Raw genomic sequence first — 57,671 nt, 5'->3', positions numbered from 1 at the left:
CATGGGGACCGTGAACATCAGCGGGGCGATCCAGATACCGACGATGGCGCGCAGTTCGTTGAGCCGTACTTCGCCGGTGTGGCCGCCGAATCCGAGGGTTATCCGGCCCAGCCGCACCCAGGCGGCCACCATCATCAGCACCCCGGCCCAGACGCAGATCATCGACAACGCGTAGCCGTGCCCGAACCGCAGCCAGGACAGGTGCACCGTCTCGAGCAGCGGATCGCGTTTGCGTACGCCGCCGGCGCCGAAGCCGCCGAAGGTGATCATCACGGCGCCGGCGAATCCGAGCAGTGCCGCGTGACCTTCCGGGCTGCGCAGGAAGTCGGCGCAGAAACGCAGCCAACCCCGGAAACCGGGCGCGAATCCGGCACGTCCTGCCGTCCGCGCGGTCTGCGGATCCGAGATGCCCGCGCCGGTATCGGCGACGGGAACAGTAGTGGTCGTGGTGTGCATATAGGGGGCTGGCATCCGGTGTCGGTCCCCCCTGGATGGTCGGCGGTCGCAACCGCGGGCGAATAGGTCGGCGCTCAGTTTACGGCTTCCGTCACGGACGGCGGCCGGACGGTCGCGGGGGCGCGCGTCCGGGCACCGCGATTCTCGCCCACAACGCGCTGTGCCGCGAGTTTTCCCGACAGCAGCGCGGTCGGCACACCGACCCCCGGCGTCGTACCGCATCCGGCCAGGACCACGTTCTCCCTGCCGCGCGCGAGATTACGGGTGCGGAAGGGGCCGGTCTGACGGAACAGATGCGCGGCCGAGAACGGAGTTCCGGCGATCATGCCCTGATCCAGCCAGGTCGCGGGCGTGTCGAGCCGGTCCACGCTGAACTGCGCCGAGATCTCGTGATACCCACGCGACTCCAGGACTGCGAGCAGTTCCCGCAGGTATGAGGGGCCGAGCCGATTCCAATCCAGCGGTGCCGAATCCAGGTTGGGGCAGGGAGCGAGCAGCGAGAACGGTTCGTACCGGGTCTCGCCGCGGGTGAGGTAGAGACCGGGGTCGCTGAGCGCGGGGCGGGTCAGCAGTAGCGAGGGATCGCTCATGAGACGGCCGCCGCGTCGCGGTGTGATCTCGGCGAAGGTCCGCGACCAGGCGGCGCCGAAGTCGATGGTGTGATGTGCCTGTACCGGCCAGCTCTCGGCGATCCCGGCCGGTACGGTGCCGTGCGCGACGACCGCCGACGGGGAGGCGCGCAGCCGCCGCGGCGGGCGCGCGCCGAAGCGATCCAGGGATCCCAGATCCGCGGTGAGGATCACCGCATCGCAGGGCAGGTCCCGGCCGTCGGCCAGTAGTACCCGCCGGGCCCGGTTCCGGTCATAGTCGATTCCGGTGACCTCGGTGCCGAGTTCGAGGCGGCCACCGGCCGCGGTGAAGGCGCCCGCCAGGGTTTCGGCGACAGATCGCATTCCGCCGTCGGGGAAGTAGACGCCCAGGCCGGTATCCATATAGGGGATCGCACCGTACACGCCGAGCGCCTGCTCGGGTGCCATCCCCGCGTACAGCGCCTGGAAGGTGAACAGGCGGGTCAGCCGGGGGTCCCGCAGCGTCCGGTCGACCCGGTTGCCCAGCCGGCCGAAGGCACCGAGCCGGACCAGTTCGAGCAGGGCCGCCCGTTTGCCCGGGAAACGCACCATGTCCAGCGGTGAATCGAAGTTCGTCGCCAGGAACTCGTCGTATTCGGCCCGGAACACGCGACCCAGCCAGTCCCGCAGCCGCCGGTACCGGACGGCTTCGTCCGGTCCGCAGGTCTGAGCCACCTCCGCACTCATCCGGTCGGGGTCGGAGAAGACCCGCAGCTCGGATCCGTCCGCGAAGCGAGCATGGTAGGCCGGGTCCAACTGCCGGATCCGCAGCGGCGGCACCGTCTTCGAGGTGTCGGTCCCCACCGCGGCCAGCGCGTCGTCGATGAGTGCGGGCAATGTGAGCACGGTCGCCCCGGAGTCGATCTCGTAGTCGGCGAACCGGTACCGCCCGACCCGGCCGCCGACATGATCGGCGCGCTCCACCAGGGTGACCGCGCAGCCGGCGCCGGTCAGGTACAGCGCGGACGCGAGACCGGACAGCCCGGCGCCGACCACGACCACCTGCTCCGTGGGTCCGGTCACCGCCTTCACGGGCGGCCCGCTCGTAGGTACGGGCCCGCCGCCGCGGCCGGCCGCCGCCCCGTCGGCGTGGTTACCGCCGGTCATGCCGCGCGCCGGGTGGCCGCCAGCGCCATCTCACGCAGCCGTGCTCTGGCCTCGGGTGTGGCGGAACTGGCGTCGATCGCGGTCAGGCCCTGGTCGGTCAGCGCGGCGATCCTGGCCTCCACCGCGTCGACGGCGCCGAGCTCGGTGAGCAACGCGCGCAATTCGCCCACTTGTTCTTCGGAGAGATCGGTGCCGATCTCGCCGCGCAGTTTCCGGGCCGCCGCCGGGTCCGTTTCCGTGGCGCGTTGCAGCGCCTCGGCGACCAGAACGGTGCGCTTACCTTCGCGCAGATCGTCACCGGAAGGTTTACCGGTCACCGCGGGATCGCCGAACACCCCCAGCAGATCGTCGCGGAGCTGGAAGGCGATCCCGATATCGGTCCCATAGGTGCGGTAGGCGGCGATCAGCCCGGGGTCGGCGTCGGCGAGCGCCCCGCCGAGATGCAGCGGGCGTTCCACGGTGTAGGCGGCGGTCTTGTACCGGTTGATCCGCAGCGCCGCGGCCACCGATTCATCGCCACTGGCCTCCCCGTGCACATCGAGCAGCTGGCCACCCAGCACCTCGGTGCGCATCCGGGCCCATACCGGCGCGAACCGGGCCAATGCCGCCGGATCGAGTCCGGCGTCGTGCACCATATCGTCGGCCCACGCCAGCGCCAGATCGCCGAGCAGGATCGCCACCGACTCGCCGTAGTGCGCGGAGTCCCCGGACCATGCCGCGCGGTGATGCCGCTGCTCGAAGTCCACGTGCACGGTCGGGAACCGGCGCCGGGTGCGGGAGCAGTCGATGATGTCGTCGTGGATCAGCGCGCAGGCCTGTACGAGTTCCAGGGCCGCGCAGGCCCGCAGGACCGCCGCCGCGCCGGTGCTCGCCGGATCACCACCGGCGCCCAGCCAGCCCATCCACGCGAAACCCGGCCTGGTGCGTTTGCCGCCGCGCAGCGTGAACGATTCGAGAGCCTCGACGCTCTCGGCGAACACTGGGCCCAATTCGGCGACCGGATCGCGGCGGGTGGTGAAGAAATCGGTCAGGGCCTGTTCCACGGCCGTCGCGAAGGCCGCTGTCCCGGGGACGACCGAGGTGGGACCCGACCGGGTCGGGGTACCGGTTCCGGTGGACAGGGTGACCTCCCAGCTCGTTTCGATTCGCGTGGGAACGGCCGCCGGAGCCGATGGCGCCCGGTGCGGCGGGAGCGACCCACGTTCGCCCGCCGCGGCGGCGGGACCTGATCGCAGAATACGCGCGCGCGAGCCCGGACCGGGAGTGGGTAGCGGCCTGTGCGGGAGAGAGTCGGGGCTGGTGCGGGGCCGCCTCTAGACTGAGCCGGTGACTTTCGACAACGCGCGGGGACTCCCGACCCCTGGCCGGCCGTCTCCCACGTCACCGGACGTCTCCGCGACGCCTTCGGTCGTGCAGAGCCTGGGGCGGCACGCCGACGGCGCTGTGCCCTTCTCCGTGGAGTTCTCCCCGCCCCGCGACGAGGCGGGCGAGCAGCGGCTGTGGCGTGCGGTGCGCGCCTTCGAGCGGATGCACCCGGCGTTCGTCTCGATGACCTACGGCGCCGGTGGGAGCACCCGCGACCGCACGGTGCGCGTCACCGGCGAACTCGCGTTGCAGACCACCCTGCTGCCGGTCGGCCATCTCACGGCGGTCGGGCACAGCGTCGCCGAGCTGCGGTCGATCGTCGGGGCCTACGCCGATTCCGGGATCAGCAATATCCTCGTGCTGCGCGGCGATCCGGCGGGCGATCCGCTGGGCGAATGGCACAAACACCCCGGCGGGGTGGAGTACGCCGAGGAACTGGTGCGGATCGTGCGTGACCTCGGCGATTTCCACGTCGGGGTGGCGTCGTTCCCGCAGGGCCACCACCGCTCGATCGACCTCGACCACGATACGAGGTATCTGGCGGCGAAACTGCGTGCGGGCGCGGAGTATTCGATCACCCAGATGTTCTTCGACGTCGACGACTACCTGCGACTGCGTGATCGGATCGCGGCCCTGGACCCGGTGGAGGGCGCCAAGCCGATCATTCCGGAGCTGATGCCGATCACTTCGCTGCGCACGGTGGAGCGGGCCGAGCAGTTGTGTGGCCGACCGCTACCGGACCGCGTGATCGAGCGGCTGCGCGTGGCCGCCGGATCGGGGCCGGAGGAGGATCGCGCCGCGGTCCGGGCCGCCGGGATCGAGATCGCCACCGGGATGGGTGAGCGGTTGATCGCCGAAGGTGCTCCCTGCCTGCACTTCATCACCCTGAACTTCGCCAAGGCGACCAGCGAGGTGTTGACCAACCTGGGTTACGGCGTCACCGCGTCACCGCTGCGCGCCGGAACGGTGACGGCGGGTTCTCAGTCGGCGGGGGCGTAGACCCGGACCCCGATCCGATCGTCCTGGCGGACCACTTCGAGCGCCCGGTCGTCGTGGCGCAGGATGAGTCCCGGTGCGCCGTCGACCGGATCCAGGATCTCGATACCGGCGATCCGTTCGCCGGCGTGGTCCAGCCGGTCGCCGGGTTTGGCGGCGATGAACACCCGGCCGTCGATGACCCACCAGGTACCGGGCAGGCCCGGCAGTTGCTCCGGCGCTTCGCCGAGCCGGTGCCGGGCGACCGGGTCGCTGGTGCCGTGCGGGCTGCGCAGCCGGACCGAGCACCGCTCATACCATTGCGTCCAGGTGGTATCGACGCTGGTGTGGCCGACAATGGTCATGGTGCAGCCTCCTCGGAACCCGGGCCGTGGCGGCCCTGCCCGCCGGTCGTGCCGGGCGGGTTCATCATCCGGCCGGGTCCCGCGCGGGCACAAGACCAAGAATCAGCGAGAATCCAGCTCTTGGCGGGGTGTCAGAGTGCGTCCCCGCCAGGTCAGAGCGTTGCGGCGGCGGGCGCGATGTGAGTGTTGCCACAGTAGTAGGTAGGTGGCGACCGAGGCCGGGTGGGCGAGCGCGGCGACGAGGTCGTGCCGGTCCGGCCGTCGCCCCGTTTCCAGATCGCGCGCCAGCAGCCGGCTCGCGACCGCGGCCGTATAACCCAGCAGGCCTGTTCGTCGCAGGTGCCCGCGGCCCAGTACGGCGGCCAGCGGAGGCAGCCAATACGCCCAAGCGGCGACAACGCCCACCGCGATACCACCGGCGACCGAACCGCCGTAGGCCGACCAGAGCCAGCGGCGATAACCCGCCACCAGTTCGTCCGCGCTCCGGTACATCCGGGTCCGCGCGAGTTCGCCCGCCGCCGCCATCGCGGTCCGGTGGCCGGCCCGCCGCAGCACCCGGGCGATATCGAGGTCCTCGGCGACACTGCCGGCGACCGGCTCATGACCGCCGATCGCGCGGTAACTCGCCGCGTCGAACACCAGGAACTGGCCACAGGCCACCACGGTCGAGGTGCGGGTACCACGATCGGCCCAGGTCACCGGCAGCGTGCACGCCCAGGACCAGCACAGCAGCGGTTGTACCGAACGCTCGGCCACGGTTTCGGCGCGCTGTTGCGGCCACGGCGCCAGCAACGCGAGATCGTGGCGCCGCAGGCGCGTCACCGCCGCGGCCAGCGCGGTCGGCGCGAGCCGGATATCGGCGTCGAGGAAGACCAATACTCCGGGCCCGGTCTCGCCGCCGGTGCCTTCTGCGTGTTCTGCCAGCGCGGCGCAGGCCGCTGCCTTGCCGGTCCAGCCCGGTGGTGGGCCGGCGGTACCGCGTAGCAGTTCGCACCGTGGGTCGCGGTCCATCGCCCGCAACGCGCGCGCGGCCGTGTCGTCAGTGGAGGCGTCGTCCAGGACGAGGATGCGCAATCGCTCGATACCGACCTGGGCGCGCAGATCACCGATCAGATCGGGCAGCAGCGCGGCCTCGTCGCGCGCGGGCACACAGACCGTGACGGCTTCGGTGACCGGAGCGGGGGCGCGGGACAGACGGGGGACGGTGACCCGGTTCCAGGCGGCGAGCGCGGCGCCGCCCACGGCGATACCGGTGCCCACGGTCACCAGCCGCCGGCTCCATGCCCGCGCGGCCCGCTCGACCGACCTCACGCGTCGGATTTGACCTGGTCCCACCAGCGCCGCAGCGAGAACCCGGCCGGCCCGCCCGGCGCGGGAGGATTACGGTCCACATAGGCGAGTGCGATGACCACGGCCGCGACCGCGAGCGTGATCCCGCCGACGATCCCGGCCCAACCCGCGAAGGAGCGGGTGTTCGGATCGGCGTAGCCCACCTCGGCGCGAACGGTGCTGACCTCGCCGGCGGGAAGCTTCCAGGACACCACGGAATCGCCCTCACGGTTGCCGTTGGTCTTCGCGACCCGGGCCGGGAACGCCACACTCAACTGCACATCGGACCCGTGCGGGGCCAGCGTTTCCAGATCCACCCGGCCGTTGAGGCTGACGAGATCGCCGTTGCGCTGGAATTTCAGGTCGAACAGGCCCTGCGCCTGCTCCGACAGCTGCGCCAGCTGTTCCACCTCGCCGAAGTTCAGATCGTCGAAGTACACCTCGCTGCCGATATATCCGTCCTGGTTGTACGGCTCGATGCGCACTTTGGTGGCAAGGGTTTCCGGGGCGGTGAGCTGGGGGCCCTTGTCCTCACTGTTCTCCGGTACGACCGCGGCGACGATCCGGCCCGAGACCCGGTCATTGGATGACAGGCCCATCGATGCCTGGACTCGGAGGCATCCGGCCAGCGCGGGCGTGAGCAGAGCGGCCAGGACCAGGGCCGCGGCTATCCGCGACCGCAGGCGGCGGCGCGAGCGCGGAGCGGGGACCGGGGAGCCGGGTTTCGCGGTAACGGGACTCGGAGGCACGGATGACATGGTGCCAGGCCCGAACTCACCCACGCCATGCGACGGGCCCGACGGTTCGCCGATCTTGCCCGGACGCTCGGCCGGTGGCGTCGCGCACCAGCCGGACCAGCAGGGGAACGCCGAGAATCCCGAGCGCGACACCCCCGTAGGCCGCCGAGTACGGCAACCCGAGGAACACCGCGTGCGCCAGCGCCGATCCGAGCCAGGTCCACAGGAACATCAGCACCGGCACCCCGGTCCGTTCGGATCGGGTGGCGGATCGTTCCCATACGGTGAGCGCCCCGGCCATCACCGCCGCCACGCCCAGCCAGCCGAGGTAGTTGGTGCCCGGGATCTCGGCCAGGCCCGGCAGTCCGGAATCGGTGACCGCCCACCGCCACTGCCCGTCGGCCACCAGCTGCGGATCGAGGAACAGGTCCCAGCCCACCGCGCCCACGGCGGTGGCGGCTATCCGCGCCGCGGCGACCGGGCACAGCATGCCCGCGACCACCCATATCGGATACAGCCCGCCGGTCCAGGCGAGGGGGACCACCAGCGGTACGTCGAACAGCTCCGGTCCGATCCGGCCGTCCGCGTACTCGTAGGCCCCGAACGGTATCCCGGTCGCCGTGCCCACGGCCTCGGCCGCCAGCCCGATCCCGGACACGATCACCACGAACCCGGCGGCATAGCGGACACCGCGGGTCATCGCCGCGTGCAGCAGCGCGGTACCGGCGGACAGCAGGACCACGGCCACCGTAACCGCGTCGCGGGCGGTGCCACTGGTCAGCGGGTAGGCGATCTGAGTCCCGACCAGCACTACCAGCAGACCTGCCGGTAGTAGGTCGCGCCGCCGCGGGTCCCGCCCCGCTAGCGGCGTATCCACTTGCGGACCCCGCGACTGTCCCGCAGCACCAGATGCGCGGCGGTGCGGCCGCTCGCCCCGGACACGCCGCCGCCGGGGTGCGTCGACGCGCCGGTCAGGTAGAGGCCCGGCGCGCCGGGCACCCGCTGCCCGGACAGCTCCGGTAGCGGCCGCCACAGCATCATCTGATCCAGGCTCATCTCCACATGCATGACATTGCCGCCGCGCAGTCCCATCTCGCGCTCCAGATCGACCGGGGTCTGGATATGGCGGTCCAGTACCGACTCGGCGAAACCCGGTGCGTGGTGATCCAGTTCGGCGATGATCCGGTCCGCTTCGGATTCGCGGTGCCGGGGCCAGCCGCCGTCGTCGGTGAGGCGGTAGGGATGCCATTGCGACCACAGCGAGAGCTGATGCTGCCCGGCGGGCGCGATACTCGGGTCCAGCGCGCTGAAACTCATGGCGAGCACGACCGGTCGCGGCGGCAGCCGGCCGCCCGCGGCGCTGCCGTGCGCCAGCGCCAGCGCGCGCCGATCCGTCACCAGCAGTTGTAGCCCCGTCGCCGATTCGGCGGTCGTCGCGCCCGGGTAGTGCGGAAGCGCGCTGGTCGCGACCCGCACCACCATGCCGATTCCGGGGCCCACCCGGATCCGCCGCCGCCAGCGGTGGAGCGGTTGCGGATCGAATCCGCCCGCCTCCAGCAGGTCGAGCGTGGTGAGGATATGGGTTCCCGCGATCACGGTCTCGGCGTCGTATTCGCGTCCCGACCAGGTGCGAACCCGCCAGCCGTCCAGGCGGCGGGTCAGCGTGGTGACCGCGTCGCCGGCGACGATCTCGCCGCCATCGCTGCGCAGCCGCGCCACCAGGGCCTCGGTGAGAGCGCCGCTACCGCCCACCGCCCGGCCGGGCGGCAAGGTGTGCATGAGCGCCGCGAAGGCCACCATGGGCGCGGTTCCGGGCTCCGACATCGGTGGCCCCGACTGGGCGCCGAACCAGGCCAGTGCCGCTTTCAAGCGCTCGTCGTCGAACCAGGTGTCCAGGAGTGCGTCACCGGACTGCAGGAACTCCCGCGACAGCGCGCTCCCGCCGTCGCGGGCGTCCAGCCCCCAGAACGAGCGCAGCAGCCGGCCCGGTGTCGGTGCGCCGCCGAACGAGCGCATCACCCGCCGCGCCCGTGGCTCCCATACGCTCACGAAGCGCCGGTACGCCGCGGCGTCGTGCTCACCGCAGGCGGCGGCCACCGACGCGCAGGTCCGGTCGAGGTCGCGGTGGAACACGATCGGCGGCGCCCCGGTCTCCCGACAGGCCGGGGCGAAGGCCCAGGGGTCGCAGTCGAGATAGTGGAGCCCGAAACGGTCCAGTTCGAGGTCCTCGACGATCCCGGTGTGCCGGACCATCAGATGCGCCGAAGAACCCCGGTCGACCCGGTGACCCGGGAAACGCTCCACGGTCGAGACCGCCCCGCCCAGTACGGTATCGCTCTCCAGTACGCGGACCCGGCGGCCTTCCCGCGCCAGATAGCAGGCCGCCACCAGTGCGTTGTGACCGGAGCCGATGATCACCACACTCATGACGGCAGCGGCAGGGACCGGCCGAGGATCCCGAAGCGGCGGTTGTCGCCGGCGAATACGAAATCACGCAGGACATCGCGGAAACCCATCCGCCGGTACAGGCGCCAGGCCCGATTGTCCTCCTCGCCCACCTCGGGGGTGGACAGCAGAACGGCTTGCTCGGGGCGGTCCCGGAGCAGGCGCTGTAGCAGGGTCGCTCCGATACCGCGGCCCTGCGCGCTCGGATGCACATGGAGTTCGGTGAGTTCGAAATAATCGCCCAGCAGCTGCTGGGCGGCCGGTTCCGGCCAGCCGGACCGGCGCATACCCGCATGTACCTGCTGCTGCCACCACTGATGCGGTCCGCCGCGATATCCGTAGGCGATGGCCACGATGGGGGAGCGGCGCAGGTCGAACTCGCCGTTGTCCTCGGGTACCACCGCGGCCACCGCATGCCAGCCCACGCGGTGGGTGTGCTCGGTCCACATCGGCGCGCGATGGTGCTCGGTACCGCGCGGATAGTCCATGGCTGCGACGTATACGGCCAGCACATCGTGCAACCGGGCGTTCAGCGCGGCTACCGACAGGTCGACGACGACCGGGGCGGGGAGATGGTTCGACTTGACGGCGGTCATTGCGGTTTCGATGGGCTCTTTCGCGGTCGGCGGGGGCGGAGCTGCGGTTTCGGGCACACGAACATGTCGGTGGTCGTCTCTATATTCAAGCTCGAGCCAAACGTTCGAATGCCTGTTCGGGCCCCCACGGTGCACGCTCAGCCTGCCATACCGGTGGACCGCCGCGGGGAGCGACGGGCGAGATACGGAGGGACGGCCATGTCGGAACGAAGCGTGCATCCGGTGCAACCGGGCCGGGCGGGGATGCTGTTGCGGCGCGCCGACGGGCTGCTCATGGAGGCGGCGGGGGAGCGGGATCCACGGGAGCGTTTCCGCGTCGCCTATCTGGCGGCCCTGCGCGGCGCGGGGGCGGTGCTGGCGCTCACCGGTGCCGATACCGCGCCCCGGGCACGATCGCGTAACGCGTGGGTGATGTTGCAGCGCGCGGCACCCGAATTCGTGATGTGGGCGGACTATTTCAGCGGCCATTCCGCGACCAGGGCGGCGCTCGAGGCCGGTCTGCCCCGGGATATCGACGCGGAGTGGGCCGACGAGTTCTCCTCGCGGGTAGGGGCCTTCCTGCACGACGTCGAGGATCTCATCGCACCGGCCGCGCGGCTGCGCGCCGCCGGTGACGGCGACGACACACCCCGCTGAGGGCTCGCCGCCGGCCGCGGGACCTCTGCATTCGGCTCCGATCGGATGCGATCCGGCGACGAACTTCGTTCGGCTGCACCCATATGGTGGTACCGCTCTTGGTGAACTCGTATCATTGATGACAGATAGCCGCCAAGGGGTTATCTGTCGCCTACCCGGAGGCGACAGCCACGACCTAGTGCCGGGGGAGGTACCGTGCCACTCTCCGAGCACGAGCAGCGCATGCTCGAACAGATCGAGAGCGCTCTCTATGCTGAGGATCCGAAGTTCGCCTCGTCCGTCCGCGGTGGACGTCTTCGTACAACCTCGAGTCGTCGTCGACTCCAGGCCGCGGCCCTGTTCGTATTGGGCCTTGTCCTACTCGTCGCGGGTATCGCCCTTCCGGTGCGGCCCGGCGGCTTCCCGATCATCAGTCTGATCGGGTTCATTGTCATGTTCGCGGCGGGAGTACTGCTCCTGCTCGGCGGCGCCAAGGGCGCCTCGCCGGGCCGTGGCGGCGCTTCGCCGGGCGAACCGCCGGGGACGGGGTCGTCGGAGCGAGCCGGTGGGCGTGGGCGCCCGCGGCGCTCCGGTGGGTTCACCGAGCGGATGGAAGACCGTTTCCGCCGAAGGTTCGAGGAGTAACCGCCCCGCCGATCGAACGAGCCGACAGCGGTGCCGTACCGGATTACCGGTACGGCACCGCTGTTCGTTCGTGCGCCGGGCCGGTTCGCCGGCCGGACAGGTGAGCGGACCCGGCCTTCCGGACGTGCGCCGGACCACCTTTTCCCACACCGCCCCACCGGGATCCTCCACCGCCCCCACTCACTCTTCCTGCGTGGCGTGAACAGGGGGTTTGCTGGAAGTTGACGGAGGCCGCCGGAGTCGACGGTCGCGGACGCGCGCGAGGAGGCAGGGCCCGCGAAAAGTTCACCCATCCGGTGATAGCTGGGGTGACCTGCGAAATCGGCCGACCGGGGAGGCACATCACCCCGTGTTTCGATTGAAAGTGGGGGAAAGTGGGGTAATGTGGAGCGCGCACTACAGGAGAGGCCGCAAGGCACTCGACCGGCATAGTCGGTCAACACCATTCGAGGTGGTCCGGTAGGAGGTATCGGGTTGTTTCTCGGTACTCACACACCTCGTCTGGACGACAAAGGGCGACTCACATTGCCCGCAAAGTTTCGAGACGATCTGGCGGGAGGGTTGATGGTCACCAAGGGTCAAGACCACAGCCTTGCCGTCTATCCGAAGGACGAGTTCAGTGCGCTCGCCCGGCGCGCGGCGTCGGCATCCCGGAGCAACCCGCAGGCGCGGGCCTTCATCCGGGCGCTGGCAGCGGGTACGGACGAACAGCGCCTGGATTCGCAGGGCCGGATCGTGTTGTCGGCCGAACATCGCCGGTACGCGAATCTCACCCGCGACTGTACGGTCATCGGTTCGGTCGACTTCCTGGAGATATGGGACAAGCAGGCGTGGGAGACCTACCTCGCCGAGCACGAGGAGGACTACGCGCAAGCGAGAGACGAGGCGCTGGGCGGAATCTTCTAGCCCGCGCGAGTGCCACGCGGCCTCTGCCCGGATGCGGACCCTGACGTACTTCCCCGACGCCAGGTGCCGCTTCGGTCAGAGACCCCGCGGCATTCGTAACGTCGCCGATTTCCTTCTACCGCACACACTGTGAGCGCCCCGGAGGGAGTATCGGCGCAGCCGCATTTCGCGCAATCAATTGTTCGCCCGCTTCGGCGCCGATGATCCGTACCCGCAGCAGGTGCGGCGCGACCCGAATCGGGTCGTCACGGAGCGAGGCAAGGATCCCGGAGGTCGATTTGAACCGTGAGCAGCACGGCACACGACACGTCCCTGTTCTGCTCACCCGCGCCGGTGAATTGCTCGATCCGGTGCTCGACGCTCCGGCGGCCGTCTACCTCGATGCGACACTCGGGCTCGGCGGCCACGCCGAATACTTCCTGCGCACCCACCCCGAGCTGCGGCTCGTAGGCCTCGATCGCGATACCCGCGCGCTCGCGCTCGCCACCGAACGTCTCCGGCCCTACGCTGACCGGATCACCCTGGTGCACACGCGATACGACGGGATCGCCGACGCGCTCGCGCAGGCCGGTCTGCCCGCCACCGAGTCGGTGAGCGGCATCCTGATGGATCTCGGTGTCTCATCCATGCAATTGGACGAGGCCGAACGGGGTTTCGCCTACTCCGTGGACGCCCCGCTGGATATGCGGATGGACGCGACCACCGGCCCGACCGCCGCCGATGTACTCAACACCTACAGTAAGGGCGAGATAGCCCGGGTCCTGAGGGTCTACGGCGAGGAACGTTTCGCGAACCGGATCGCCGCCGAGGTCGTACGCCGGCGCGCTCGGCAACCGTTGCGTACCAGTGCCGAATTGGTGAGCCTGCTCTACGACACCATCCCCGCGCCCGCGCGCCGAACCGGTGGACATCCGGCCAAACGGACCTTCCAGGCGCTGCGGGTGGAGGTCAACGGCGAACTCGATTCGCTGCGCGCGGCGCTGCCGGCCGCGCTGGCCGCACTGCGGCCGGGCGGGCGCATCGTGGTCATGTCCTATCAATCGCTCGAGGACCGGGTCGTCAAGCACGAGCTGGCCGACCGAGCGAAATCTCGTACCCCGGTCGGACTTCCGGTGGAGCTCCCGGGGATGGGCCCGGAGTTCCGCATCCTGACCCGGGGCGCCGAACAAGCGGGTCCGGCCGAGATCGAGCAGAACCCGCGCGCCGCGCCGGTCCGGATGCGCGCGGCCGAGAAGATCGTGCAGGACGCGGAATGACTCCGGACACCGGCACCGGCCGTACCGCAGGGGCCCACGGAACAGCGAATTCGCTTGTCCGCGGGCGGCGACTGCGGTACGACGGTGCGGATGCGATTTCCGTCTGTCGCATCGGTGTCCGCACATTCGTGGTGTCAGGGGAGCACCGGCTGGGCATTACGGACCACAGCACAGGAGCGCGCGGGTCGATACCGCGGGCCATCACACCGATACGGGGGTGTCAGGTATGAGCGTGAGCACACGTACCGAGACCGGGCGGCCGGCTCGGCGGGTACACGACGCGGAGCGGGTGAAATCGGGTGCGGCGCAGCGCGCGTACGCCCGGCGTCGGCAGCGCGCCGGTGGCCCCGGTGCGGCGCCGGCGGTCGCGCCGCGGACGGAGCTGGCAGGGCGGGGGCCGTTCGTCGCCGCGATCCTGGCCATGTTCGGCTGCGGGCTCGCCCTCACCCTGGTGCTGACCACCCGCGCCGCCGAGGACAGCTATCAGCTCAGTGACGCCCGCGAAACCAACCGGGTGCTCTCCGACGAACGTGCTGCCCTGCAGCGCGAGGTGGCCGCCGCCGATTCCGCGCCCGAACTCGCCACTCGTGCCCGGGAACTCGGCATGATCCCGGCGCAGGACCCGGCCCGGCTGCTGGTCGCCCCGGACGGGACGGTCACCGTGGTCGGTGAACCGAAGCCCGCGCAGGGACCACCCGCCCCGCCGCTGAACGCACCGCCTCGCGGCGCGCCCCGCTCCGGGGCGGATCAGGGGGAGCGGATCGTGCCGGTTCCGGCCGTGCCCCGATCGGACTCCGCCGCGCCGGGCTCGGGCGATGTACTCGCCGCACCGGGTTCCGAACCCACCTCGACGGCACCGCCGGTCGAGGGCGTTCCGGTTCCGGACCCGGCGGCGGTCCCGGAGGGGGCCGCACCGGCCGGCGGCGACGTGCCGCCGCCGGCTCCGGTCGAGGGCGCTGCTCCGGCTGGGGCTTCCGCTCCGGTCGAGGGCGCTGCCATAGCACCCGCCCCCGTCGGCGAGCCCGCCCCGGCCGACGCGTCGGCACCGGTGGAAGCGCCGGGCTCCGTCGAACCCACGTCGGTCGCGCCGCTACCGCCTGTTACGGCGGGTGAGGAGATGCGATGAACCCGCGCGGGTCGGGACGCGGGCGCGATTCCGCGCCGAGATCCCGGGCCGCGAGCGACCGTGGAAAGGCGAAGAAGAAATCCGCCGAGGTCGCCCGGTCCGCGCCCGGCAGGCCCCGTCCGCCCGGACGGCCGCGCTCGGGCCCTCGATCCGCACCGGGCGGTCCGGTGCGGATCCGGCTCGGCGTCGGCCGGTTGATCATGCTGGTGGCCCTCGCCGTGGTAGCTCTGCAATTGTTGTGGTTGCAGACGGTTGCCGCCCCGACGCTGTCGGCGCAGGCGGCGGGGCAGCGCACCGCGTATCAGGATCTTCCCGCCACCCGCGGCACCATCACCGACCGCAACGGGAAGGCGCTGGCGTTCACCATCACCGCCCAATCGCTGAACTTCCAGCCGGTCCGGGTGCGCAAAGATCTCGCCGACGCCAGGGCGAAAGACGATACGGCGCCCGATCCCGATCGACGGCTCGAGGATATCGCCCGCACTGTCCATCAGGTGCTCGGCGACGAGGGCCCCGGAGAATCCGAGCTGCTGGAGAAGCTGCGCAGCGACCAGACCTTCGTGTACCTGGCGCGCAATGTCGACCCGCGAAAAGCCGACGAGATCACGGCGAAATTCCCCGAGATCGGTACGGAACGGCAAGACCCGCGCGAATACCCGGGGGGGTCGCTGGCGGCCAGTATCGTCGGTGCCACCGGCTGGGACGGCCACGGCCGGGTCGGGCTGGAGGCCTCACTGGATTCGGCGCTGGCCGGGACCGACGGTTCCTATACCTATGACCGCGGCTCCGACGGTGCGGTGATACCCGGCAGTATCCGGGACCGGCAGCCCGCGGTGGACGGTAACAATGTCGAGCTCACCCTCGACTCGTACCTGCAGAACCATGTGCAGCAGCAGGTACAGCAGGCCAAGGATCGCTCAGGTGCGAAATCCGCCTCCGCGGTGGTGCTGGACGCCAAGACCGGCCAGGTACTGGCGATGGCCAACGACAACACCTTCAATCCGGCGCTCGGCCCACAGCACTGGGACCCCGCCGGGCTGGACAATCCGTCGGTGACCCAGCCGTTCGAACCCGGTTCGGTGAACAAGGTGGTCACCGCGGCTGCGGCCGTCGAGTACGGCCTCACCACGCCCGACGAGGTGCACCAGGTGCCGGGCCGTATCGATATGTCCGGGGTGACCGTCGGCGATGCCTGGGAACACGGGGTCGTCCCCTACACCACCACCGGCATCTTCGGTAAATCATCCAACGTGGGCACCCTCATGCTGGCGCAGCGGGTCGGGGAGGACCGGTTCGCCGATATGCTCGAACGCTTCGGCCTGGGCCGGCGTACCGAGGTGGGACTTCCCGGCGAGAGCTCCGGGCTGCTGCCCGCCCGGGACCAGTGGTCCGGCGGTACCTTCGCCAACCTGCCCATCGGACAGGGTCTTTCGATGACCACCCTGCAGATGACCGGGATGTACCAGGCCATCGCCAACGACGGGGTCCGGATGCCACCGCGTATCCTGCGCGCCACCGTGGCACCCGATGGGACCCGCGCCGAGGAACCGGCGCCCGACGGGGTGCGGGTGGTGAGCCCGGAAACCTCGCGCACGCTGCGCACCATGTTCCAGTCCGTAGTACAGAACGACCCGACCGGCGTGCAGATGGGAACCGGATCCCCCGCCGCCGTCGACGGGTACCGGATCGCTGGGAAGACAGGCACGGCGCAGCAGGTCGACCCGAACTGCGGCTGCTATTCGAGCTCCTCGTACTGGATCACTTTCGCGGGTATCGCACCCGCGGACAATCCGCGCTACGTCATCGGAATGATGCTCGACGCGCCGGTACGCAGTTCCGACGGCAGCGGTGGACAGTCGGCGGCACCACTGTTCCACGACATCGCCTCCTGGGCCCTGCAGCGGGACCGGATACCTCCGTCGAGTGAACCGGAACGGCAGTTCGTCCTGCAGGCGTCGTGATTCGGCGAACCGGCTTACCCGACCGTGACGTGGCGTCGGTAACCTGACTCGTCGTCGTATCCGCGCTTCATCATGCAGAGAGGAATCCTGTGCCCGCGCAGTCCAGCCAGCACGCGCTGCGGCCGGCCCGGCCGCTGTCGACACCGCTGCCCGACCTGCTGGATCTGATCGACGCCGAACTTCGGCCACCGGTCGCCACCGACCTGCTCGTCACCGGGATAGAACAGCGCTCCGACGCGGTCCTACCCGGTGATCTGTTCACGGCGTTACCCGGCTCCCGGGCGCACGGCGCCCGGTTCGCCGCGGACGCTGTGACCCGCGGCGCGGTCGCCGTACTCACCGATGGCGCCGGTGCCGAACTGGCGGGTGAGCTACCGGTCCCGGTCCTGGTGCGGGAGAACCCGCGCGCGATCCTGGGTGAACTGTCGGCCGCGATCTACGGACATCCGTCGCAGCGGTTGCGGATCATCGGTATCACCGGCACCTCCGGCAAGACGACCACGTCGTACCTGGTGGAGGCCGGGCTGGCTGCCGGTGGGCTGTCCACCGCCCTGATCGGCACCATCGAGACCAGGATCGGGGGCCGCCGGGTCCCCAGTGCGCTCACCACGCCCGAGGCACCGCAGCTGCACGCCATGTTCGCCCTGATGGTGGAACAGGGCGTGGACGCGGTGGTGATGGAGGTGTCCAGCCACGCCCTGACGCTGGGCCGGGTGGACGGCGTGCGGTTCGCTGTGGGCGCGTTCACCAACCTGTCGCAGGACCATCTGGATTTCCACGCCGACTTCGAGGACTATTTCGCCGCCAAACGCCGGCTGTTCGAAGCCGGTTCTCCGGTCGCCGCCGGCACCGCTGTGGTGTGTGTGGACGATGCGTGGGGCCGGCGTCTCGCCGACGGGCTGGACGCGCCGATCCGGGTGGCGACCACCGAACCGGCGGATTGGTCGCTGGCCGGCCCGGCCCGCGCCCACGGCGGTGAACAGGAGTTCACCGCGATCGGGCCCGAGGGCGAGACCCCGGTGCGGTTGCGGTTGCCCGGTGACTACAACATCGCCAACGGACTGCTGGCGGTCGCGGTATGCGCTGCGGCGGGGGTCGCTCCGGCGACGGCCGCGCCCGCGCTGGCCACCGTGGATGTGCCCGGCCGGATGCAGCGGGTGGAGCGCGGGCAGGAGTTCCTCGCTCTGGTGGACTACGCCCATAAACCCGCCGCCGTGGAATCGGTGATCGCGACTCTGCGCACCCATCTGGCCACGGCGGGGAGCCGGGGCCGTTTGGCGGTGGTGGTCGGCGCCGGCGGCGACCGGGACACCGGTAAACGCGGGCCGATGGGCGCGGCCGCGGCCCGGGGTGCCGATCTGCTGATCGTCACCGATGACAACCCGCGCACCGAGGACCCGTCCGCGATCCGGGCATCGCTGGTGGCGGGCGCGCAGAGCGTCTCCGACGACCAGCGCGGCGAGGTCCGCGATATCGGTGACCGGACCGCGGCCATCGAGGCCGCTGTCGGCTGGGCGCACGCCGGTGACGTGGTGCTGGTGGCGGGGAAAGGCCACGAAGTAGGGCAGGAGATCAACGGGGTGAAATATCCGTTCGACGACCGCGAGGTGCTCGCGGCGGCGATCGATTCGATATTGCGGCACAGTTCCGGGAGCGCGGACAACGGTTCGTGGTCGACGGGCGCGGAGGACTTGACAGTTTCATGATCGAAATGACACTGCGGGATATCGCCGAGGTCGTGGGCGCAACGCTGCACGACATCGATGACCCGGAAGCCAGGGTGACCGGTTCGGTCGAATTCGATTCGCGCCGAGTCGGTCCCGGCGATATCTTTCTCGCCCTGCCGGGCGAGCGCGCCGACGGTCACGACTACGCCGCCGCCGCGATCGAGGCGGGCGCCATCGCCGTGCTCGCGGCCCGGCCGGTCGGAGTCCCCGCCATCGTCGTACCACCGGCGCCCGGATCGGTGCCGTCGAGTGCGCTCGCGCTGAGCCATGATTCGACCGGCACGGGCGCCGCGGTGCTCACCGCGCTGGCCGCGCTGGCCCGGGAGAGCGTTTCGCGGCTGGTCGCGGCCGGCGGGTTGACGGTCGTCGGCGTCACCGGGTCCTCGGGTAAGACCTCCACCAAGGATCTGCTGGCGGCGGTACTCGCACCACTGGGGCCGGTGGTGGCCCCGCCCGGTTCTTTCAACAACGAACTCGGACATCCGTGGACCGCCCTGCGCGCCGGCCCCGAGACCCGGTTCCTGGTGCTGGAGATGTCGGCGCGCGGACCCGGTCATATCGCCGCGCTGGCGCGGGTGGCGCCGCCGAGTATCGGGGTGGTGCTGAATGTGGGCACCGCACATCTCGGCGAATTCGGCAGTCGCGAGGCCATCGCGCGGACCAAGGGCGAACTCGTCGAGGCCCTGCCCGAAACCGGTCTGGCCGTACTCAACGCCGATGATCCGAATGTCGCCGCCATGGCCTCGCGTACCGTGGCCCGGGTGGTGACGGTCGGGCATTCCGCGAGTGCGCGGATCCGTGCCACCGCAACAACTCTCGACGATCAGGCCCGCGCTTCGTTCACCCTGCACACACCGCTCGGCGATCGTCCGGTGACGCTGGCCGTGCACGGGGAACACCAGGTCGGCAACGCGCTGTCGGCGGCCGCGGTGGCTCTGGAATGCGGCGCCGACCTCGACACCCTGGTCACCGCGCTCTCCGGCGCCCGGGCCGCATCGGCGCGGCGGATGGACGTGCGCACCAGTGTCGCCGGGGTCACGGTGATCAACGATTCCTACAACGCCAACCCGGATTCCATGCGGGCCGCGCTCAAAGCGCTGGTCACCATGGCCCGGACGGGTGACACCCCGCGGCGCAGCTGGGCGGTGCTCGGTGAAATGGCCGAACTCGGCCCGGAATCGGTGGTCGAACACGACGGGATCGGCCGCCTCGCCGTCCGCCTGGATGTGGACCGGCTCATCGTCGTCGGGACCGGACGACCCTCCCGGGGCATGCACCAGGGAGCGGTCATGGAAGGCTCATGGGGTGAGGAATCGGTGCTCGTCCCGGATATCGAAGCGGCCGTGGAGTTGCTCGCCGCCGAAGTCGGCGCGGGTGATGTGGTGCTGGTGAAGGCATCGCAATCGGTCGGCCTGTGGGCAGTGGCCGAACAGCTGCTGGCCGAGGGTGAGAAGAACACAGGTGCCGGCACACCGGCACCTGGCGGCGCCGCCGCCGACGGGGTGAGCACGGAGGCAGTGCGATGAGACAGATCTTGTTCGCGGCGGCGATCGCGCTGACGGTGTCGATCCTGTTGACTCCGCTACTGATCCGAATATTCGCCCGGCAGGGCTTCGGTCAGGAGATCCGGGTAGACGGCCCGGCCAGCCACCAGTCCAAACGCGGTACGCCCACCATGGGCGGCGTGGCGATCATTATCGGTATGTGGGCCGGATATCTCGGTTCCCATCTGATCGGGATCGGTTATGAAGCAGAGGGCCCGACCGCCTCGGCGCTCCTGGTACTGGGCCTGGCCACCGCACTGGGCGTCGTCGGATTCATCGACGATTTCATCAAGATCCGCAAGGGCCGCAACCTGGGGCTCACGGCCGCGGGTAAATATCTGGGCCAGATCACCGCGGCGGTCGTGTTCGGTGTGCTGGCGTTGCAGTTCCCCGGCGGCAGCGGGCTTTCCCCGGCCAGCCGGCAGCTGTCCTATGTGCGCGATATCAACACCGTCTCGATGAGTGTGGTGGTGTTCCTGGCCTTCGTCTGCCTCATCGTGGTGGCATGGTCGAACGCGGTGAACCTCACCGACGGCCTGGACGGTCTGGCCGCGGGATCGATGAGCCTGGTGCTCGGCGGCTACGTGGTCATCACGTTCTGGCAGTACTACCACTCGTGCGAGACCAAACCCGAAACCGGCTGTTACAACGTGCGCGACCCGCTGGATCTGGCGCTGGTCTGCGCGGCCGGTACGGCGGCGTGTATCGGGTTCCTGTGGTGGAACGCCGCGCCCGCCAAGATCTTCATGGGTGATACCGGGTCGCTGGCCCTCGGTGGACTGCTCGCCGGGCTGTCCATCACCACCCGGACCGAACTGCTGATGGTGGTCATCGGCGCGCTGTTCGTCGCCGAGGCGGCGTCGGTGGTGCTGCAGGTGGCGGTCTTCCGGACCACCCGGAACCGGTTGTTCAAGATGGCGCCGTTCCACCATCATTTCGAACTGAGCAAATGGGCGGAGACCACGGTGATCATCAGATTCTGGTTGCTGGCCGCGATGGCCTCGGCAGCCGGACTCTCTCTGTTCTACAGCGAATATCTCTCCGCGGTCGGGTGAGCTGACGATGGAGGAACATACGCCGCGGGCCCTGCGTTCGCCGGGCCCGATGCTGGAATTTCTGCGTGGCCGCGAGGTGCTGGTCGCGGGATGGGGTATCTCGGGTCGTTCGCTGATCACACCGCTGCGCGATATCGGGGCCCGGCCGGTCGTCACCGACAGCGGGGCCGCGGCGCTGACCGAAGCCGCCGAACTGGGCCTGGAAATCGCGCCCACACCCGAACTGGAACGGACCGACTGGTCGCGGTTCGCGCTGGTGATCACCAGCCCCGGCTGGCGACCGGACTCCCCGGTCCTGGCGTCGGCGGTATCCGAGGGGATCCCGGTCTGGGGGGATGTCGAGTTCGCCTGGTGGGTGGATCAGGCCCGGATCTACGGTCCGGTCCGCAAATGGCTGGTGGTGACCGGAACCAACGGTAAGACCACGACGACGCAGATGACCCATTCCATCCTGCGCGCCGCCGGTATCCCCAGCGTCGCCTGCGGGAATATCGGCCTGCCGATCCTGGACGCCCTGCGCCGTAATCCGGGACCGCAGGTGCTGGCCGTGGAACTCTCGTCGTTCCAGTTGCACTGGGCGCCGTCGGTGCGGCCGGAAGCCGGGGTCGTCCTGAACGTGGCCGAGGACCATCTGGATTGGCACGGCGGGCTCGACGCGTACGCGGCGGCGAAATCGCGGGCGCTCCTCGGCCGGATCGGGGTGGTCGGTCTCGACGATCCGGTGGCCGCCCGGCTGGCCCGCCGCTCGAAGGCCCGTCGCACCATCGGCTTCCGGATCGGGGTACCCGCCGACGGCGAACTCGGTGTGGTCGACGGCAAACTGCTGGACCGCGCCTTCACCAAGGCGGCCATCCTGGCCGAGGCCAAGGAGATCAGCCCGCCCGGACCGGCCGGTATCGCCGATGCCCTCGCCGCCGCCGCGCTGACCAGGGCCATCGATGTCGCCCCGCAGTTCGTCCGTGAGGGCCTGATCGAGCACAAGGTCGGCCCGCACCGGTCGGCGCTGGTCCGGGAATTGGGCGGAGTCGAGTTCGTCGACGACTCCAAGGCCACCAACCCGCATGCCGCGCGCTCGTCGATCCTGGGCCATCAGCACGTCGTCTGGCTCGCCGGTGGCCAGCTCAAGGGCGCCGGGGTCGAGGATCTGGTGGAGGAGGTCGCCGAACGGCTGGTCGCGGTCGTGCTGTTCGGCGCGGACGCCCCGGTGATCGCGGCCGCGCTGGCGCGACACGCGCCGGAAGTCCCCGTGGTCGAGTTGGGTACGCGGGATCATGCCGGTATGGGGCAGGCAATCATGGACGAGGCGATCACCGGGACCCGCAACACCGCGATCGCCGACGCGATCATGGAACGTGCGGTGCGGGAGGCGGCGGCGTTCGCCGGACCCGGCGATACCGTGCTGCTGGCACCGGCGGCGGCATCGCTGGACATGTTCACCGACTACACCCATCGCGGCCGCAGCTTCGCCGGTGCGGTCGGGGACCTGAAGGACGAGGACCTCGGGCGGCGGTTATGAGACCGCGCGGCACGCGTCAGGTGCAGGTGGGCCGGTTCGGCGCCTGGCTGGCGCGGCCGCTGGCCTCGTTCCATCTGGTCGTCACCATCGCCACCCTGCTCACCCTGCTGGGGCTGGTGATGGTGTTGTCGGCCTCCAGTGTGGAGTCCTACGCCGACGGTGGATCGGCCTATTCGCTGTTCGTGCAGCAGATGATGTACGCGCTGGTCGGCGCGGTGCTGTTCTACCTCGCACTGCGGATACCGCTGCGTCGGCTGCGCCAGCTGTCCTTCCCGGTGTTCGCGGTCTCGGTACTGCTGCTGGTACTCGTGCTGATCCCGGGGGTCGGTAGTACGGTCAACGGCGCCCGCCGCTGGATCGACCTCGGAGTCTTCTCGGTCCAGCCCTCGGAGCTGGTGAAGGTGACGTTCGTGGTGTGGGGGGCGCACCTGCTCATCTCGCGGCGGGCAGCGGGCCGGGCGGCCAACGATCCGGGAGGTCTGAAGAATCTGCTGGTACCGCTGGTTCCGGCGGGTTTGCTGGTGTGTCTGCTGATCGTGCTGCAGCCGAATCTGTCGACCACCATCGCACTCGGTATCGTGCTGCTGGCGCTGCTGTGGTTCGGCGGCCTGCCGGTGCGGTTGTTCGTCGCCATCCTCGCCTCGGGCGCCATCGCCGCCCTTGCTCTCGCGCTCTCCGCCGGTTATCGCTCCGACCGGATGCGCGCCTTCTTCAACCCCGCCGACGACCCACAGGGCATCAACTATCAGGCCCGGCAGGCGATGTACTCGCTGGCAGACGGCGGGCTGTGGGGGCGCGGACTCGGACAGAGCCGGGCCAAATGGAGCTATCTGCCCAACTCGCACAACGATTTCATCTTCGCCATCATCGGCGAGGAACTCGGCTTCCTGGGCTGCGCCCTCGTCCTGGGCCTGTTCGCCCTCTTCGTCTATACGGGCCTGCGGATCGCCGCCCGCTCGGTGGACCCGTTCCTGCGCCTGCTCACGGCGACCGCCACCACCTGGATCACCGGGCAGGCATTGATCAACATCGGTTATGTGGTGGGCCTGCTGCCGGTGACCGGGTTGCAGTTGCCGCTGGTGTCGGCGGGTGGTTCGTCACTGGCACTGACGCTGCTCATGTTCGGCATCATCGCCAACGCGGCCCGGCACGAACCCGAAGCGGTGGCGGCCCTGCACGCCGGACAGGACGGGCGGGTGAGCCGCCTGCTGCGGCTACCGAAACCGGAGGTCTACCATCCGGTCCGGGCCCGTGCCGCCGCACCGGAGCGCGAGCCGGGCCCGGCTCGCCGCCCGGCCCGCAACGAGCCCCGGGACGAGCCGCGTGCCCGCCCGCGGGCCAACAGCCGCGGTACCGACACCCTCCGGGCGACCCGGGCCTGGGAACCCAGCTATTCGGTGACACACGCACGAGAACGGGGAAGAAACAGGTGAGCGCACCTCAGTCCGCCCACGAGCACACGGCACCGCGCGCGGACGGGATATCGGTGATCGTCGCGGGCGGCGGGACGGCCGGGCATATCGAACCGGCCCTGGCCGTCGCCGATGCGCTGCGGCGGCTCGATCCCGGGATCCGGGTGACCGCGCTCGGCACCCAGCGCGGCCTGGAAACCACCCTGGTGCCCGAACGGGGTTACCCCCTCGAACTGATCCCCCCGGTGCCGTTGCCGCGTAAACCCAGTGCGGATCTGCTGCGGTTGCCGGGCCGGGTGCGGGCGTCGGTATCGCGGACTCGGGAGATCATCGATGCCGTCGAGGCCGATGTGATCGTCGGATTCGGCGGCTACGTCGCGCTGCCCGCCTATCTCGCCGCGGGCCGGGGGTTGCTGGGGCGCCGTCGCGCGGTACCGGTGGTGGTGCACGAGGCGAACGCGAAGGCCGGTATCGCGAACAAGGTGGGCGCACGGCGCGCGGCCCGAGTGCTGGCCGCGGTACTCGGGTCCGGGCTCGACGCCGAGGTCGTGGGCATACCGGTGCGCTCGGCGATCACCTCGCTCGACCGGGCCGGGCTGCGCGCGCAGGCGCGGGAGCATTTCGGCCTGCCGGCCGAGGGACCGGTCCTGCTGGTGTTCGGCGGCTCCCAGGGTGCGCGCTCGCTCAACGAGGCGATTTCCGGTGCGGCGCCGCAACTCGCCGCAGCCGGGATCTCGGTGTTGCACGCACACGGTCCGAAGAACTCGCTCGATATCGAGGCAGCCGACCCCGCCGCGCCCTATGTGGCGGTGCCCTACCTTTCGCGGATGGACCTGGCCTACGCCGCTGCCGACGCGGTGGTCTGCCGGTCCGGGGCGATGACGGTCGCCGAGGTGTCGGCGGTCGGGCTGCCCGCGGTGTACGTACCGTTGCCGCACGGAAACGGTGAACAGGAACTCAATGCCCGGCCCGTCGTCGCGGCCGGTGGTGGCAGAATCGTTGCCGACCCCGAACTTTCTCCCAAATATGTGATCGATGAGGTGATACCGCTGCTCACGGATCCAGCACGCATCGCCGAGATGGGCCGTGCCGCCGCCGGCGCCGGCCATCGCGATGCCGCCGACGAGGTCGCCCGGATCGTGCTGCGGGTGGTGGGCCGGTGAGCGGGGAACAGACAACCGCTCCCGAAACCGGTCCCGGCGCACTGCCGCCGGAACTGGCCCGGGTCCACATGGTCGGGATCGGCGGCGCCGGGATGTCGGGTATCGCCCGGATCCTGCTGTCGCGCGGTGGCGAGGTGTCCGGGTCCGACGCCAAGGAAAGCCGCGGTGTGCTCGCGCTGCGGGCGCGCGGCGCCCAGGTGCGGATCGGGCACGACGCCGGTGCGCTGGATCTGCTGCCCGGCGGCCCGACAGTGGTGGTGACCACCTACGCCGCCATTCCCAAGACCAATCCGGAACTGGTGGAAGCGCATCGCCGCGATATCCCGGTCCTGCTGCGGCCGACCGTCCTGGCGGCCCTCATGAGCGGTCACCGCACGCTGCTGGTGTCGGGGACGCACGGCAAGACCTCCACCACCTCGATGCTCATCGTCTCGCTGCAGCATTGCGGGCTGGACCCGTCGTTCGCGGTGGGTGGTGAACTCAACGAGGCGGGTACCAACGCCCACCACGGCAGCGGCGATATCTTCGTCGCCGAGGCCGACGAGAGCGACGGCTCACTGTTGCAGTACGACCCGGACGTCGCGGTGGTCACCAATATCGAATCCGACCATCTGGACTTCTTCGGCTCCGATGCCGCCTATGTCCAGGTGTTCGACGATTTCACCGACCGCCTGGCCGACGGCGGCCTGCTGGTGGTGTGTCTGGACGATCCCGGTGCGCGCGCACTCGCCGAGCGCACCGGGCAGCGGCTGGCCGCGCGCGGTGTGCGGGTACTCGGGTACGGCTCCGGGGAACTGCCCGACGCCCCCGTCCCGGTCGGGGTTCGCCTGCACAGCTGGGAGCCGCGCGATGTCGGTGGTATCGCCCAGTTCCAGCTCGCCGACGAACCCGCGCCGCGGACGCTGCGCCTGTCGGTGCCCGGGCGTCATATGGCACTCAACGCACTGGCCGCGCTGCTGACCGCGCGGGCCGCGGGCGCGGATGTGGACGAGATCATCCAGGGGCTGGAGGGTTTCGGTGGGGTGCACCGCCGCTTCCAGTTCGTGGGCCGGGAGAACCGGGTCCGCGTCTTCGACGACTATGCGCACCATCCCACCGAGGTCCGAGCGGTGCTCGGGGCCGCGGCCGAACTGGTCGAACAGGAGGCTCGCGACGGTGCTCTCTCGCGGCGGGGCCGGGTGATCGTGGTCTTCCAACCGCATCTCTACAGCCGCACCGCGACTTTCGCGGCCGAATTCGGCGCCGCCCTCGATCTGGCCGACGAAGTGGTGGTGCTCGACGTCTACGGCGCGCGCGAGGAGCCGTTGCCGGGGGTCAACGGAGCGTTGGTCGCCCAGTCGGTGCACAAACCCGTGCACTACCAACCCGATATGTCACGGGTGGGCCGTCATGTCGCCGGTCTCGCCCAGCCCGGTGATGTCGTGATCACCATGGGCGCCGGCGATGTCACCATGCTCGGCAGCCAGATCCTGGACGGACTACGCGCGCGTCCGCAGTACGGGCGGTGAGGCGGGGTGCGGGCCGGGACGCGACGATTCGGGATGGGCGGATCGCGGCGGTTCCGGCTGTGGGCGCTGCCCGCGATCGCCCTGGTGATCACGCTGGCCGCGCTCGCCTGGTTCTCCCCGCTGCTCTCGGTGCGCGAGGTGCGTATCGAAGGGGCGGGCGAGATTCCGGACGAACAGATCCGGGAACTGCTGCAGGTACCGGAGACGGGCTCGATCCTGCGGATCGATACCGCGGCGATGGCCGCGCGGGTGGCGACGATTCCGAAGGTCCGCAGCGCCCGGGTCCAGCGGGTACTGCCGTCGACGGTGCGGGTGCGGATCGAGGCGCGAACCCCGGTGCTGTACTACGACTCTCCCGAGGGCGCGCATCTGCTGGACGCCGACGGCATCGAGTACGCCATCGAATCCGCGCCGATCGGGGTGCCGCAGTTGGTCACCGACCGGCCGGGCGGCGCGGACGCGTCGACCCGCGCCGCGGTCACCGTGGCCCGGGTGCTGCCGCCGGCGCTGAAGGTTCAGGTGGAAACCGTGCGTGCCCAGGGCGCGTCGCAGATTTCCCTGACACTGCGCGACGGTCGCACTGTACTCTGGGGCAGCAGCGAGGACGGCGAACGCAAATCGGCGGTAATACTGCCGCTGCTCACCCAGCCGGGGACCGTGTTCGACGTCTCGAGTCCCAGTCTGGTCACGGTAAAATGATTCCCAGCAATCTTGTTCGGTTCGACCCTGTTCGGTTCGAAGCTCCACTTCGGTCCCGGGCGTTCACCCGGAGACCGTATGTAGCGGGAGCCGGGGGCGTTCCACGATGTGGGCGCGGGCAGCTGGGCAACCGTTCACGATACGTCGCGTACCGTCCGGGTAGAAGCAAGTTCGCCGAAGAAACTGGTTATCGTCTCGGCGCGCCTGCGAGCGGATCGCGACGGCGGCGAATAGCGTTCCGCACCAGTCGGATACTTGACATAACTCCAACCCTATGGTTGAGGTTCAGGGTTTGCCCGGATCGTGGTCCGCGGACCGTGGTCGCGCGGATCGGTACCGGGCATCCGCAAACGACAGACTTTGGATCTAAGGAAGGCGAGAGCTCATGACGCCCCCGCACAACTACCTTGCCGTGATCAAGGTCGTCGGTATCGGCGGCGGCGGCGTGAACGCCGTCAACCGAATGATCGAGCAGGGCCTGAAGGGTGTCGAGTTCATCGCGGTGAACACCGACGCCCAGGCACTGCTGATGAGCGATGCCGACGTAAAGCTCGATGTCGGGCGGGAGCTCACCCGGGGCCTCGGCGCCGGCGCCGACCCCGAGGTGGGTCGTAAGGCCGCCGAGGATCACAAGGACGAGATCGAAGAGGTGCTCAAGGGCGCCGATATGGTCTTCGTGACCGCGGGCGAAGGCGGTGGTACCGGTACCGGTGGCGCACCCGTGGTGGCGAGTATCGCGCGCAAACTGGGTGCGCTGACCATAGGAGTCGTGACCCGGCCCTTCTCCTTCGAGGGGAAGCGGCGCGGCAACCAGGCCGAAGTCGGTATCAACCTGCTCCGCGAATCCTGCGACACGCTGATCGTCATACCCAATGATCGCCTGCTACAGCTCGGTGATGCCGCGGTGAGTCTGATGGACGCTTTCCGCTCCGCCGACGAGGTGCTCCTCAACGGTGTCCAGGGCATCACCGACCTGATCACCACCCCGGGTCTGATCAACGTCGACTTCGCCGACGTCAAGAGTGTGATGTCCGGTGCCGGTAGCGCACTCATGGGTATCGGTTCGTCCAGAGGGGAGGGCAGGTCGGTCAAAGCGGCCGAGGCGGCGATCAACTCACCGCTGCTGGAAGCCTCCATGGACGGGGCGCACGGGGTACTGCTCTCGATCGCCGGTGGTTCGGATCTGGGGTTGTTCGAGATCAACGAGGCCGCCTCGCTGGTGCAGGAGGCCGCGCATATCGAGGCCAACATCATCTTCGGAACGGTTATCGACGATTCGCTCGGCGACGAGGTACGCGTCACCGTGATCGCGGCCGGATTCGACGGTGGCGGCCCGGCGCGGCGTACCTTCGATCCCGCGACCACCCGGGGATCGCTGGGATCCGGGCGTACCGCGGAGATATCCGCGCAATCGCGTACCGCCGAACTCGGTCAGTCCCGGACCGCCGAACTCGGCTCGGCCCGCGGCCATTCCGAGGAGTCTGCCCCGAGCCGGGCGTCGGATTCCGCCTCGTCCATCGCCCGCGGCCCCGCCCCGAGCTACCGCGACACCGAACGCAACCGGCCACCGGTGGATCCGACCCTCAGCCACAACAGCCGGTCCCATATCCAGCCGCCGCCGGATCTGCCCGACGATGACGACGACGATGTGGACGTCCCGGATTTCATGCGGCGTTGAATCGCCGATCGCCGCGGTGAACCGGGCCGAGGTCGCTGTGCCTCCGTACCCACGCAGGTAGGTTCGCCACCCGTGCCACCGTGACGCTGCGCCCGCGCTGATCCGTGGGCGCAGCCGCCGGGGCGGGCCTGCCCGGCGGCCGGACCACAGGCCCCGCCCGGGAGTGCCACTAGGCTCGGTGTCATGACAGCGGCACCGGTACTCACCGTTCGACGGGTCGTCACCACGCGCGCGGGGGGTTTCTCCGCGCCGCCCTACGATTCGTTCAATCTCGGCGATCATGTCGGCGACGATCCGGAGGCGGTGCGACGCAACCGTGCCCGGCTCGCCGAGACCCTCGGGCTGGCCGCCGATCACGTGATCTGGATGGAACAGATCCACGGCCGTACCGTGGCGACGGTGGACGGGCCCCGCACCGAACCGTTTCCCGGGACCGACGCCCTGGTCACCACGCGGCCGGGTCTGGCGCTGGTGGTGTTGTCCGCCGATTGCGTACCGATACTGCTGTCCGACGACGAGGCGGGGGTCGTGGCGGCCGTGCACGCCGGCCGGGTGGGCGCCCGGATCGGTATCGTGCCGCGGGTTCTGGACGCGATGGTCGCCGCCGGGGCCCGGCTCGACCGGATCGGGGCGCTGCTGGGCCCGGCCGCCAGTGGCCGGCAGTACGAGGTGCCCGCCGCGATGCGGGCCGATGTGGAAGCGCGCCTTCCCGGTAGTGCCACCACCACCGTCCGTGGCACCCCCGGTCTGGACCTGCGCGCGGGGATTCGGCGCCAGCTCACCGCCGCCGGGGTCTCGGCGATTGTCGAGGATCCGCGCTGCACCATCGAGGACAAGGCGCTGTTCAGTCATCGCCGTGGCGCCCCGACCGGACGATTGGGCAGTGTTATCTGGATGGATTCGGGTACAGCGTGACAGGCCGGGTGGTCCGCGGCGCCGCGTGCGGCCGTCGCGGCGGCATGGCCGGTGCGAGTCGCGAACTCGCGCAAGGTGTTCGACGCGCGGCCGGTGATCGGCTCGGGAAGAGGAGAGACCGATGACGGACCGGAGACTACGGCTGATCGGCGGGCTGCGGTGAGCGGCCCGCGTTCGGGGGACCGGATCGGTGCCGAATCCGTACCCGGATCGGCGGATTTCGGTGCGAACGGGGCGTCGGCTGTCCCGGACACCGGTGACGCCGAGGCCGGGAACGACTCTCGCGCGGTGGAGCTGGCCGCGGGCCTCGACCGGGTGCTCGCGCGTATCGACGCAGCGTGTGCGGCCGCCGGTCGTGATCCGGGGGATGTCCGGCTGCTGCCGGTGACGAAATATTTCCCGGCATCCGATATCGCCGCACTGTATCGTCTGGGCCGCAGGGACTTCGGCGAGAACCGTCCGCAGGAGGCGGGTGCCAAAGCCGCGGAACTGAGCGATCTGGGTGTGCGCTGGCATCTGGTCGGGCAGTTGCAGCGGAACAAGGCGCGTCAGGTGGCGCGGTGGGCGTACGCGGTGCATTCGGTGGACAGCGAACGTCTGGCGACCGCGCTCGCCACGGCCACTGCGGCGGCGCTGGATTCCGGTGAGCGGGACACTCCGCTGGAGGTGCTCATCCAGGTGAGCCTGGATGCCGATCCCACGCGCGGCGGGGTGGAGCCGGGGGCCGTGCCGGCGCTGGCCGATCACATCGCCGAATCCACCGAACTGCGTTTAGCAGGGATTATGGCGATTCCCCCGCGTACCGCCGATCCGGATGCGGAATTCGCCCGCCTGGCCGAAGTCTGTACCCGCCTGCGCACCGGACACCCCGGTGCGACGGAACTGTCCGCCGGAATGTCCAACGATCTTGAAAGAGCTATTGCCCATGGATCCACCTGTGTGCGTGTCGGTACCGCTCTCCTGGGCGCCCGGCCGATAACCTCGGCGTAGCAAACAAACCTCATCAGTCACATTCGACACATATGCTGGGACACGACGAGGGCTGAGCAAGACTTCAACACCCGGCCGCCACCGGGGCCGAAGGAAGGTCGACCAGAATGAGCGAGCGCAGCGAGCGAGTACTCGACGCAGCCACTATCGTGGTCATGACGGAGCCGAGCGACAGCGAGGCCCGGTCATTGAGTGAGCGCAGCGAGCGAATTATGGGCGCAGCCACGAGCGTGCTCGTGACGGAGCCGAGCGCTAGCGAGGCGCGGTCATTGAGTGAGCGCAGCGAGCGAATTATGGGCGCAGCCACGAGCGTGCTCGTGACCGAGCCGAGCGCTAGCGAGGCGCGGTCATGAGCACGCTGCACAAGTTCAAGGCGTACTTCGGCATGGTTCCGCTCGAGGATTACGAAGACGACTACGTCGACGATCGGACCCCCCGCGGGGTCGAGGATCGCGGCGCGCGCAGGCCGCGTGACTACTCCGACCGTGCTCCCCGCGACTACGACGATCGCCCGGACTACGACCGGTACCCCGAGGACCGCTACGACGGTCCCGACTACCGCGAGTCGCCGTACAAGTCGTCCTACCAGCCCAGCTATCCCGCGCCGCGCCGTGACGACTACCCGGGCGACGCCTACGACGACGATTACGAGGGCCCGCGCCGTCCCACCCGGATCGACGCTGCCGCTTCCGGCCGGTATCGTCCGGGCGGCGGTGCCTCCCTGCGCGGCGCGACCAGGGGAGCGCTGGCAGTCGATCCCGATGCCGAGGAGCGGCGGCTGGCCGAGCGGGTCCGTCCCGAACCGGTCGCCGCCCGCCGTCCCGCGATCTTCGAGGACGGAGGTCCCTTGTCCAAGATCACCACGCTGCGTCCGCGTGATTACAGCGAAGCCGCGATCATCGGGGAGCGGTTCCGCGAGGGCAACCCGGTGATCATGGATCTGGTCGACCTGAGCAATGCCGACGCCAAACGCCTGGTCGACTTCGCCGCCGGGCTGGCCTTCGCCCTGCGTGGCTCCTTCGACAAGGTCGCGACCAAGGTGTTCCTGCTCTCCCCGGCCGATGTGGACGTATCGGCGGAGGAGCGCCGCCGGATCGCGGAAACCGGGTTCTACAACCAGAAATAGCGAGCGGCCTGCCCGGCCGGGCGCCGTGTGGTACGAACAAGATCGGCGCGGGCATTTTGCACCGCGCCGATTTTGCGGCAGAGTGAGGTCGTGGCCTTGTTCGCGGTGCTGTACTTCGTACTGTTCATCTTCTGGCTGTTGCTCATCAGCCGGGTGATCGTCGAGTTCATCCGGAGCTTCGCCCGCGACTGGCGTCCCACCGGGGTGGTCGTCGTGATCCTCGAGGTGATCTTCACCATCACCGATCCCCCCGTAAAGCTGCTGCGGCGGCTGATACCGCCGGTCTCGCTGGGCGGAATTCGGCTCGATTTGTCGATTATGGTTCTGCTGTTCCTGGTCTTCATCCTGATGTCGGTCGTGAGCCGGCTCGGGCAGCCGGTAGCTCCGGTGTGACAGAATGGGCCGTGAAGACTTGCCAGAGCCGCTAGATCTGCCAACGCGCGAAGGGATCCTTCCATGCCGCTGACCCCAGCCGATGTGCACAACGTCGCGTTCAGCAAACCGCCTATCGGCAAACGCGGCTACAACGAGGACGAAGTCGATGCCTTCCTGGATCTGGTGGAGCAGGAACTTTCCCGGCTGATCGAGGAGAACGCCGACCTTCGCCAGCGGGTTGCCGAGCTCGATGCGGAACTGGCCGATGCCAAGAGCAGCCGTGGTCCGGGCGGGCCCGGCCTCGGTAAACCGGTGCAGCAGGCTCCGCCGCCGGAACCGATCAAACCGCCGGTTCAGGCGCCCCCCTCGGCACCGATCCCGGTGGTGCCCCCCGCGCCGGTGGCCGCCGATGTCGCCGCTGACGCGAATATGCAGGCCGCCAAGGTGCTGAGCCTGGCACAGGAGATGGCGGATCGGCTCACCAGCGATGCCAAGTCCGAAGCCGAGAATTTGCTGGCGAACGCGCGGGCCAATTCGGAACGTCTGGTCAACGACGCGCGGGTCCGCTCGGAGGATATGATCGCCGACGCGCGGCACAAGTCCGACAGCATGCTCTCCGACGCCCAGACCCGGTCGGACAGCCAGTTGCGCCAGGCCAAGGAAAAAGCCGACGCACTGCAGGCCGACGCCGAGCGCAAACATACCGAGATCATGGGGACCATCACCCAGCAGCGCAATGTGCTGGAGAGCCGGATCCAGACCCTCAAGACCTTCGAACGCGAGTATCGGGTACGGCTGAAGTCGTATCTGGAATCGCAGCTCGAAGAGTTGGAGAACCGTGGTTCGGCAGTACCGGTCGACGAGGGTGACTCCTTCGATACCGGGGCCAACCAGCTCGCCCCCGCGTCGTTCGGCAAAGGCGACTGAACGCCCGATACCGCTGGGAGCGAACGGGCACCCGGCCTGCTGTTCTGGGGGTCATCATGCTTGTCTTGACACTGGCGCTGGCCGCGATCGGCCTGGCGCTGCTGATCCTTTCCCTGGCCACCGGATCGGTGATGTGGGCCTGGGGCTGCATCCTGGTCTGTGTGATCGGTGCTGTGGTGTTGCTGGTGAGCGCGCTGTCGATGCGCGCACCCGATGAGGAACTGCCACCGCGGGACCAGCACGCGAAGCGCTGACGAGAAAATCGGGCGAGAACCAAAACGTCCTTCCGGGTTGCGGGTTACTGCGGCTCCGCGGGCGGTTGTATAAGTGGTTGACCGTCCTGGTTAGAATCAAACCTGTAAGTCGGCGACGATCCGGCCATCACCGGGGAGCTTTCGGAAGAACGGCGCCGCGCGGCACGCTGTATGTCGCGCACGCTCATTAGACCCGAACGGGTGAGCCCGTCACAGCTCGCAACGAGAGGTTCGCCCGGTCCGCCGGGCCGGACAAGCGGGGTGGTACCGCGGTTCCGGCGCACCCGTTGCGCCGCGATCGTCCCCGTGCCGAGATACCGCGCCCCAGGGCGCGCCGGGCACGAGGAGACGTGAATCCGCGATGGCGGACGAGAATTCCAGTAGCAGCGCATACCCCCGCGTCGATCTCGGCGGCGGAGCCGGTGTGTCCTTCCCCGATATGGAGCGGGCCGTACTGGACGCCTGGGCCGCCGACGGAACCTTCCGCGCCAGCATCGCGAACCGCGCCGACGCCGCGGAGTTCGTCTTCTACGACGGACCACCGTTTGCCAACGGGCTGCCACATTACGGTCATTTGCTCACCGGCTACGTCAAAGACGTCATCCCACGTTTTCAGACCATGCGCGGTAAGCGGGTCGAGCGACGTTTCGGATGGGACACACACGGGCTGCCGGCAGAAATCGAAGCGGAAAAGCAGCTCGGTATCACGGACAAATCACAGATCGACTCGATGGGGCTCGCGGAATTCAATGCCGCGTGCAAGGCATCGGTGCTCCGCTATACCGGGGAATGGCGCGATTATGTGACCCGTCAGGCGCGCTGGGTCGACTTCGACAACGATTACAAGACCCTCGATCTCGACTTCATGGAGTCGGTGATGTGGGCGTTCAAGTCGTTGTACGACAAAGGCTTGATCTACCAGGGTTTCCGGGTGCTCCCCTACAGCTGGTACGAGCAGACGCCGCTGTCGAACCAGGAGGCCCGGCTCGACGACGCCTACCGGATGCGCCAGGACCCGGCGGTCACCGTGGATATGGTGCTGTCGGTTCCGCGGGATCATCCGCTGCGCGAACTGAACGGTGCCAATGCGCTGATCTGGACCACCACGCCGTGGACGTTACCGTCCAACCTCGCCGTCGCGGTCCACCCGGACATCCGCTACGTGCAGGTGCGCGGCACGGACGGTAAACGCTATGTGCTCGCGGCCGAACGGATCGCGCACTACGGGCGGGAACTCGGCGATCAGCCCGAGGTGCTCGGGGAATACGACGGAGCCGCGCTGGTCGATCTGCGCTACGCGCCGCCGTTCGACTTCTTCGTCGGGCATCCGAACGCGCACCGGGTGCTCTCGGCCGACTACGTCACCACCGATTCCGGTACCGGCATCGTGCATATGGCGCCCGCCTTCGGTGAGGAGGATATGGACGTCTGTAGCGCGAACGGCATCGAACTGGTGCAGCCGCTCGATCCGGGCGGCAGGTTCACCTCCATGGTGCCGCCGTACGAGGGCCTGATGGTGTTCGACGCCAATCCCGTGATCATCAAAGACCTCAAGGCCGCCGGAAAACTGCTGCGGCAGGAGACCATCGACCACTCGTATCCGCACAGCTGGCGTTCCGGGCAGCCACTCATCTATATGGCCGTGCCGTCGTGGTTCGTCGCGGTGACGCAGTTCCGCGAACGGATGGTGGAGCTGAACAAGCAGATCAGCTGGGTGCCCGAGCACATCCGGGACGGCCAGTTCGGCAAATGGCTCGAGAACGCGCGGGACTGGAACATCAGCCGGAACCGATACTGGGGCAGCCCGATCCCGGTGTGGATATCCGACGATCCGGCGTATCCGCGGATCGATGTCTACGGTTCGCTCGACGAGCTCGAACGCGACTTCGGGGTACGGCCCACGGATCTGCACCGCCCCGCGATCGACGAACTGACCCGGCCCAACCCGGACGACCCGACCGGGCAGTCCACCATGCGCCGGGTGCCGGAGGTACTGGACTGCTGGTTCGAGTCGGGGTCCATGCCCTACGCGCAGGTCCACTTCCCGTTCGAGAACGAGGAATGGTTCGAATCGCACTTCCCCGGCGATTTCATCGTCGAGTACAACGGGCAGACCCGCGGGTGGTTCTACAACCTGCACGTGCTGTCCACGGCGCTGTTCGACAGCCCGGCGTTCAAGAACGTGGTCGCGCACGGGATCGTGCTCGGTGACGACGGACTGAAGATGAGCAAGTCCAAGCGCAATTACCCCGATGTGAACGAGGTGTTCGACCGGGACGGCTCCGATGCCATGCGCTGGTTCCTGATGAGCTCGCCGATCCTGCGCGGTGGCAACCTCATCGTCACCGAACGCGGTATCCGTGAAGGCGTGAGCCATGCGCTGCGGCCGCTGTGGAACGCCTGGACGTTCCTGCAGCTCTACGCCGCCGAACCCGGTGTGTGGCGCACCGATTCGCCCAATGTGCTGGATCGCTACATCTTGGCGAAATTGGCACAGAGTCGCGAGGTCATGACCGCCGCGCTGGAGGAGTTCGATATCGCGGGTGCCTGTGAGGAGCTGCGCACCTTCGCCGACGCGCTCACCAACTGGTATGTGCGCCGGTCGCGTTCGCGGTTCTGGGCCGAGGATCGCGATGCTGTCGACACCCTGCACACGGTGCTGGAGGTCGTCACCCGGTTGGCGGCTCCACTGCTGCCTCTGGTCACCGAGGTGATCTGGCGGGGGCTCACCGGCGAGCGCTCGGTGCATCTGGCCGACTGGCCGGCCGCCGATACGCTGCCGCATGACCCGGAACTGGTCGCCGCGATGGACGAGGCGCGTACCGTGTGCTCGACGGTGCTGAGCTTGCGCAAGGCACAGAAGCTGCGGGTCCGGCTGCCGTTGGCGGAGGTGACGATCGCCGCGGCCGACGCGGACAGGTTGGCGCCCTACGCCGATATCATCGCCGACGAGGTGAATGTCAAGAAGGTCGACCTGACCACCGATGTCGCCGCGCACGGCAGGTTCGAACTGGCGGTCAACGCGCGCGCCGCCGGGCCCCGGCTGGGCAAAGAGGTGCAGCGGGTGATCAAGGCGGTCAAGGCGGGTGACTGGTCGGAGAACGCCGACGGTGTGGTCAGCGCGGCCGGGATCGAACTGCTGCCCGAGGAGTACACGCAGCGACTGGTGGCGGCGGAACCGGAATCCACCGCCGCGCTGCCCGGTAACGCGGGTCTGGTGGTGCTGGACTCGGTGGTGACCGAGGAACTGGAGGCCGAGGGCTGGGCTCGTGATGTGATCCGGGATCTGCAGGAAACCCGGAAATCGCTCGGCCTCGACGTCTCCGACCGCATCACGGTAACGCTCGAGGTGCCGGCCGACCGGCAGGAGTGGGCGAGTACCCATCGCGAGTTGATCGCGGGGGAGATCCTGGCGGTCGAGCTGGAATTCGGGTCGGCCGGCCCGGATGCCGCGGAGCTCACCGGCGGGGCACGGGCCCGGGTCGTCAAAGCGGGCTGAGCCGGCGCCGACCGGACCACAGGTCCGGTCGGCGGGCGCCCGATCTCCTGAGGAATTCGCCGGGGCCGAGCCGCGATCGCGCCGGGAATCCACCGGGGTCGAGCCCGGGCCGAGCGTGGTATCGGCCGGGCCCCAGTGGTATCCGCAGTTCGCGGCCGGAGCTGCCGAGTCCGGGACTTTTGGCAATGACCGGGTCGGAACCGCGCACTAGGGTGAGACCTTATGGCTTCGGACAATCCCGACGAGTGGTGGCAGCATTCCCCTGAGGGGCAACAGAAGAATTCCCCGTCGGGGCAGTGGCAACAGGGCTACCGGTCTCAGGGCGGGCAGCCGGATCCGGGCGTGCAGTGGGGCCGGACCGCGGGCCAGGGCCCGCAACCCACTCCGCCGCAGGGCGCCTGGGAAGTGCCGCCGCTGGGCGGCGCCGGTGGGTACGGAGGCCCGCCGGCGAAGAACAACGGTCCGTTGATCGCGGTGCTGGTCACCGTGGTGGTGCTGGTTCTGGTCGGGGTGATCGGACTGGTGGTACTGCAGTCGCGGGGGTCCGAGGAGAACACCGCGGCCGGAACCTCCTCGGAGGTCACCGATTCCGCACGGCCTTCCGCGTCCACCACCGCGACCTCTACTACCGCGACCACCAGTGCCCTACCTTCCTCCGGTGAACCCGTCCTGCGGGAGGGCGTGGCCCCGGTCGCGGTGCTCGGTCCCACGTGGCAGGCCGGTGAGAGCACCTACACGATGGCGTTCCAGGGCTGGCCCTTCGCTTTTCGGGCCCCGGGCTCCTGGGGATGTATGAAGGGATCGATCGAGAAGATTCCGGACGCCCAGGCCTGGGGTTGTGTGGACGAGAGCAATTCCGCTGCGGGACAGCGGGTCAACCTGATCCTCCGCAAATGTCCAGCGACCTGTGATGCGGCCACGCGGACCCAGTTCAACGCGGACTGGTTCGACCAGCCGGACCAGGCCCGCGCCTTCGACGACCGGACCTCCTACGTGGAGGCCGCGGTCAACGACGAGGGTAGGTATTCGGTGGATTTCAGCCGCTTTTTCGCAGCTGAACCGGGTGGTGAGCCGGTCTGGCAGGTGGGGGTCTTCGTGGAGTCCCCGGCGGCCGGCAAGGATGTGGTTCTCAAGACGCTGAACGACGTGGCGACCCAAACGCAATAAACATTTTTGTGATGTTCATCACATGCTGGATATTTGCCAGAAGCTTGTCGGCCCTCTGTGAGCCGGGCAAAATCATCCCCGATACCGCTGAGTCCGGTCCTCCGGACTACCGGGAACGGTGATCATTTCGTTCGGTTCTACCTGAGTGAAGTTGCGCCGGAGCCGATTCACCCCGGCACAACCCCTGTGGTTGCGGTATCCCCACCCCCGTGGCGGGTGCCGCGAGAAAACCGGGGCGTCACACGGCGTCCCGGGTACCGACGGGCAGAAGGGTGGGCAAGTGATCGGAACAGCACTGCGCCGGGGTATCGCCGGTGTGCTCTTCGCGACGGCCGTCAGCGCCGTCGCCGCCGCCCCCGGGTGGGCGCAGACCGGAAGCGGGGGCACTGGATCGTCCTCCGGTTCCGGATCGCTCAGCGCCAGCGGCTCGGCCGCGCTACCGGTCTCCAGCAGCAACGGGCTCGGCGCACTCGCCGCCGCGACCTCCCAGACCGGGAAAATGTACGAATGGGGAGCGACCGGCCCCGATACCTGGGACTGCTCCGGGCTGGTGCAGTGGGCATTCCGTCAGGTGGGTGTCATGCTCCCGCGAACCACCTGGGAACAGGCGGAGGTCGGCGCCTCGGTACCGCGATACGCGCTCTCACCCGGTGACGTCATCATCATCAACCAGGACGCCTCCCATGTGGGGATCTACGCCGGGTTCGGTCAGGTGCTCAACGCCTACGCCGCCGGGTTCCCGGTGGGGCTCACCCCGCTCGACCAGTTCTACATCTACAGCATCCGTCGTTTCTGACGCCGCGGCGGCAACGACGCCGCCGAGCCGTGATCAGTCGACCTGACGGCGCAGCAGCGGCCCATAGTCGGGGTGGGCGAGCGCCGAGGCGAACTGCGCGATGAGATAGTCGCCGGGGTTACCTGTGTCGTACCAGCGGCCCTGGATGACCTGCCCGTATACCGCATGGTTCGCGGCATAGGCGTTGATGGAATCGGTCAGGTAGACCTCGCCGGTGCGGTGGGTGTACCAGTCCTCCGTCTGCGCACGCAGTTCGTCGATGATCCCCGGCGTCACCACGTAGCCGCCGATCGCGGCGAAGGCCGAGGGCGCGTCCTCGGGTTTGGGTTTCTCCACCAGTCCCGATATGCGCAGCAGGCCGTCGTCCAGGTCCTCCCGGACCACTGGGACACCGTAGCGCTGCGATTCGTTCGGGTTCATCGGCATCAGCGCGAGTACTGGGCAGCCGGTCGATTCGTAGGCGCGGATCAGCTGCTGGGCCCGTGGTTCCTCCGCGACGAAGACGTCGTCGGGCCACAGCACCAGCATCGGTTCGTCGACGGCGGTACGGGCCGCGTTGAGGACCGGGGTGCCGTTTCCGTACGGGCCGTGCTGGTCCAGATAGGTGATATGGCCCAGCCGGGACAGTTCACCGACCTCCTCCACCGCGTCCGCATAGGCGGTCTTACCGTCGGCGCGCAATTGAGCCACCAGCGCGGGGTTGGGCCGGAAATGGTCCTGGATCAGCGATTTACCGCCGCTGACCACGATGGTGATATCGGTGATCCCGGAGGCCACCAGCTCACGTACCGTGTGCTCGATCACCGGCTTGTCGCCGACCGGCAGCATCTCCTTGGGGATCGCCTTGGTCAGCGGTAGCAGTCGGGAACCGATACCGGCAGCGGGAATCACGGCCTTGCGGATCTTCATCGTCCGATCATCACATATCCGCCACCCGGGGCGCGGTATCCCGGCCGGGTCCAGTGATCCCGGAAACGCCCTATGGCCGGGTCGATCGCCCATGAACGGCGGTGGCCGGACAAGGCCCGGTGACAGGTTGCCGGCGCGAGGGAATTCCCGGCAACCCGGCAGTGACCGATCCGCGTACCCTCTCCTGTCGGTGCCGCCGCGTAGATTCTGCGCTCATGGACTCCACGTTCAGGGATACCGGCGGCGGTAGGCGTGGCCGCCGCCCGGTGCCGCGGTGGCGTCCGTCCGGTGAACCGCGAGCCGCCCCGTGGTGAGCGGCGGGCATCCGGAGTCCGGTGCCGGACCGCCCGCTCACCCGGCCGCCGGGACTTCCCGGCGCTGGGTGCTGCACATCGATATGGACGCGTTCTTCGCTTCCTGTGAACAACTCACCCGTCCCACCCTGAATGGCCGCCCGGTACTCGTCGGCGGAACCGGCGCCCGCGGGGTGGTCGCCGGGGCGAGCTACGAAGCGCGGGTGTTCGGTGCCCGCTCGGCGATGCCGATGCATCAGGCGCGGCGGCTGGTCGGGGTGTCCGCGGTGGTGGTGCCGCCGCGGGGTGCGCTGTACAGCGTGTTGAGCGGTCGGGTTTTCGATACTCTGCGCGCCCGGGTCCCGGTACTGGAGACCCTGTCCTTCGACGAGGCGTTCGCCGAACCCACCGAATTGGCCGGAGCGAGCGCGGCCGAGGTGGTCGCGTTCTGTGCCGGGTTGCGGGCGGCGGTCCGGGAGCGCACCGGACTCGTGGCCTCGGTCGGCGCCGGTAGCGGAAAACAGCTGGCCAAGATCGCTTCCGGGATGGCCAAACCCGATGGGATCCGGGTGATCGCACCCGATGAGCAGCAGGCACTGCTGGCCGCACTCCCGGTACGCAGGCTGTGGGGTATCGGACCGGTGGCGGAGAGCCGGTTGCGTTCCCTCGGAATCGAAACCGTCGGAGCCTTCGCGGCACTGCCCGAGGTCGAGGCGGTATCGATCCTGGGCGGCAGTATCGGGGCGGCGCTGCACCGCCTCGCGCGCGGTATCGACGACCGTCCGGTCACCGAACGTGCCGAGGCCAAACAGATCAGCGCCGAAACCACCTACGAACACGATATCGTCACGCTGGACCGGTTGCGTCCGGCGATCAGCGAGATGGCCGCCGCCGCGCACCGCCGGCTCACCCGCGACGGGCGCGCCGCACGTACGGTGGTGCTGAAACTGCGGCGCGCCGATATGAGCATCACCACTCGCTCCACCACCCTGGCCTATGCGACGGAGGATCTGCCCACCCTCGCCGCCGCCGCACAGCGCGCCGCCGTGGACCCGCAGGAACTGGGCCCGATCCGGTTGGTCGGTGTCGGCTACGCCGGGCTGTCCACGATCCGGCAGGAATCCCTGTTCCCGGAACTGGACCGCCTGGGCGCCGAGCCGACCGGATTCCCGAGCGGTGCCGGAACGGCGTCGACCGGGGTTGCCGCCCCGGATTCTCTGGCGGCGCCCGAAGAGTCCTCTGTGGATTCGGTAAGAGCTCGGACGGTTCCGGCGAGTTCGGTGGACACGGCACCGGGTCGGCGTTCGGTGGGCGACGATACCGGTGAAAACCGCGCCGAGCCGCCGGATTCCGGAATCTCCGCTGGTGGCAGCGCCCTGTGGCGGCCGGGTTCGGATGTGCGGCATCCCGAATTCGGATTCGGCTGGGTGCAGGGCGCGGGCCACGGACGAGTGACCGTCCGGTTCGAGACCCGCTCGACAGGACCGGGGATCGCGCGTACTTTCGCTGCCGACAATACGGAGTTGTGCGCAGCGGACCCGCTCGGCAGCTTGTCGTGAGGACCGCCGGGTAGTTTGGTCCCGGGCAGCGTCGCCGGTTCAGGTGGCTCTGTCGTAGCGCACGACACCGAACCCTCGAACGCAAAGGACGAGCAGTTGAAGCTTCGCAAGACCGGACGTATCGCGATCGCCGGCCTGGCCGCCGTGGCCGCGCTGACCCTGACGGCGTGTGGTAGCGATGATTCGGACTCGGACAGCAAAGCCGCGAGCACCACGTCGGCGTCGGTGGCCGCTTCGGAAGAGGCCTCCGCCGATCTGCCGCCGGTGCCCTCCGCCGCCGACCTGAACACTCAACTCCAGCGCGCCCTCGACCCGAGTGTGCCCAACGAGGAGAAGCTGCAGATGGTGCAGGGCGCCGAGGCGGATCCGGAGCTGCCGGCGAAACTGGCCCAGTTCTACACGGATTCGGGCGCCACCATCGAGGTCACCGAGGTGAGCGATTTCGCCGACACCCTCAACGCCAAGGCCAACTTCAAACTGGGCGACACCCAGAACGTGGTCGATGTCCCGTTCGTCGCCGAGGACGGTGTCTGGAAGGTGGAGAAGACCTGGACCTGCAATATGCTCGCCCAGGCTCAGGTGCAGTCCCCGGCCTGCGTGGCCTGATTCCACACGGTTCGAACCGGCCGGTCCGCTCATAGCGGACCGGCCGGTTTCGTTCGGCGGTGTCCGGGTGCTCGGTGAACTCAGCCGCAGGGGTGCGCGCGGCCCCCGCTAGGATTGCGCCCCGTGGCTGACACGATGGTGGTGGCGGCGCCCGAGCCGGCAGAGATCTCCGAACGTCCCCGATCCCGATCGGGCGGTGGCTGGGCCCGGCCGGTCGCGCTGGTGTCGGCGCTCATCGGAGCCCTGCTCGCGCTGGCGGTGCCGCTACTGCCCGTCCGGGTGGACACTGCGGCACTGAGCTGGCCGCAGGACGATTCCGCTGCCTCGATCGAGGCACCGCTGGTCGCGTACGCGCCGTTGAACTTCGCGGCCACTGTGCCGTGCGCGGCGATCCAGCAGCTCGGCCCCGGTGGCGGGGTGCTGACCTCGACCGCGCCCTACGGCGCGCCCGACCTGGAACGCTACGGTTTCCTCGCCCGAATCGGGCCCGCGACGCCGGAGGCCGGCCCGCAGCTCGACGTGGTTCTGCGCAACCAATCGCTGTTCAGCGTCCCTGTCGCGGAGTTGCCCCCGGACTGCGTACTCGACGTCCGTGCCGGTATGACCGAAGCCGTGGCCTCGCTCACCGGATCGGAGCAGGTGGTGCTGGGCGGTGATCTCCGGCCCCAGCTGGTCGGTGTGTTCAGCGATCTCGCGGATCCGGCGGGCACCGAGGTCACCGCGGATATCGACAGCCGGTTCTCCTCCAGCCCGACGCCGCTCAAACAGATCGCGATCTGGTCGGCGGTGGTCGCGACGCTGATCTCGCTGTTCGCGCTGTACCGGCTCGACACGCTCGACGGACGCCGTGCCCGCCGATTCCTGCCGGCCCGCTGGTGGACCTTCCGCCCCGTCGACGTCGTGGTGCTGGGCACCCTGGTGCTCTGGCATTTCATCGGCGCCACCACCTCTGATGACGGCTACCAGTTCGGGATGGGCCGGACCTCGCAGGCCGCGGGCTATATGGCGAACTACTTCCGGTATTTCGGGGTCCCGGAGAACCCGGTCGGCACCCCGTACTACGACCTCATCGGCCGGCTGGCCGATCTCAGCACCGCCAGCCCCTGGGTACGGTTGCCGAGCCTGCTGGCCGGAATGCTGGCCTGGCTGGTGATCAGCCGTGAGGTGGTACCCCGGTTCGGGGCCGCGCTGCATCGCAACCGGTTCGTCCCGTGGACCGGTGCGCTGGTGTTCCTCGCCGTCTGGCTGCCCTACAACAACGGGCTACGACCCGAGCCCCTCGTCGCGCTCGGGGTGCTGCTCACCTGGTGCTCGGTCGAGCGCGGTATCGCCACCCGGCGGCTGTTACCGTTCGCCGTCGCCCTCTTGATCGCCGCCTTCAGCTGTACCGCCGGCCCGCACGGCATCATCTGTGTGGCCGCGCTGCTGGCCGGGCTCCGGCCGCTGATCAAGATCCTCGCGGCCCGGGCCCCGCGGGCCGGCTGGCTGCCGCAGGTGCTGCCGCTGGTCGCCGCGGGAGTGCTGGTGCTGGTGGTGGCCTTCGCCGACCAGCCTTTCAGCGCCATGCTGGAGATGCAGCGCGTCCACGAACTGGCCGGCCCGAATGTCCTCTGGTTCGACGAATACCTGCGCTACCAATACCTGTTCATGGGCACGGTGGACGGTTCGGTCGCTCGCCGGTTCGGGATCTTCGTGATGATCGCCGGTCTGGCGGTCTGCCTGCTGACGCTGCTGCGCAAGGGCGGCCGGATCCCCACCGCCGCCGTGGGCCCGTCGCAGCGCATCCTGGGCGTCACCGTCGGTGCGATGGCGCTGATGATGACCACCCCCACGAAATGGACTCATCACCTCGGTGTCTTCGCCGGACTGGCCGGGGCCGTGGCGGTCCTGACCGCGGTCGCGATCGGGCCGCGGGTGATGCGCGCTCCGCGCAACCGGGCGCTGTTCGGCGCGGCGGTGGCCTTCCTGCTGGCTCTCGTGTTCGCCGGTCCCAACGGGTGGTGGTACGTCTCCTCCTACAGCGTCCCGTGGTGGGACAAACAACCGTCGGTGGCCGGGATCGCCTTCAACAAGGTCTTCCTGCTGGGCGCGGTGGCCCTGCTGGCGCTGGCGGCGTGGTGGCATGTCCGGGCGCCCGACGACGGGCACCACCGGATCTCGCGCTGGGGCTGGCGGGTCGCGAAGGTGCCGACCCTGACGGTGGCGGCCGCCTTCATGGTGCTGTTCGAAGTCGGATCGTTCGCGAAAGGCGCTGTCGCCCAATATCCGGCGTTCTCATTGGCCGGTTCCAATCTGAGCGTTCTCGCCGGCGACACCTGCGGTCTGGCTCCGCACATCCTGGTGGAGACCGATCCCAACCGCGGTCTGCTCACCCCGCTCTCCGGTGATCCCGCGTCCACCTTGGCCGGCACCGGAACCGGATTCACCCCGGGCGGGGTCGCCGCGGACCTCAGTGCCGACGCCGAGGAAGGTGCCGACGCCGCCATCGCCGATTCGGTGGGCCAGGCGACCGCCGGGACCGGGGTGGCCACCGAAACCGACAGTCCCGCACTGCCGTTCGGTCTGGACCCGAAGACGCCGGTCCTGGGCAGCGACCACGCCGACGGTCCGGCCGAACTGATCTCCGGCTGGTATTCACTGCCGCCGGTCGCCGACCGCGCGGATATCCTGGCACTCAGCGCCGCCGGCCGGATCTGGTCGCGGGACGCCGACGGTGTGGTCACCCACGGACAGTCCCTGGAACTCGAATTCGGTTCCACCACCGCGCCGGGCGGTTCGGCCGGCAACCCGGTACCGCTGCGCCGGGTCGATCCGATCGATATCGGCCCGGCTCCGTCGTGGCGCAACCTGCGGGTCCCGCTGGCGCCCTACGCCGACGCCGATACCGTGCGTATCGTCGCCGCCGACCGGGACCGTGATCCGCGTCAGTGGCTGGCCTTCACCCCGCCCCGGATTCCGCGGACCCAGGACCTGAACACGGTCGTCGGCTCCGCCGATCCGGTGCTGCTGGACTGGGCGGTGGGTCTGCAGTTCCCCTGCCAGCGACCCTTCGATCACCGCATCGGGATCGCCGAGACGCCGAAGTACCGGATCCTGCCGGACCGGGTCGGCGCGCACGACACCAACCTGTGGCAGAACCACGACGGTGGCGGCCCGCTGGGCTGGACCGGTCTGCTGCTCCACGCCCGCACCCTGCCGACCTACCTCGACCAGGACTGGGACCGTGATTGGGGACAGCTCCAGCAGTACCTCCCCATCGATCCCGACGCGGTCCCGGCCCGCCCGCGCACGACCCAGGAGGACCGTTCCGGGACATGGTCACCCGGCCCGATCAACGTCGCCTGGTGAGCCGGGCGCCGCGGCGCTGGCTACGCTGACACCCATGTCGACAACTGTGCAGTCCGTCGGGATGCCGGGTCTCACTTCCGCGGAGGTGGCGCAGCGCCGGCGCGACGGGCTCACCAACGATGTACCGGACCGTGCCAGCCGCTCGGTACGCGATATCGTCCGGGCGAATGTGTTCACCCGGATCAACGCCATTCTGGGGGTGCTGTTCGTCCTGGTGATGGCGACCGGGTCGGTGATCGACGGGATGTTCGGGCTGCTGATCGTGGCCAACAGCGCGGTCGGCATCATTCAGGAGATCCGGGCCAAACGCACCCTGGACCGGTTGGCGATCGTCGGCCAGGCCAAACCCACGGTGCGCCGGGACGGCCGGGCCGAACAGATCGCGCCCAGTGATGTGGTACTCGACGATCTCATCGAACTCGGGCCGGGTGACCAGATCGTGGTCGACGGCGAAGTGGTGGAAGCCGAACTGCTCGAGATCGACGAATCGCTGCTCACCGGCGAATCCGACGATGTCGCCAAAGAATCCGGCGCGCAGGTGCTCTCGGGTAGTTATGTGGTATCCGGTTCGGGCGCGTATCGCGCGACCAAAGTCGGCAAGGATGCCTACGCCGCGAAACTGGCCGACGAGGCCAGCAAATTCACCCTGGTGAACTCCGAACTGCGCAACGGTATCGACACCATTCTCAAGGTGATCACTTATCTGCTGATCCCGGCGGGTGCGCTGAGCATCTACAACCAGCTGGTGTCCAGTGGAGAATCCTGGCGGCCCGCCGTCACCGGTATGGTGGCCGCGCTGGTGCCGATGGTGCCGGAGGGGCTGGTCCTGATGACCTCGATCGCGTTCGCGGTCGGTGTGGTGCGGCTGGGGCAGCGCAAATGCCTGGTTCAGGAACTGCCCGCCATCGAGGGTCTGGCCCGGGTGGATGTGGTGTGCGCGGACAAGACCGGCACGCTCACCGAGAACGGTATGCGCCTGGCCGAACTGCGGATGATCGAAACCGCTTCCGGCGCCGAGGAACACGCGCGGCAGGCGCTTTCCGCCATGGCCGCCGACGACCCCCGGCCCAATGCCAGCGTCCAGGCCGTCGCCGAAGCTCTTCCCGAGACGCCCGGTTGGAAGTACACGGCGGTGGCACCGTTCTCGTCGGCCAAGAAATGGAGCGGCTTCTCCTACGGACCGCACGGCGACTGGCTGCTGGGCGCACCCGATGTCCTGCTCGATAGCGGGTCGGCCGATGCCCGCGCCGCCGAAGAACTCGGCGCGACCGGCCTGCGGGTGCTGCTGCTCGCCCGCGGCGACCGCGCGGTGGACGCCGACGGCGCGCCGGGCACGATCACTCCGGTCGCACTCGTGGTGCTCGAGCAGAAGGTGCGACCGGACGCCCGCGACACCCTGGACTACTTCGCGAGCCAGGACGTATCGATCAAGGTGATCTCCGGGGACAACGCGGTCTCGGTGGGTGCGGTGGCCTCCTCGCTGGATCTGCCCGGCGGCGACCACGCCGTCGACGCGCGCACGCTGCCCGAGGATCGCGCCGAACTCGCCAAAGTGCTGGAGGAGCAGACCACTTTCGGCCGGGTCCGCCCGGATCAGAAACGGGCCATGGTCGGCGCCCTGCAGTCCCGCGGCCACACCGTGGCCATGACCGGCGACGGGGTCAACGACGTCCTCGCGCTCAAGGACGCCGATATCGGTGTGGCCATGGGCGCGGGCAGCCCCGCCACCCGCGCGGTCGCGCAGATCGTGCTGCTGGACAACAAATTCGCGACCCTGCCGTATGTGGTGGGTGAGGGCCGGCGGGTGATCGGCAATATCGAGCGGGTCTCCAACCTGTTCCTCACCAAAACCGTCTACTCGGTGCTGCTGGCCTTCCTGGTCGGCGCCGCAGGCGTCGGTTCGCAGATCTTCGGCTACGAACCCATCGGCTACCCGTTCCTGCCGCGGCATGTGACCATCGCGGCCTGGTTCACCATCGGTATCCCCGCGTTCGTCCTGTCGCTGGCGCCGAACAATGAACGGGCCCGCACCGGATTCGTCGGCCGGGTGATGCGGCTGGCCATTCCCTCCGGCGTGGTCATCGGCACCGCGACCTTCGTCGCCTACCTCATCGCCTACGCGGGCCCCGAGGCCAGCGAACAACAGAAGGTGCAGGCCGGGACCACCGCGCTCATCACCCTCATCATGATCGCGGTATGGGTCCTGGCGATCGTCGCCCGGCCCTATACCTGGTGGAAGGTCGTGCTGATCGCGGTCTCCGTGGCGGCGTATCTGGTGCTGTTCACGGTGCCGTTCACCCGGGAATTCTTCGCGCTGGACCCGTCGAACATCCGGCTCACCACCGCCGCGTTCCTCTGCGGCGCGGTGGGCATCGTCCTGGTCGAGGTCGCCTGGTGGGCGAACGCGACCCTGCGCGGGGAGTCGCACAAACTGATCCCCGCTGCCCCCGGGGAGTCCTGAGCGCGCGCGGTCGGCCGTCCAGAGTCCGGCGACCATTGAGCGCTGTCAGTGCCGTGAACCTACCCAGGCGATCAGGGCGCACTTCCGCTCACCACCTTCCATCTACTCCGGATGGTCCACCTCAGTAGGCGGGGCCCGCCCCGGTTCTGGAGCGACGTAGCGAAGGAGCGCAGCGACTGAGCGAAGGAGTGAAGAACCGGGGTTAATAGGGCCCCGCCCAGCGGCGCCGAAGGCGCCGCCAAAAGACACAACCTCAGTTACGTTGGGAGACGGTTTTATTCGGGTCTGGAGTACCTTCGTGGCATGGAGGTTCTGCTGCACCAGATCGACGCGTTCGCCGACGCACCGTTCTCCGGGAACCCGGCGGCGGTGATGCCGCTGCCCGACTGGTTGCCCGATACCGTGCTGCAACAATTGGCCGAGGAGAACAACCTCGCCGAGACGGCCTTCTACACATCCCGGTTACCTCCGGAGGCCGGTTCGCCTCCGGGTAGTCGGCCCTCCTATCACCTGCGCTGGTTCACGCCGACGACCGAGGTGGTGATGTGCGGGCACGCCACATTGGCGGCGGCGGCGCATATTCTCTGCGATATCCAGCCGGGGGAGGATCGCGTGAGTTTCTTCACCCACAGTGGCTGGTTGCGGGTGGATCGTACCGATGACGACGAGTACGTGCTGGATCTGCCTGTGGTCGAATCCGTCCCGGTGGAACCTGATGCCGCGTTGGTCGCGGCGTTGGGGGTGGAACCGGTGCGGGTGTATTCCGGCGCGGACGTGGTCGTGGTGGTGGACAGTGAACGGCAGGTCCGGGAGCTGGCACCGGCGTTGAGTGCTTTTCCGAAGGTGCAGCGGGGTGTAGTGGTCACCGCCCGGGGTGACGAGGTGGATTTCGTATCGCGGTTCTTCGCGCCCGGGGTGGGGGTGCCGGAGGATCCGGTGACCGGTTCGGCGCATGCCCAGCTGGCACCGCTGTGGTCTGCCGAGCTGGGCCGGACCCGGCTGACCGCACGTCAGCTGTCCCGCCGAGGTGGGTCGCTGGGGGTCGAGCTGGCCGGGGACCGGGTATTGCTGACCGGTCGCTGCCATCGGTATCTGGACGGTGTGGTGACGCTGGACTTCTGATCAGGCCGGTGGGATCGGGCCGTCGTCGGGTGATGGCCCAACGGGGTCGGGACTGTCGGGGAGCAGGGGCCCGACGGCGAATCGTCCGGCCACCGCGTCGGCCGGTAGTGCCTGGACGGCGCGGATTCCGGGGTGTTCGCTCAGTTCGCGGAGCCGGGACAGCGGGGCGCGGACAACGATGCCGGGGGAGCAGGCGGAACCGTCTCGTAGACGCGCGATGCCGACCTCCAGGATTCGAGCGGAGCGGTCATCGGTGACGTAGCGGCGTCGGTCGGCCAGTTGCCAGGCGGCGTCGGTACCCGAGCGCCGCAGGGCCGTGTCGGTGTCAGGTGTCTGGACCGCGATCAGCGGGGTCGCCACGCGCGGCAGTGGCACCTGATAGAGCGCCTGCCCGATCCGGATATCGCCCACCTGGTCACGGAGGACAGCAGCGGAGCGGTATTCGGTGAACGACACCAGCGCCCACCGCTCACCGTCGTCGGCGCCGGTCAGGGTTTCGCGCGCCCGGCCGAGATATTCGCTGACGGGTTCGCCCTGGTCGGGTCCGAGACGGTCGGTGGACACGACCGTCTCCGCGGGCGGGATCAGATATCCGAGGGCGAGTACGAACACACCGCACGCGGCCGCGGCCGCACCGAACGCCAGACCCCGGCGGATGCGGGGCCTGGACGGTGCGGGTGCCTCGGACATAAGGGTCAGGCGTCGCGCAGGACGCGCAGCGCGTTCGTGAGATCGTCAGGGTATTCGCTGGTGATCTCCAGGTAGCGGCCATCCGCGGGATGCTGGAAACCCAGTGCCCGGGCGTGCAGCCACTGGCGTTGCAGTCCCAGTCGTTCGGCCAGCCGGGGGTCGGCGCCGTAGGTGAGGTCACCGCAGCACGGATGCCGGATCGCGGAGAAGTGCACCCGGATCTGATGGGTGCGGCCGGTTTCCAGGTGGATATCGAGCAGGCTCGCCGCCTGGAACGCTTCCACCGTGTCGTAGTGGGTGACGCTGGGCCGCCCGTCGGAGGTCACCGCGAACTTCCAATCGTTGCCGCGGGCCCGGCCGATGGGGGCGTCGATGGTGCCGCTGCTGGGGTCGGGGTGGCCCTGGACCAGGGCGTGATAGCGCTTGTCCACGGTGCGCTGTTTGAACGCGCGTTTGAGCACGGTGTAGGCATGTTCGGACTGCGCCACCACCATGACTCCGGAGGTGCCGACGTCGAGGCGGTGCACGATGCCCTGCCGTTCGTGGGCGCCCGAGGTGGAGATCCGGTAGCCGGCCGCGGCCAATCCGCCGACGACGGTGGGGCCACTCCACCCGACCCCGGTGTGTGCGGCGACGCCGACCGGTTTGTCCACGGCGACGATATCGTCGTCGGCGTAGAGGATTTTCATACCTTCCACCGGCTCGGCTTCGATGCTCAGTTCGCGCCGGGGTTCGGGGAACACCACTTCCAGCCAGGCTCCGGCGGTGAGCCGGTCGGATTTGCCGGCGGGCAGGCCGTCGAGTTGTACCGAACCGTCCTCGGCGAGGGCCGCGACCGCGGTCCGGGACAGTCCGAGCAGCCGCGCGAGGCCGGCGTCCACCCGCATCCCGTCGAGGCCGTCGGGGACGGGCATCGTCCTGGTCTCTCTCATGCGGCGGTCTCCTTGCTGTCGGTGGCCTTCCCGGCGGTATCACCCTGGGCAGGGGGCTTCCCGGCCGCGGCACCTCCGGGTGCGGTGCTTCCGGTCGCCTCGTCTCCGGGCGCGGCGGCTTCCGGAGCAGGGGCGGTCACGGTGTCCTTCAGCGCGGAATCATCGGCGGAGCTGTCCCGTCCGGTGCCGGGGCCCTCGGCCGGATCCGGTGCGGAGTCGCCGGCCGGTTCGCTCGCGGCGCCCGTTTCCGCCGTGGCCTTGTCCTTGTAGCGGGTGCCGTCCGGTTCGAAACCGAAGACGGTGAGCGCCACCAGCAGGATCGCCCCGCACACGATCGACGAATCGGCCACGTTGAACACCGGCCACCAGCCGACCGAGACGAAGTCCACCACATGACCCTGCAGCGGTCCGGGCGCACGGAACAGCCGGTCCATCAGGTTGCCGAGTGCGCCACCGAGGACTCCGCCGAGGCCGATGGCCCACAGGGGCGAGCGCAGGGTGCGGCCGATACGCAGTACCCCGATCACCACCGCGGTCGCGATCAGGGTCAGCAGCCAGGTCATACCGGTGGCCATGGAGAACGCCGCGCCCGGGTTGCGTACCAGGACGAGTTCCACGACGTCGCCGACGAGGGAAACCGGTTCGCCGGGCCGTATCCGCGCGACCACGATCACCTTGGTGACCAGGTCGAGCGCGAACAGCGTCGCGGCGACCAGCAGCAGGAGCCGCAGGCGCTGCCGGGGCTGCGCGCCGGTGCCGCCGGGGCGGTCGGGGTCCTGCTCTGGCGTACGCCGGTCCTCACTCACGCCGACCATCATCTCTCGAGGTGGATCGACGCAGTACCGTGGGCACCCGCGCGTATCCGGCCGGGCCGGTCGCCGGGGCATGTCACGGCCGGGCGACCCGGTATCCGGGGCGAGTGCCGGAAGTTCCTCGCGATGTCCCAGCCCACACTCAGGTACGCCTCGTAGGCTGTCGGTCGTGACGGTGTTGTGTTCGTTCCCCACGCCCCGCCTGGCGAGGTCCAGAGTGCTGATGGTGGTTCTCGCGGTAGGGCTCACCGCTTTCGGTTCCGGCTGCGGCGACGGCGGCGACTCGGGAGCCGAGGCCGACGGCACCGAACCGCTGGGGATAGGTAACGAGGTCACGGTGCCGATCGCCGCGGCCATGGTCACGACCGTGGATCCCGGCGAGGAGCCCCGATCGCTGCTGCGCCCCTCCTACTACAACGGCACGATCCAGGCGGTGACGCTGCGCACCGATCACCGTATCCAGCAGCAGATCGATTCCCAGCAGGTACGTGATTTCTCCAGTCCGGCGCTGACCATCCCGATGACCGCCACCACCGATTCCGGCGGTGTGGAACTCACCCTCGGATCGGTGACGACCCCCGATCCGGCGCTGTCGGAGGCGCTGACCGCCGCCGATGGCACGCACGCCGGTTTCGAGATGAGTGAACTCGGCGGGATCACCGCGCTACGGCTGGCTCCCGCCCCGGATACCTCCAATTCGGCGCGGGCCGCGCTCGAGCAGGCCTTCTATCAGGCGGTCTACCGATCCGTCACCTTCCCGGACGAACCGGTGGGGGTGGGCGCGGTGTGGCGGGTGCAGCAGACCGTCGGTGGCGGCGTCGACCTCGACCAGGTCACTACGGCCACCCTGGTGGCCCGCGACGGCGGACGGTTGTCCATCCGGCTCGACGTCACTCAGACGCCGAAATCGAATATCTGGGATCTCCCGAACGAGGCCGGAACCCTCGATATCGAGGACTACGCGATGCAGGGCAGCGGCGATATCACTGTGGATCTGGGGCTGCCGCTTCCGATCGCGGGCTCGATCTCGATCGGCGGCCACCAGGTCTACCGCGACCCGCGGACCTCGACAGTGCTTCGTCAAGCCATCGAGACGAACGTCAGCTGGGGCGGCTGACGGCCCGGCCGTGTCCGTCCACGACCTGCGATAGGGGCCGGGCATAAGCTCGGAGGTGTCCGACAATCGCTCCGAGACCGGAGGTCCTGTGATGTCCGATGTCCCGCCTGTCCCGGCAGGCTATCCCACTATTTCCCCAGGTCTGGCGATCGCCGGGGCCGCCGACGCGGTGGAGTTCTACAAACGGGTGCTGGGGGCCACCGAGCGGATGCGGGTCCCGGGGCCCGACGACACCGTCATGCACTGTGAACTGCTGATCGGTAATTCGGTGCTGATGCTCGGCGACCCGGCCCCGGATATGGCGTTCCGAGATCCGCACTCGATCGGCGGTACCCCGGTCAACCTCTATGTCTATCTCCCGGATATGGACGCGGCGCATGCCGCCGCGCTCGCCGGGGGCGCTACCGAGATCAGCGCTCCGGAGACCCAGTTCTACGGTGACCGGACGGCGTCGTTCGTGGACCCGTGGGGTCATCAGTGGACCGTCGCCACCCATGTCGAGGATATCGAACCCGAGGAGATGCAGCGGCGGATGGACCAGCTGGGGTCCTGAACGACCGTACCGGTCCCGCGGCCCGCCATCGATGACTAGCATGGTCGAGTCGAAGGAGCAGGAAGGGTCTGGCGTGATGCGGGTGCTGGCCGTGGACGACGAGCAGCCGGCGCTGGACGAGTTGCTCTATCTGCTGCGCGCCGAACCCGCGGTGACCGAACTGCACGGCGCCGCCGACGCGACCGGCGCGCTGCGGATACTGCGCGCGCACGGGGCCGACGCGGTTTTCCTGGATATCAATATGCCGGGGCTGGACGGTATGGAGCTGGCGGGTGTCCTCGCCGAATTCGTGAACCCGCCCGCCATCGTCTTCGTCACGGCACACGAGGATCACGCCGTGGCCGCGTTCGATCTCGGCGCTGTGGACTATCTGCTCAAACCGGTGCGCCGGCAGCGCCTGGCCGCGGCCGTGCGGCGGATCGCCGAACGTCGCGCCCGCACCGAACCGGATCCCGGGTCGGAACCGGGCGGGAGTCACGAGGTCATTCCGGTGGAACTGGGTGGTGTCACCACGCTGGTGCACCGGTCGCAGGTGAACTGGGTGGAGGCCGAGGGCGATTACGCCCGGCTGCACACCGATACCGGCTCGCATCTGGTCCGTATCCCGCTGTCGGCGTTGCAGGAACGCTGGCGCGACGATTTCCTGCGGGTACACCGGTCGTATCTGGTGGCTCTCGGCCGGGTGACCGGTCTGCGCACGGTGGGGTCGGGCACGTTGGTCTGTCTGCGCGGGGCGCAACGGGTGGAGCTGCCGGTGAGCCGCCGGCAGGTGCGCGAACTCAAACAACGGTTGGTGCACGGACCGCATCCGTCGCCGGATCGGCGATGATCGGCCCCGCGCCGAGGCCCCCGCGCCGGCGGGTGGTGCTCGCCGAACGCCGCGGCGCCCGCCGGGTCCGGACCAGGGTGGAGGTCGCCGAGCAGACCGAGATCGGGGAGGCCCTGATCAATGGACTGATCCGCGCGCAGCTGGGTCTGGCTCTGAGCTGCGGGCTGGTGATCGCGCTGCTCCTCGCGGCGCTCCCGCTGCTGTTCGGCGTGACGGCGGTGGCCGAGACCGTGGTGCTGGGGATCCGGCTGCCGTGGCTGGTGCTGGGCGGAGCCGCCTACCCGCTGCTGTGGCTCACCGGCCGGGTCTACCTGCGGTTGTCCGAGCGCAACGAGAACGATTTCCTCGAGCTCACCGGTGATTGAGCAGGCCGTACCGGCGCCACAGCGGATGCGGGGGCCGGGGCGGTGAACGCGTCCGGTCTGACAGTGGTGGCGCTGCTCGCCGCGGCGCTGGCGACTGTGGTCCTCGGGGTCTACGGCGTGCGGTGGGCACGGACAACCTCCGATTTCCTGGTGGCCTCGCGCAGCGTGGGCCCACGCTGGAACGCCGCCGCGGTCTCCGGTGAGTACCTCTCGGCCGCATCATTTCTCGGCGTTGCCGGGTTGATCGCCAAGTACGGCGCCGACGCGCTGTGGTATCCGGTGGGTTTCACCGCGGGCTATCTGGCGCTGCTGCTCTTCGTGGCGGCACCACTGCGGCGCTCCGGCGCCTACACTGTGCCCGATTTCGCCGAGTTCCGGTGGGGTTCACCGCGGTTGCGCCGGCTCGCCGCCGTGGTGGTGGTGCTGGTGTGCGCGGTGTACGTGATCCCGCAGTTCCAGGGTGCCGGGCTGACCCTGCGGATTCTGCTGGGGGTGCCCGGCTGGGTCGGTGCGGTGGCAGTGGCGGTGATCGTGGTGGCCAATGTCGTATCCGGGGGTATGCGGTCGATAACCCTTGTGCAGGCCTTCCAGTACTGGCTGAAGCTGACCGCGGTGGCGTTGCCGGCTTTGGTACTGCTGGTGCATTTCTTCGCCGCCGACCGGCCGGACGGTGATCGCGAGCTCGGCGCCCCGGCGCCGCCGACGGTGAGCGAACAGACCACGGTCGAGGTGACCACACCGGTGGTCGTCCAATTGGCCGTGCCGCAGTGGGCGGCGGTACACGGTGTGCTGGACGGCGGTGCGGTGGACGGCCCGGTGCTGCTGTCGGCCGGCACCCACGAACTGGACCGGGACACCCGGCTGGTGCTCGAACCGGGTGCGGCGGTGCCGGTGGTGGCCGGAGCCCCGGCCGACGGTGCGCACTGGCTGCTGCCCGGCGGCGGTTTCGCCGGACCCCATCCGCGATATCAGGTGTATTCGCTGATGATCGCCACCTTCCTGGGGACCATGGGGTTACCCCATGTACTGGTGCGTTTCTATACCAACCGCGACGGGCGGGCGGCCCGCTCCACGGCGGTCGCGGTGATCGCGCTGGTCGGGACCTTCTACCTGTTCCCCGTTCTGCTCGGTGTCTTCGCCCGGCTCTACGTGCCGCAGCTGCTGATCACCGGAACCTCCGACGCGGCAGTACTGTTGCTGCCCTCGTCGGCGCTGGCCGGACTGCCCGGACAGCTGCTGGCGGCGCTGGTCGCGGCGGGCGCCATGGCGGCCTTCCTATCCACTTCGTCGGGGCTGGTGGTGAGTATCGCCGGTGTGCTGAGCACGGATGTGCTGCGCGGCCGGATCCGTGATTTCCGGGTCGCGGCGGTGGTCGCGGGCGCGGTACCGCTGGCCCTGTCGTTGGGGGTGGCCTCGCTGGATCTGTCGCGCACGGTGGGGCTGGCGTTCTCGCTCGCGGCCGCGACGCTGTGCCCACTGCTGGTTCTGGGGATCTGGTGGCGGGGTCTCACGGCGGCGGGTGCGGCGGCCGGATTGACGGCCGGTGGGCTCGTGGCGGGCGCGGCGACCCTGGTCTCGGTGCTGGGCGGTGTTTCCGGCGAGCTGGCCGATGGTTGGCCCGCGGCACTGCTCGGCTATCCCGCGGCGGTCGCGGTGCCGCTGGCCTTCGGGACGATGGTGCTCGTCAGCCGCTTCACCCCGGGATCGCCGGGGGTGCGCCGGGCCTTCGTCCGGATGCACGCCCCGGAGCGGCTGGGGATGGGCGCGGATCGGGTGCCCGGATACCGGCCGGACTGATCGCGGGCCGCGTTCGCACCCGACCGTTCATCGCGGCACCGTGACCGCTCACCGCACACTTACCCACCTCTGCCGAGTGACCCCCGTCACAGGGGTTCCGGGATGCCGCCGGACGGCTACCTTCTGCACAGGTAATACACGTCACATGGTGAGGGACCCGGCATGACCGAAATCGATCTCGACGACAGCGGCGGGCGGGTCACACCACCGCCCGATTTCGTCGCCGCGCAGAACAGTCCGGAGTTCCAGGAACTCCGTAACAGGCTGCGCCGCTTCATCTTCCCCATGGCAGCTCTATTCCTGCTCTGGTACCTCGGATACGTCCTGCTCGGCGCCTACGCGCACGATTTCATGGCCACCCGGGTATTCGGTGAGGTCAATATCGGACTGCTGCTCGGGCTGGGCCAGTTCGTCTCGACCTTCGTGATCACCGGCCTCTACGTCCGGTTCGCCAACCGGGAACTGGACCCGCGGGCCGCAGCGTTGCGCGCCGAACTGGAAGGAAACCGGTCGTGATCTCGCTGTACGCCGCCGACGCCGCGGTCGGAAACCCGGTTGCCAATATCGCCATCTTCGCGGCGTTCGTCGTGGTCACCATGATCGTGGTGTTCTGGGCCGGCCGTAATACCTCCGGCGCCACCGACTATTTCACCGGCGGCCGCGGTTTCACCGGACCGCAGAACGGAATCGCCATCGCCGGCGACTACCTGTCCGCGGCGAGTTTCCTCGGGATCGCCGGAGCCATCGCGGTCTACGGCTACGACGGCTTCCTGTATTCGATCGGATTCCTCGTCGCCTGGCTGGTGGCGCTGCTGCTGGTCGCCGAGATGCTGCGCAACACCGGCAAATTCACCATGGCCGATGTGCTGAGCTTCCGGTTGAAGCAGCGGCCGGTGCGTACCGCGGCCGCGATCAGCACGCTGGCCGTCTCGCTGTTCTATCTGCTCGCGCAGATGGCCGGCGCTGGTGGACTGGTGGCGCTGCTGCTGGACGTGTCCAGTAAGACCGGCCAGGCCGTGGTGATCGCCGTGGTCGGTCTGCTGATGATCGTGTACGTGCTGGTCGGCGGCATGAAAGGCACCACCTGGGTGCAGATCATCAAAGCGGTCCTGCTCATCGCGGGCGCCGCGGTGATGACCGTGATGGTGCTGGCGAAATTCGGATTCGACCCGTCGGAGATCCTCTCCGGCGCGCAGAGCGCGATCGGCGGTTCCGACAACGCGAAGGTGGCCGCCCGCGATGTGCTCGCTCCGGGAGCGCAATACGGCGGCAGCGAGATGTCGAAACTGAACTTCGTCTCGCTCGGCCTGGCGCTGGTACTGGGCACCGCGGGCCTGCCGCATGTGCTCATGCGCTTCTACACCGTGCCGACCGCCAAAGAGGCACGGCGCTCGGTGGTCTGGGCGATCGCGCT

Annotated in this window: 49 protein-coding genes and 1 pseudogene (2 of these 50 running past the window's edge); 37 read left to right on the top strand and 13 right to left on the bottom strand. The window is 69.1% G+C overall.

Annotation, left to right across the window (positions count from 1 at the left end):
- From IEY68_RS09240 to IEY68_RS09230, 3 genes are all read right to left on the bottom strand, one after another.
- On the bottom strand, positions 1–456 hold the start of the coding sequence (locus IEY68_RS09240) for an alpha-(1->6)-mannopyranosyltransferase A (RefSeq protein WP_189094208.1). 1,218 nt of this gene lie to the left of the window's left edge; the window shows 456 of its 1,674 coding nt (coding positions 1–456); it begins with the start codon at positions 454–456; its stop codon lies off the left edge, out of view.
- Positions 457–530: 74 nt separating this feature from the next.
- Entirely contained in the window at positions 531–2,117 is a 1,587-nt protein-coding gene (crtI, locus tag IEY68_RS09235; RefSeq protein WP_062998392.1) for a phytoene desaturase family protein, read from the bottom strand.
- A 71-nt stretch (positions 2,118–2,188) separates the two neighbouring features.
- Positions 2,189–3,313: a polyprenyl synthetase family protein gene (locus IEY68_RS09230; RefSeq protein ID WP_062998360.1), complete on the bottom strand. Its 1,125-nt coding sequence runs from the start codon at positions 3,311–3,313 to the stop codon at positions 2,189–2,191.
- 205 nt (positions 3,314–3,518) lie between these two features.
- On the opposite strand from IEY68_RS09230, the gene IEY68_RS09225 reads away from it, so the two are divergent.
- Positions 3,519–4,556 (top strand): methylenetetrahydrofolate reductase, encoded by a 1,038-nt coding sequence (locus tag IEY68_RS09225; RefSeq protein WP_062998358.1) that lies wholly within the window; start codon positions 3,519–3,521, stop codon positions 4,554–4,556.
- Here IEY68_RS09225 and IEY68_RS09220 read toward each other — a convergent pair.
- From IEY68_RS09220 to IEY68_RS09195, 6 genes are all read right to left on the bottom strand, one after another.
- Positions 4,538–4,897 (bottom strand): hypothetical protein, encoded by a 360-nt coding sequence (locus tag IEY68_RS09220; protein ID WP_062998356.1) that lies wholly within the window; start codon positions 4,895–4,897, stop codon positions 4,538–4,540. The two genes, IEY68_RS09225 and IEY68_RS09220, sit on opposite strands and share 19 nt — an antisense overlap.
- Positions 4,898–4,999: 102 nt before the next feature.
- On the bottom strand, positions 5,000–6,208 hold the full coding sequence (locus IEY68_RS09215) for a glycosyltransferase family 2 protein (protein WP_062998354.1): 1,209 nt from the start codon (positions 6,206–6,208) through the stop codon (positions 5,000–5,002).
- Complete coding sequence (locus IEY68_RS09210; protein ID WP_062998390.1) at positions 6,205–6,984, bottom strand: LppM family (lipo)protein; 780 nt, start codon at positions 6,982–6,984, stop codon at positions 6,205–6,207. The genes IEY68_RS09215 and IEY68_RS09210 overlap by 4 nt, the downstream gene beginning before the upstream one ends.
- A gap of 16 nt (positions 6,985–7,000) precedes the next feature.
- Positions 7,001–7,840, bottom strand: a complete 840-nt coding sequence (locus IEY68_RS09205) for a carotenoid biosynthesis protein (RefSeq protein ID WP_373292960.1) — start codon at positions 7,838–7,840, stop codon at positions 7,001–7,003.
- On the bottom strand, positions 7,825–9,390 hold the full coding sequence (locus tag IEY68_RS09200; protein ID WP_062998352.1) for a phytoene desaturase family protein: 1,566 nt from the start codon (positions 9,388–9,390) through the stop codon (positions 7,825–7,827). Before IEY68_RS09200 ends, IEY68_RS09205 begins: the two co-directional genes overlap by 16 nt.
- Positions 9,387–10,004, bottom strand: coding sequence for a GNAT family N-acetyltransferase (locus tag IEY68_RS09195; RefSeq protein WP_062998350.1), 618 nt, complete (start codon positions 10,002–10,004; stop codon positions 9,387–9,389). The genes IEY68_RS09200 and IEY68_RS09195 overlap by 4 nt, the downstream gene beginning before the upstream one ends.
- 243 nt (positions 10,005–10,247) lie before the next feature.
- Between IEY68_RS09195 and IEY68_RS09190 the strand changes: the two genes are divergently transcribed.
- The 24 genes from IEY68_RS09190 to IEY68_RS09075 all read left to right on the top strand — a co-directional run bounded on the left by IEY68_RS09190 (position 10,248) and on the right by IEY68_RS09075 (position 38,864).
- Positions 10,248–10,640, top strand: a complete 393-nt coding sequence (locus IEY68_RS09190) for an SAV_6107 family HEPN domain-containing protein (RefSeq protein ID WP_062998386.1) — start codon at positions 10,248–10,250, stop codon at positions 10,638–10,640.
- Positions 10,641–10,835: 195 nt separating this feature from the next.
- The gene (locus IEY68_RS09185) at positions 10,836–11,264 is read left to right on the top strand and encodes an SCO2097 family morphological protein (RefSeq protein WP_062998348.1); all 429 of its coding nucleotides are present in this window, start codon (positions 10,836–10,838) and stop codon (positions 11,262–11,264) included.
- 474 nt (positions 11,265–11,738) lie between these two features.
- The gene (gene mraZ / locus IEY68_RS09180) at positions 11,739–12,170 is read left to right on the top strand and encodes a division/cell wall cluster transcriptional repressor MraZ (protein ID WP_062998346.1); all 432 of its coding nucleotides are present in this window, start codon (positions 11,739–11,741) and stop codon (positions 12,168–12,170) included.
- 278 nt (positions 12,171–12,448) lie between these two features.
- A complete protein-coding gene (gene rsmH / locus IEY68_RS09175) occupies positions 12,449–13,426 on the top strand; it encodes a 16S rRNA (cytosine(1402)-N(4))-methyltransferase RsmH (RefSeq protein ID WP_062998344.1) in 978 nt (325 codons plus the stop codon).
- 232 nt (positions 13,427–13,658) lie between these two features.
- Positions 13,659–14,552, top strand: a complete 894-nt coding sequence (gene ftsL / locus IEY68_RS09170) for a cell division protein FtsL (protein ID WP_373292959.1) — start codon at positions 13,659–13,661, stop codon at positions 14,550–14,552.
- A complete protein-coding gene (locus IEY68_RS09165) occupies positions 14,549–16,513 on the top strand; it encodes a peptidoglycan D,D-transpeptidase FtsI family protein (protein WP_082681602.1) in 1,965 nt (654 codons plus the stop codon). Before ftsL ends, IEY68_RS09165 begins: the two co-directional genes overlap by 4 nt.
- A gap of 89 nt (positions 16,514–16,602) precedes the next feature.
- The gene (locus IEY68_RS09160; RefSeq protein ID WP_058856515.1) at positions 16,603–18,219 is read left to right on the top strand and encodes a UDP-N-acetylmuramoyl-L-alanyl-D-glutamate--2,6-diaminopimelate ligase; all 1,617 of its coding nucleotides are present in this window, start codon (positions 16,603–16,605) and stop codon (positions 18,217–18,219) included.
- Complete coding sequence (locus IEY68_RS09155) at positions 18,216–19,766, top strand: UDP-N-acetylmuramoyl-tripeptide--D-alanyl-D-alanine ligase (protein ID WP_058856514.1); 1,551 nt, start codon at positions 18,216–18,218, stop codon at positions 19,764–19,766. Before IEY68_RS09160 ends, IEY68_RS09155 begins: the two co-directional genes overlap by 4 nt.
- Positions 19,763–20,839, top strand: a complete 1,077-nt coding sequence (gene mraY, locus IEY68_RS09150; protein ID WP_030523849.1) for a phospho-N-acetylmuramoyl-pentapeptide-transferase — start codon at positions 19,763–19,765, stop codon at positions 20,837–20,839. Before IEY68_RS09155 ends, mraY begins: the two co-directional genes overlap by 4 nt.
- A 49-nt stretch (positions 20,840–20,888) precedes the next feature.
- The gene (gene murD / locus IEY68_RS09145) at positions 20,889–22,355 is read left to right on the top strand and encodes a UDP-N-acetylmuramoyl-L-alanine--D-glutamate ligase (protein ID WP_062998385.1); all 1,467 of its coding nucleotides are present in this window, start codon (positions 20,889–20,891) and stop codon (positions 22,353–22,355) included.
- Positions 22,352–23,788 (top strand): putative lipid II flippase FtsW, encoded by a 1,437-nt coding sequence (gene ftsW, locus IEY68_RS09140; RefSeq protein ID WP_062998342.1) that lies wholly within the window; start codon positions 22,352–22,354, stop codon positions 23,786–23,788. Before murD ends, ftsW begins: the two co-directional genes overlap by 4 nt.
- Positions 23,785–24,930, top strand: coding sequence for an undecaprenyldiphospho-muramoylpentapeptide beta-N-acetylglucosaminyltransferase (gene murG, locus IEY68_RS09135; protein ID WP_229718686.1), 1,146 nt, complete (start codon positions 23,785–23,787; stop codon positions 24,928–24,930). Before ftsW ends, murG begins: the two co-directional genes overlap by 4 nt.
- A gap of 68 nt (positions 24,931–24,998) precedes the next feature.
- Positions 24,999–26,438, top strand: a complete 1,440-nt coding sequence (gene murC, locus IEY68_RS09130) for a UDP-N-acetylmuramate--L-alanine ligase (protein WP_058852937.1) — start codon at positions 24,999–25,001, stop codon at positions 26,436–26,438.
- 33 nt (positions 26,439–26,471) lie between these two features.
- The gene (locus IEY68_RS09125) at positions 26,472–27,137 is read left to right on the top strand and encodes a cell division protein FtsQ/DivIB (protein ID WP_058852935.1); all 666 of its coding nucleotides are present in this window, start codon (positions 26,472–26,474) and stop codon (positions 27,135–27,137) included.
- Between the two features lie 385 nt (positions 27,138–27,522).
- Positions 27,523–28,815: a cell division protein FtsZ gene (ftsZ, locus tag IEY68_RS09120; RefSeq protein ID WP_058852934.1), complete on the top strand. Its 1,293-nt coding sequence runs from the start codon at positions 27,523–27,525 to the stop codon at positions 28,813–28,815.
- A 183-nt stretch (positions 28,816–28,998) separates the two neighbouring features.
- Positions 28,999–29,730 carry a peptidoglycan editing factor PgeF gene (pgeF, locus tag IEY68_RS09115; protein ID WP_058852933.1) on the top strand — a complete coding sequence of 244 codons (732 nt, stop codon included), beginning with the start codon at positions 28,999–29,001 and terminating at the stop codon, positions 29,728–29,730.
- Between the two features lie 288 nt (positions 29,731–30,018).
- Entirely contained in the window at positions 30,019–30,720 is a 702-nt protein-coding gene (locus IEY68_RS09110) for a YggS family pyridoxal phosphate-dependent enzyme (protein ID WP_058852936.1), read from the top strand.
- Positions 30,721–31,069: 349 nt separating this feature from the next.
- The gene (locus tag IEY68_RS09105) at positions 31,070–31,846 is read left to right on the top strand and encodes a cell division protein SepF (RefSeq protein ID WP_062998336.1); all 777 of its coding nucleotides are present in this window, start codon (positions 31,070–31,072) and stop codon (positions 31,844–31,846) included.
- 90 nt (positions 31,847–31,936) lie between these two features.
- Positions 31,937–32,239 carry a YggT family protein gene (locus IEY68_RS09100; protein ID WP_030523839.1) on the top strand — a complete coding sequence of 101 codons (303 nt, stop codon included), beginning with the start codon at positions 31,937–31,939 and terminating at the stop codon, positions 32,237–32,239.
- 63 nt (positions 32,240–32,302) lie between these two features.
- Positions 32,303–33,148 carry a DivIVA-like cell division protein Wag31 gene (gene wag31, locus IEY68_RS09095; RefSeq protein ID WP_062998334.1) on the top strand — a complete coding sequence of 282 codons (846 nt, stop codon included), beginning with the start codon at positions 32,303–32,305 and terminating at the stop codon, positions 33,146–33,148.
- Between the two features lie 56 nt (positions 33,149–33,204).
- A complete protein-coding gene (locus IEY68_RS09090) occupies positions 33,205–33,402 on the top strand; it encodes a hypothetical protein (RefSeq protein ID WP_062998332.1) in 198 nt (65 codons plus the stop codon).
- Positions 33,403–33,763: 361 nt separating this feature from the next.
- Positions 33,764–36,901: an isoleucine--tRNA ligase gene (gene ileS / locus IEY68_RS09085; protein ID WP_062998330.1), complete on the top strand. Its 3,138-nt coding sequence runs from the start codon at positions 33,764–33,766 to the stop codon at positions 36,899–36,901.
- Positions 36,902–37,123: 222 nt separating this feature from the next.
- A complete protein-coding gene (locus IEY68_RS09080; protein WP_189094177.1) occupies positions 37,124–38,068 on the top strand; it encodes a hypothetical protein in 945 nt (314 codons plus the stop codon).
- Positions 38,069–38,348: 280 nt separating this feature from the next.
- Positions 38,349–38,864 (top strand): NlpC/P60 family protein, encoded by a 516-nt coding sequence (locus tag IEY68_RS09075; protein WP_189094176.1) that lies wholly within the window; start codon positions 38,349–38,351, stop codon positions 38,862–38,864.
- 33 nt (positions 38,865–38,897) lie between these two features.
- Here the strand turns inward: IEY68_RS09075 and IEY68_RS09070 are convergent, their stop codons facing one another.
- Positions 38,898–39,773, bottom strand: a complete 876-nt coding sequence (locus IEY68_RS09070) for a UTP--glucose-1-phosphate uridylyltransferase (RefSeq protein ID WP_062998326.1) — start codon at positions 39,771–39,773, stop codon at positions 38,898–38,900.
- A gap of 397 nt (positions 39,774–40,170) precedes the next feature.
- On the opposite strand from IEY68_RS09070, the gene IEY68_RS09065 reads away from it, so the two are divergent.
- From IEY68_RS09065 to IEY68_RS09045, 5 genes are all read left to right on the top strand, one after another.
- The gene (locus tag IEY68_RS09065) at positions 40,171–41,625 is read left to right on the top strand and encodes a DNA polymerase IV (RefSeq protein WP_062998338.1); all 1,455 of its coding nucleotides are present in this window, start codon (positions 40,171–40,173) and stop codon (positions 41,623–41,625) included.
- A 96-nt stretch (positions 41,626–41,721) separates the two neighbouring features.
- Complete coding sequence (locus IEY68_RS09060; protein ID WP_062998324.1) at positions 41,722–42,231, top strand: WKL family lipoprotein; 510 nt, start codon at positions 41,722–41,724, stop codon at positions 42,229–42,231.
- A gap of 123 nt (positions 42,232–42,354) precedes the next feature.
- Positions 42,355–45,579 carry an arabinosyltransferase domain-containing protein gene (locus IEY68_RS09055; RefSeq protein WP_373292958.1) on the top strand — a complete coding sequence of 1,075 codons (3,225 nt, stop codon included), beginning with the start codon at positions 42,355–42,357 and terminating at the stop codon, positions 45,577–45,579.
- A gap of 34 nt (positions 45,580–45,613) precedes the next feature.
- Positions 45,614–48,040 (top strand): HAD-IC family P-type ATPase, encoded by a 2,427-nt coding sequence (locus IEY68_RS09050; protein ID WP_062998320.1) that lies wholly within the window; start codon positions 45,614–45,616, stop codon positions 48,038–48,040.
- 303 nt (positions 48,041–48,343) lie between these two features.
- The gene (locus tag IEY68_RS09045; RefSeq protein WP_062998304.1) at positions 48,344–49,162 is read left to right on the top strand and encodes a PhzF family phenazine biosynthesis protein; all 819 of its coding nucleotides are present in this window, start codon (positions 48,344–48,346) and stop codon (positions 49,160–49,162) included.
- On the opposite strand, the gene IEY68_RS09040 is transcribed toward IEY68_RS09045, so the two are convergent.
- The 3 genes and pseudogenes from IEY68_RS09040 to lspA all read right to left on the bottom strand — a co-directional run.
- Entirely contained in the window at positions 49,163–49,852 is a 690-nt protein-coding gene (locus tag IEY68_RS09040; RefSeq protein WP_229718685.1) for a hypothetical protein, read from the bottom strand. It abuts the gene before it with no gap.
- 5 nt (positions 49,853–49,857) lie between these two features.
- Positions 49,858–50,784: an RluA family pseudouridine synthase gene (locus IEY68_RS09035; protein WP_062998302.1), complete on the bottom strand. Its 927-nt coding sequence runs from the start codon at positions 50,782–50,784 to the stop codon at positions 49,858–49,860.
- Positions 50,785–51,017: 233 nt separating this feature from the next.
- A pseudogene (gene lspA / locus IEY68_RS09030) lies at positions 51,018–51,602 on the bottom strand (signal peptidase II); the annotation flags it as partial.
- A gap of 217 nt (positions 51,603–51,819) precedes the next feature.
- Here lspA and IEY68_RS09025 point away from each other — a divergent pair.
- The 7 genes from IEY68_RS09025 to IEY68_RS08995 all read left to right on the top strand — a co-directional run.
- Complete coding sequence (locus IEY68_RS09025; protein WP_062998315.1) at positions 51,820–52,713, top strand: hypothetical protein; 894 nt, start codon at positions 51,820–51,822, stop codon at positions 52,711–52,713.
- A gap of 91 nt (positions 52,714–52,804) precedes the next feature.
- Positions 52,805–53,266 carry a VOC family protein gene (locus IEY68_RS09020; protein ID WP_062998300.1) on the top strand — a complete coding sequence of 154 codons (462 nt, stop codon included), beginning with the start codon at positions 52,805–52,807 and terminating at the stop codon, positions 53,264–53,266.
- A 40-nt stretch (positions 53,267–53,306) separates the two neighbouring features.
- Complete coding sequence (locus IEY68_RS09015) at positions 53,307–54,095, top strand: LytR/AlgR family response regulator transcription factor (RefSeq protein ID WP_062998298.1); 789 nt, start codon at positions 53,307–53,309, stop codon at positions 54,093–54,095.
- Positions 54,092–54,460, top strand: coding sequence for a hypothetical protein (locus IEY68_RS09010; protein WP_062998296.1), 369 nt, complete (start codon positions 54,092–54,094; stop codon positions 54,458–54,460). Before IEY68_RS09015 ends, IEY68_RS09010 begins: the two co-directional genes overlap by 4 nt.
- Before the next feature lie 42 nt (positions 54,461–54,502).
- A complete protein-coding gene (locus tag IEY68_RS09005) occupies positions 54,503–56,257 on the top strand; it encodes a sodium/solute symporter (protein ID WP_062998294.1) in 1,755 nt (584 codons plus the stop codon).
- Between the two features lie 162 nt (positions 56,258–56,419).
- Positions 56,420–56,773 (top strand): DUF485 domain-containing protein, encoded by a 354-nt coding sequence (locus IEY68_RS09000; protein ID WP_062998292.1) that lies wholly within the window; start codon positions 56,420–56,422, stop codon positions 56,771–56,773.
- Positions 56,770–57,671 carry the 5' portion of a monocarboxylic acid transporter gene (locus IEY68_RS08995; protein ID WP_062998290.1) on the top strand. The gene runs 733 nt beyond the window's last position, so 902 of the gene's 1,635 nt are visible here — the first part of the coding sequence; it begins with the start codon at positions 56,770–56,772; its stop codon lies off the right edge, out of view. Before IEY68_RS09000 ends, IEY68_RS08995 begins: the two co-directional genes overlap by 4 nt.

Source organism: Nocardia jinanensis (assembly GCF_014645735.1).
Lineage (GTDB): Bacteria > Actinomycetota > Actinomycetes > Mycobacteriales > Mycobacteriaceae > Nocardia > Nocardia jinanensis.
The sequence above is the reverse complement of the archived record's forward strand: the minus strand, read 5'-3'. Positions and strand labels throughout refer to the sequence as shown.

What these genes read in the sequence shown, in the direction of transcription:
- IEY68_RS09125 (WP_058852935.1), top strand. Translation starts at nt 26,472, where the DNA reads ATGGGCGGATCGCGGCGGTTCCGGCTGTGGGCGCTGCCCGCGATCGCC.
- IEY68_RS09070 (WP_062998326.1), bottom strand. Translation starts at nt 39,773, where the DNA reads ATGAAGATCCGCAAGGCCGTGATTCCCGCTGCCGGTATCGGTTCCCGA.
- IEY68_RS09000 (WP_062998292.1), top strand. Translation starts at nt 56,420, where the DNA reads ATGACCGAAATCGATCTCGACGACAGCGGCGGGCGGGTCACACCACCG.
- IEY68_RS09040 (WP_229718685.1), bottom strand. Translation starts at nt 49,852, where the DNA reads ATGTCCGAGGCACCCGCACCGTCCAGGCCCCGCATCCGCCGGGGTCTG.
- IEY68_RS09200 (WP_062998352.1), bottom strand. Translation starts at nt 9,390, where the DNA reads ATGAGTGTGGTGATCATCGGCTCCGGTCACAACGCACTGGTGGCGGCC.
- IEY68_RS09155 (WP_058856514.1), top strand. Translation starts at nt 18,216, where the DNA reads ATGATCGAAATGACACTGCGGGATATCGCCGAGGTCGTGGGCGCAACG.
- wag31 (WP_062998334.1), top strand. Translation starts at nt 32,303, where the DNA reads ATGCCGCTGACCCCAGCCGATGTGCACAACGTCGCGTTCAGCAAACCG.
- ftsW (WP_062998342.1), top strand. Translation starts at nt 22,352, where the DNA reads ATGAGACCGCGCGGCACGCGTCAGGTGCAGGTGGGCCGGTTCGGCGCC.
- IEY68_RS09015 (WP_062998298.1), top strand. Translation starts at nt 53,307, where the DNA reads ATGGTCGAGTCGAAGGAGCAGGAAGGGTCTGGCGTGATGCGGGTGCTG.
- IEY68_RS09105 (WP_062998336.1), top strand. Translation starts at nt 31,070, where the DNA reads ATGAGCACGCTGCACAAGTTCAAGGCGTACTTCGGCATGGTTCCGCTC.
- IEY68_RS09010 (WP_062998296.1), top strand. Translation starts at nt 54,092, where the DNA reads ATGATCGGCCCCGCGCCGAGGCCCCCGCGCCGGCGGGTGGTGCTCGCC.
- IEY68_RS09165 (WP_082681602.1), top strand. Translation starts at nt 14,549, where the DNA reads ATGAACCCGCGCGGGTCGGGACGCGGGCGCGATTCCGCGCCGAGATCC.
- IEY68_RS09090 (WP_062998332.1), top strand. Translation starts at nt 33,205, where the DNA reads ATGCTTGTCTTGACACTGGCGCTGGCCGCGATCGGCCTGGCGCTGCTG.
- IEY68_RS09220 (WP_062998356.1), bottom strand. Translation starts at nt 4,897, where the DNA reads ATGACCATTGTCGGCCACACCAGCGTCGATACCACCTGGACGCAATGG.
- IEY68_RS09045 (WP_062998304.1), top strand. Translation starts at nt 48,344, where the DNA reads ATGGAGGTTCTGCTGCACCAGATCGACGCGTTCGCCGACGCACCGTTC.
- IEY68_RS09025 (WP_062998315.1), top strand. Translation starts at nt 51,820, where the DNA reads ATGGTGGTTCTCGCGGTAGGGCTCACCGCTTTCGGTTCCGGCTGCGGC.
- IEY68_RS09210 (WP_062998390.1), bottom strand. Translation starts at nt 6,984, where the DNA reads ATGTCATCCGTGCCTCCGAGTCCCGTTACCGCGAAACCCGGCTCCCCG.
- IEY68_RS09190 (WP_062998386.1), top strand. Translation starts at nt 10,248, where the DNA reads ATGCTGTTGCGGCGCGCCGACGGGCTGCTCATGGAGGCGGCGGGGGAG.
- murD (WP_062998385.1), top strand. Translation starts at nt 20,889, where the DNA reads ATGCTGGAATTTCTGCGTGGCCGCGAGGTGCTGGTCGCGGGATGGGGT.
- IEY68_RS09035 (WP_062998302.1), bottom strand. Translation starts at nt 50,784, where the DNA reads ATGAGAGAGACCAGGACGATGCCCGTCCCCGACGGCCTCGACGGGATG.
- mraY (WP_030523849.1), top strand. Translation starts at nt 19,763, where the DNA reads ATGAGACAGATCTTGTTCGCGGCGGCGATCGCGCTGACGGTGTCGATC.
- ileS (WP_062998330.1), top strand. Translation starts at nt 33,764, where the DNA reads ATGGCGGACGAGAATTCCAGTAGCAGCGCATACCCCCGCGTCGATCTC.
- murC (WP_058852937.1), top strand. Translation starts at nt 24,999, where the DNA reads ATGGTCGGGATCGGCGGCGCCGGGATGTCGGGTATCGCCCGGATCCTG.
- IEY68_RS09050 (WP_062998320.1), top strand. Translation starts at nt 45,614, where the DNA reads ATGTCGACAACTGTGCAGTCCGTCGGGATGCCGGGTCTCACTTCCGCG.
- IEY68_RS09065 (WP_062998338.1), top strand. Translation starts at nt 40,171, where the DNA reads ATGGACGCGTTCTTCGCTTCCTGTGAACAACTCACCCGTCCCACCCTG.
- IEY68_RS09080 (WP_189094177.1), top strand. Translation starts at nt 37,124, where the DNA reads ATGGCTTCGGACAATCCCGACGAGTGGTGGCAGCATTCCCCTGAGGGG.
- IEY68_RS09020 (WP_062998300.1), top strand. Translation starts at nt 52,805, where the DNA reads ATGTCCGATGTCCCGCCTGTCCCGGCAGGCTATCCCACTATTTCCCCA.
- ftsZ (WP_058852934.1), top strand. Translation starts at nt 27,523, where the DNA reads ATGACGCCCCCGCACAACTACCTTGCCGTGATCAAGGTCGTCGGTATC.
- pgeF (WP_058852933.1), top strand. Translation starts at nt 28,999, where the DNA reads ATGACAGCGGCACCGGTACTCACCGTTCGACGGGTCGTCACCACGCGC.
- IEY68_RS09195 (WP_062998350.1), bottom strand. Translation starts at nt 10,004, where the DNA reads ATGACCGCCGTCAAGTCGAACCATCTCCCCGCCCCGGTCGTCGTCGAC.